The sequence below is a fragment of the Nocardioides cavernae genome, from assembly GCF_013410035.1.
GTDB lineage: Bacteria > Actinomycetota > Actinomycetes > Propionibacteriales > Nocardioidaceae > Nocardioides > Nocardioides cavernae_A.
This window is the reverse complement of record NZ_JACCBW010000006.1, coordinates 57672-113454: the sequence shown is the minus strand read 5'-3', so window position 1 is coordinate 113454 and position 55783 is coordinate 57672. Positions and strand designations below refer to the sequence as shown.

Annotated in this window: 54 protein-coding genes and 4 tRNA genes (2 of these 58 only partly in view); 37 read left to right on the top strand and 21 right to left on the bottom strand. The window is 71.8% G+C overall.

Annotated elements, in window-relative coordinates:
* The 9 genes from F4692_RS19690 to F4692_RS19650 all read left to right on the top strand — a co-directional run.
* Positions 1 to 665: the 3' portion of an MFS transporter gene (locus F4692_RS19690; protein ID WP_179621439.1), read on the top strand. It extends 589 nt beyond the left edge of the window; 665 of the gene's 1254 nt are visible here — the last part of the coding sequence; the start codon falls outside the window, past its left edge; it ends in the stop codon at positions 663 to 665.
* Between the two features lie 209 nt (positions 666 to 874).
* Positions 875 to 1924 carry a recombinase RecA gene (recA, locus tag F4692_RS19685; RefSeq protein ID WP_179621438.1) on the top strand — a complete coding sequence of 350 codons (1050 nt, stop codon included), beginning with the start codon at positions 875 to 877 and terminating at the stop codon, positions 1922 to 1924.
* Positions 1925 to 2052: 128 nt separating this feature from the next.
* Complete coding sequence (locus tag F4692_RS19680) at positions 2053 to 2826, top strand: regulatory protein RecX (protein ID WP_179621437.1); 774 nt, start codon at positions 2053 to 2055, stop codon at positions 2824 to 2826.
* 74 nt (positions 2827 to 2900) lie between these two features.
* Positions 2901 to 3455: a phosphoribosyltransferase gene (locus F4692_RS19675; protein ID WP_179621436.1), complete on the top strand. Its 555-nt coding sequence runs from the start codon at positions 2901 to 2903 to the stop codon at positions 3453 to 3455.
* Complete coding sequence (locus F4692_RS19670; protein WP_179621435.1) at positions 3410 to 4114, top strand: GNAT family N-acetyltransferase; 705 nt, start codon at positions 3410 to 3412, stop codon at positions 4112 to 4114. The genes F4692_RS19675 and F4692_RS19670 overlap by 46 nt, the downstream gene beginning before the upstream one ends.
* Positions 4115 to 4145: 31 nt before the next feature.
* The gene (locus F4692_RS19665; protein ID WP_179621434.1) at positions 4146 to 5009 is read left to right on the top strand and encodes a PPK2 family polyphosphate kinase; all 864 of its coding nucleotides are present in this window, start codon (positions 4146 to 4148) and stop codon (positions 5007 to 5009) included.
* Positions 5006 to 5788 (top strand): HipA family kinase, encoded by a 783-nt coding sequence (locus F4692_RS19660; protein ID WP_179621433.1) that lies wholly within the window; start codon positions 5006 to 5008, stop codon positions 5786 to 5788. Before F4692_RS19665 ends, F4692_RS19660 begins: the two co-directional genes overlap by 4 nt.
* The gene (locus tag F4692_RS19655; RefSeq protein ID WP_179621432.1) at positions 5785 to 6165 is read left to right on the top strand and encodes a DUF3037 domain-containing protein; all 381 of its coding nucleotides are present in this window, start codon (positions 5785 to 5787) and stop codon (positions 6163 to 6165) included. The genes F4692_RS19660 and F4692_RS19655 overlap by 4 nt, the downstream gene beginning before the upstream one ends.
* A gap of 17 nt (positions 6166 to 6182) precedes the next feature.
* A complete protein-coding gene (locus F4692_RS19650) occupies positions 6183 to 6878 on the top strand; it encodes a DNA alkylation repair protein (RefSeq protein ID WP_179621431.1) in 696 nt (231 codons plus the stop codon).
* Between the two features lie 15 nt (positions 6879 to 6893).
* Here the strand turns inward: F4692_RS19650 and F4692_RS19645 are convergent, their stop codons facing one another.
* The 4 genes from F4692_RS19645 to F4692_RS19630 form a co-directional block, all read right to left on the bottom strand.
* Positions 6894 to 7637, bottom strand: a complete 744-nt coding sequence (locus tag F4692_RS19645; RefSeq protein WP_179621430.1) for a sirohydrochlorin chelatase — start codon at positions 7635 to 7637, stop codon at positions 6894 to 6896.
* A 76-nt stretch (positions 7638 to 7713) separates the two neighbouring features.
* A complete protein-coding gene (locus F4692_RS19640) occupies positions 7714 to 8457 on the bottom strand; it encodes a phosphoadenylyl-sulfate reductase (protein ID WP_179621429.1) in 744 nt (247 codons plus the stop codon).
* The gene (locus tag F4692_RS19635; protein ID WP_179621428.1) at positions 8454 to 8615 is read right to left on the bottom strand and encodes an Insertion element protein; all 162 of its coding nucleotides are present in this window, start codon (positions 8613 to 8615) and stop codon (positions 8454 to 8456) included. The genes F4692_RS19640 and F4692_RS19635 overlap by 4 nt, the downstream gene beginning before the upstream one ends.
* A complete protein-coding gene (locus F4692_RS19630) occupies positions 8615 to 10324 on the bottom strand; it encodes a nitrite/sulfite reductase (RefSeq protein WP_179621427.1) in 1710 nt (569 codons plus the stop codon). The genes F4692_RS19635 and F4692_RS19630 overlap by 1 nt, the downstream gene beginning before the upstream one ends.
* 355 nt (positions 10325 to 10679) lie before the next feature.
* Here F4692_RS19630 and F4692_RS19625 point away from each other — a divergent pair, with 355 nt between their 5' ends.
* Positions 10680 to 12116, top strand: coding sequence for a glycine hydroxymethyltransferase (locus tag F4692_RS19625; protein WP_179621426.1), 1437 nt, complete (start codon positions 10680 to 10682; stop codon positions 12114 to 12116).
* A 24-nt stretch (positions 12117 to 12140) separates the two neighbouring features.
* Here F4692_RS19625 and F4692_RS21900 read toward each other — a convergent pair whose 3' ends face one another.
* Together F4692_RS21900 and F4692_RS19615 are read right to left on the bottom strand one after the other, a co-directional pair.
* Positions 12141 to 12830: a response regulator gene (locus tag F4692_RS21900; protein ID WP_179621425.1), complete on the bottom strand. Its 690-nt coding sequence runs from the start codon at positions 12828 to 12830 to the stop codon at positions 12141 to 12143.
* Entirely contained in the window at positions 12827 to 14434 is a 1608-nt protein-coding gene (locus tag F4692_RS19615) for a sensor histidine kinase (protein WP_179621424.1), read from the bottom strand. The genes F4692_RS21900 and F4692_RS19615 overlap by 4 nt, the downstream gene beginning before the upstream one ends.
* Positions 14435 to 14570: 136 nt before the next feature.
* Between F4692_RS19615 and F4692_RS19610 the strand changes: the two genes are divergently transcribed.
* Positions 14571 to 15932, top strand: coding sequence for a cation:dicarboxylate symporter family transporter (locus F4692_RS19610; protein WP_179621423.1), 1362 nt, complete (start codon positions 14571 to 14573; stop codon positions 15930 to 15932).
* A gap of 102 nt (positions 15933 to 16034) precedes the next feature.
* Here the strand turns inward: F4692_RS19610 and F4692_RS19605 are convergent, their stop codons facing one another.
* Both F4692_RS19605 and glgA read right to left on the bottom strand, forming a co-directional pair.
* Complete coding sequence (locus F4692_RS19605) at positions 16035 to 16934, bottom strand: hypothetical protein (RefSeq protein WP_179621422.1); 900 nt, start codon at positions 16932 to 16934, stop codon at positions 16035 to 16037.
* A 123-nt stretch (positions 16935 to 17057) separates the two neighbouring features.
* Positions 17058 to 18248 carry a glycogen synthase gene (gene glgA, locus F4692_RS19600; RefSeq protein ID WP_179621421.1) on the bottom strand — a complete coding sequence of 397 codons (1191 nt, stop codon included), beginning with the start codon at positions 18246 to 18248 and terminating at the stop codon, positions 17058 to 17060.
* 61 nt (positions 18249 to 18309) lie between these two features.
* On the opposite strand from glgA, the gene glgC reads away from it, so the two are divergent.
* Complete coding sequence (gene glgC / locus F4692_RS19595; RefSeq protein ID WP_179621420.1) at positions 18310 to 19575, top strand: glucose-1-phosphate adenylyltransferase; 1266 nt, start codon at positions 18310 to 18312, stop codon at positions 19573 to 19575.
* A 21-nt stretch (positions 19576 to 19596) separates the two neighbouring features.
* Here glgC and F4692_RS19590 read toward each other — a convergent pair whose 3' ends face one another.
* The 4 genes from F4692_RS19590 to F4692_RS19575 are packed head-to-tail and all read right to left on the bottom strand — an operon-like array spanning position 19597 to position 21959.
* Positions 19597 to 20865, bottom strand: a complete 1269-nt coding sequence (locus F4692_RS19590; protein ID WP_179621419.1) for an RNA polymerase sigma factor — start codon at positions 20863 to 20865, stop codon at positions 19597 to 19599.
* A 19-nt stretch (positions 20866 to 20884) separates the two neighbouring features.
* Entirely contained in the window at positions 20885 to 21238 is a 354-nt protein-coding gene (locus F4692_RS19585; protein ID WP_179621418.1) for a YciI family protein, read from the bottom strand.
* Entirely contained in the window at positions 21235 to 21591 is a 357-nt protein-coding gene (locus F4692_RS19580) for a YciI family protein (RefSeq protein ID WP_179621417.1), read from the bottom strand. Before F4692_RS19580 ends, F4692_RS19585 begins: the two co-directional genes overlap by 4 nt.
* 17 nt (positions 21592 to 21608) lie before the next feature.
* Entirely contained in the window at positions 21609 to 21959 is a 351-nt protein-coding gene (locus tag F4692_RS19575) for a YciI family protein (RefSeq protein ID WP_179621416.1), read from the bottom strand.
* Between the two features lie 135 nt (positions 21960 to 22094).
* Here F4692_RS19575 and pgm point away from each other — a divergent pair, with 135 nt between their 5' ends.
* Positions 22095 to 23738 carry a phosphoglucomutase (alpha-D-glucose-1,6-bisphosphate-dependent) gene (gene pgm, locus F4692_RS19570; protein ID WP_179621415.1) on the top strand — a complete coding sequence of 548 codons (1644 nt, stop codon included), beginning with the start codon at positions 22095 to 22097 and terminating at the stop codon, positions 23736 to 23738.
* 309 nt (positions 23739 to 24047) lie between these two features.
* Here pgm and F4692_RS19565 read toward each other — a convergent pair whose 3' ends face one another.
* The 3 genes from F4692_RS19565 to F4692_RS19555 all read right to left on the bottom strand — a co-directional run bounded on the left by F4692_RS19565 (position 24048) and on the right by F4692_RS19555 (position 27309).
* Positions 24048 to 24371 carry a hypothetical protein gene (locus F4692_RS19565; protein ID WP_179621414.1) on the bottom strand — a complete coding sequence of 108 codons (324 nt, stop codon included), beginning with the start codon at positions 24369 to 24371 and terminating at the stop codon, positions 24048 to 24050.
* A 154-nt stretch (positions 24372 to 24525) separates the two neighbouring features.
* Positions 24526 to 26187 (bottom strand): acyl-CoA dehydrogenase family protein, encoded by a 1662-nt coding sequence (locus F4692_RS19560; protein WP_179621413.1) that lies wholly within the window; start codon positions 26185 to 26187, stop codon positions 24526 to 24528.
* Between the two features lie 45 nt (positions 26188 to 26232).
* Complete coding sequence (locus F4692_RS19555) at positions 26233 to 27309, bottom strand: matrixin family metalloprotease (protein ID WP_179621412.1); 1077 nt, start codon at positions 27307 to 27309, stop codon at positions 26233 to 26235.
* An 84-nt stretch (positions 27310 to 27393) separates the two neighbouring features.
* Here F4692_RS19555 and F4692_RS19550 point away from each other — a divergent pair, with 84 nt between their 5' ends.
* The 3 genes from F4692_RS19550 (at position 27394) to F4692_RS19540 (ending at position 30085) form a co-directional block, all read left to right on the top strand.
* Positions 27394 to 28359 (top strand): YihY/virulence factor BrkB family protein, encoded by a 966-nt coding sequence (locus F4692_RS19550; protein WP_179621411.1) that lies wholly within the window; start codon positions 27394 to 27396, stop codon positions 28357 to 28359.
* Between the two features lie 95 nt (positions 28360 to 28454).
* Complete coding sequence (locus tag F4692_RS19545) at positions 28455 to 29450, top strand: potassium channel family protein (protein ID WP_179621459.1); 996 nt, start codon at positions 28455 to 28457, stop codon at positions 29448 to 29450.
* A gap of 11 nt (positions 29451 to 29461) precedes the next feature.
* On the top strand, positions 29462 to 30085 hold the full coding sequence (locus F4692_RS19540) for a sulfotransferase family protein (protein ID WP_179621410.1): 624 nt from the start codon (positions 29462 to 29464) through the stop codon (positions 30083 to 30085).
* On the opposite strand, the gene F4692_RS19535 is transcribed toward F4692_RS19540, so the two are convergent.
* Positions 30073 to 30870 (bottom strand): IclR family transcriptional regulator, encoded by a 798-nt coding sequence (locus tag F4692_RS19535; protein WP_179621409.1) that lies wholly within the window; start codon positions 30868 to 30870, stop codon positions 30073 to 30075. The two genes, F4692_RS19540 and F4692_RS19535, sit on opposite strands and share 13 nt — an antisense overlap.
* Before the next feature lie 143 nt (positions 30871 to 31013).
* Between F4692_RS19535 and F4692_RS19530 the strand changes: the two genes are divergently transcribed.
* Together F4692_RS19530 and F4692_RS19525 are read left to right on the top strand one after the other, a co-directional pair.
* The gene (locus F4692_RS19530) at positions 31014 to 32351 is read left to right on the top strand and encodes an MFS transporter (protein WP_179621408.1); all 1338 of its coding nucleotides are present in this window, start codon (positions 31014 to 31016) and stop codon (positions 32349 to 32351) included.
* Positions 32348 to 33964 carry an arylsulfatase gene (locus tag F4692_RS19525; protein WP_179621407.1) on the top strand — a complete coding sequence of 539 codons (1617 nt, stop codon included), beginning with the start codon at positions 32348 to 32350 and terminating at the stop codon, positions 33962 to 33964. Before F4692_RS19530 ends, F4692_RS19525 begins: the two co-directional genes overlap by 4 nt.
* A gap of 192 nt (positions 33965 to 34156) precedes the next feature.
* Here F4692_RS19525 and F4692_RS19520 read toward each other — a convergent pair.
* From F4692_RS19520 to F4692_RS19510, 3 genes are all read right to left on the bottom strand, one after another.
* A tRNA-Val gene (locus tag F4692_RS19520) sits at positions 34157 to 34231 on the bottom strand.
* Between the two features lie 20 nt (positions 34232 to 34251).
* Positions 34252 to 34322, bottom strand: a tRNA-Cys gene (locus tag F4692_RS19515).
* A 34-nt stretch (positions 34323 to 34356) separates the two neighbouring features.
* Positions 34357 to 34429 (bottom strand) — tRNA-Gly (locus F4692_RS19510).
* 117 nt (positions 34430 to 34546) lie between these two features.
* On the opposite strand from F4692_RS19510, the gene F4692_RS19505 reads away from it, so the two are divergent.
* From F4692_RS19505 to pyk, 12 genes are all read left to right on the top strand, one after another.
* Positions 34547 to 35365: an aminotransferase class IV gene (locus tag F4692_RS19505; RefSeq protein ID WP_179621406.1), complete on the top strand. Its 819-nt coding sequence runs from the start codon at positions 34547 to 34549 to the stop codon at positions 35363 to 35365.
* Entirely contained in the window at positions 35362 to 35724 is a 363-nt protein-coding gene (gene hisI, locus F4692_RS19500; RefSeq protein ID WP_179621405.1) for a phosphoribosyl-AMP cyclohydrolase, read from the top strand. Before F4692_RS19505 ends, hisI begins: the two co-directional genes overlap by 4 nt.
* The gene (locus F4692_RS19495; RefSeq protein ID WP_179621404.1) at positions 35717 to 36310 is read left to right on the top strand and encodes a Trp biosynthesis-associated membrane protein; all 594 of its coding nucleotides are present in this window, start codon (positions 35717 to 35719) and stop codon (positions 36308 to 36310) included. Before hisI ends, F4692_RS19495 begins: the two co-directional genes overlap by 8 nt.
* A 43-nt stretch (positions 36311 to 36353) precedes the next feature.
* Positions 36354 to 36554 carry an HGxxPAAW family protein gene (locus F4692_RS19490; protein ID WP_179621403.1) on the top strand — a complete coding sequence of 67 codons (201 nt, stop codon included), beginning with the start codon at positions 36354 to 36356 and terminating at the stop codon, positions 36552 to 36554.
* A 78-nt stretch (positions 36555 to 36632) separates the two neighbouring features.
* Positions 36633 to 37430 carry an indole-3-glycerol phosphate synthase TrpC gene (trpC, locus tag F4692_RS19485; protein ID WP_179621402.1) on the top strand — a complete coding sequence of 266 codons (798 nt, stop codon included), beginning with the start codon at positions 36633 to 36635 and terminating at the stop codon, positions 37428 to 37430.
* On the top strand, positions 37427 to 38680 hold the full coding sequence (gene trpB / locus F4692_RS19480) for a tryptophan synthase subunit beta (protein WP_308645388.1): 1254 nt from the start codon (positions 37427 to 37429) through the stop codon (positions 38678 to 38680). Before trpC ends, trpB begins: the two co-directional genes overlap by 4 nt.
* Complete coding sequence (gene trpA / locus F4692_RS19475; protein ID WP_179621401.1) at positions 38677 to 39483, top strand: tryptophan synthase subunit alpha; 807 nt, start codon at positions 38677 to 38679, stop codon at positions 39481 to 39483. Before trpB ends, trpA begins: the two co-directional genes overlap by 4 nt.
* The gene (locus F4692_RS19470; RefSeq protein ID WP_179621400.1) at positions 39470 to 40084 is read left to right on the top strand and encodes an SCO family protein; all 615 of its coding nucleotides are present in this window, start codon (positions 39470 to 39472) and stop codon (positions 40082 to 40084) included. Before trpA ends, F4692_RS19470 begins: the two co-directional genes overlap by 14 nt.
* 8 nt (positions 40085 to 40092) lie before the next feature.
* A complete protein-coding gene (gene lgt / locus F4692_RS19465) occupies positions 40093 to 41049 on the top strand; it encodes a prolipoprotein diacylglyceryl transferase (RefSeq protein WP_179621399.1) in 957 nt (318 codons plus the stop codon).
* A 141-nt stretch (positions 41050 to 41190) separates the two neighbouring features.
* Positions 41191 to 45741 (top strand): glutamate synthase large subunit, encoded by a 4551-nt coding sequence (gene gltB / locus F4692_RS19460; RefSeq protein ID WP_179621398.1) that lies wholly within the window; start codon positions 41191 to 41193, stop codon positions 45739 to 45741.
* A 59-nt stretch (positions 45742 to 45800) separates the two neighbouring features.
* Positions 45801 to 47270, top strand: coding sequence for a glutamate synthase subunit beta (locus F4692_RS19455; protein ID WP_179621397.1), 1470 nt, complete (start codon positions 45801 to 45803; stop codon positions 47268 to 47270).
* A gap of 113 nt (positions 47271 to 47383) precedes the next feature.
* Positions 47384 to 48835 carry a pyruvate kinase gene (pyk, locus tag F4692_RS19450; RefSeq protein WP_179621396.1) on the top strand — a complete coding sequence of 484 codons (1452 nt, stop codon included), beginning with the start codon at positions 47384 to 47386 and terminating at the stop codon, positions 48833 to 48835.
* On the opposite strand, the gene F4692_RS21455 is transcribed toward pyk, so the two are convergent.
* Together F4692_RS21455 and F4692_RS19440 are read right to left on the bottom strand one after the other, a co-directional pair.
* Positions 48836 to 49339: a hypothetical protein gene (locus F4692_RS21455; protein ID WP_257030088.1), complete on the bottom strand. Its 504-nt coding sequence runs from the start codon at positions 49337 to 49339 to the stop codon at positions 48836 to 48838.
* A gap of 316 nt (positions 49340 to 49655) precedes the next feature.
* A tRNA-Leu gene (locus tag F4692_RS19440) sits at positions 49656 to 49738 on the bottom strand.
* 37 nt (positions 49739 to 49775) lie between these two features.
* Here F4692_RS19440 and F4692_RS19435 point away from each other — a divergent pair.
* The 7 genes from F4692_RS19435 to F4692_RS19405 form a co-directional block, all read left to right on the top strand.
* Positions 49776 to 50408: an ANTAR domain-containing response regulator gene (locus F4692_RS19435; protein ID WP_308645387.1), complete on the top strand. Its 633-nt coding sequence runs from the start codon at positions 49776 to 49778 to the stop codon at positions 50406 to 50408.
* A 250-nt stretch (positions 50409 to 50658) separates the two neighbouring features.
* Complete coding sequence (locus F4692_RS19430) at positions 50659 to 51810, top strand: branched-chain amino acid ABC transporter substrate-binding protein (protein WP_179621394.1); 1152 nt, start codon at positions 50659 to 50661, stop codon at positions 51808 to 51810.
* Between the two features lie 96 nt (positions 51811 to 51906).
* Positions 51907 to 52872, top strand: a complete 966-nt coding sequence (locus F4692_RS19425; RefSeq protein WP_179621393.1) for a branched-chain amino acid ABC transporter permease — start codon at positions 51907 to 51909, stop codon at positions 52870 to 52872.
* Positions 52869 to 53999: a branched-chain amino acid ABC transporter permease gene (locus F4692_RS19420; protein WP_179621392.1), complete on the top strand. Its 1131-nt coding sequence runs from the start codon at positions 52869 to 52871 to the stop codon at positions 53997 to 53999. The genes F4692_RS19425 and F4692_RS19420 overlap by 4 nt, the downstream gene beginning before the upstream one ends.
* Positions 53992 to 54945, top strand: coding sequence for an ABC transporter ATP-binding protein (locus F4692_RS19415; protein WP_179621391.1), 954 nt, complete (start codon positions 53992 to 53994; stop codon positions 54943 to 54945). The genes F4692_RS19420 and F4692_RS19415 overlap by 8 nt, the downstream gene beginning before the upstream one ends.
* Position 54946: 1 nt before the next feature.
* Positions 54947 to 55645 carry an ABC transporter ATP-binding protein gene (locus tag F4692_RS19410; protein ID WP_257030087.1) on the top strand — a complete coding sequence of 233 codons (699 nt, stop codon included), beginning with the start codon at positions 54947 to 54949 and terminating at the stop codon, positions 55643 to 55645.
* Positions 55646 to 55735: 90 nt separating this feature from the next.
* Positions 55736 to 55783, top strand: partial view of a GNAT family N-acetyltransferase gene (locus tag F4692_RS19405; protein WP_179621389.1) — the start only. 522 nt of this gene lie beyond the right edge of the window; the window shows 48 of its 570 coding nt (coding positions 1-48); the start codon lies at positions 55736 to 55738; the stop codon falls past the right edge of the window.

Genomic DNA, 55783 nt, shown 5'->3' with positions numbered 1-55783 from the left:
TGCGACTGCGCCCGGACCCGCTGCTGCTCGCCCAGCGGGCTGCCGGCGTGGTGCCCGCGACGGGCCTCGAGCCCGGCGGACGGTCCTGGGAGGTCTTCGTCGGCGTGGCCCGCGCGGTGCCGGGCGTGGGTGCGGCCGTCGTCGGGATGGCCTCGGCGCACGCCGCGATGGTCACGGTCATGATCATGACGCCGCTCCACATGGAGCACGGCGGCGCCCACCTCGAGGTCATCGGACTCGTCATCTCGGTCCACGTCCTCGGGATGTTCGCGTTCTCGCCGGTCGTCGGGTGGGCCGCCGACCGGTTCGGCCGCAGCCCGGTCCTCGCCACCGGCGGCGTGCTGCTGCTCGTGTCGCTGACGCTCTGCGCGGTGTCGCCCCAGGGCACGTCGTGGGAGATCTTCACCGGCCTGTTCCTGCTCGGCCTGGGCTGGTCGTTCGCCACGGTGGCCGCGTCGACCGTCATCGCCGACCGCACGCCGATCGCTGCACGCACCGACGTCCAGGGCACCTCCGACATGGCCATGGCCCTCACCGCGGCCGGCGGGGGAGCGTTCGCCGGGGTCGTCGTCGGCACCTGGGGCTACGCCGCCCTGGCGGTGCTCGCCGAGCTGCTGGCGGCCTGCGTCGTCGTCGCCGGCGTGCTGGTCCGCACCCGCGACTGACGCCGCGCTGCTCGCCGCCGCGACGCAGAGCGCGACACGCCGCGCGGGAGCGCGCATCGAACACCTGTTCGGGCTACTGTGCATCCACAGGTACGACGAGGGGCGAGGTTGTCCACAGCGTCAGACCGTCCTGATCAGGGACTGTCGGTGGCTCGCCCTAGCGTCGCAGACGTACCTCACACCACACGACGACAAGACGGGACACAGCAATGGCTGGTGCAGACCGCGAGAAGGCCCTCGACGCCGCGCTCGCACAGGTGGAGAAGCAGTTCGGCAAGGGCTCGGTCATGCGACTGGGCGACGAGACGCGTGCCCCGCTCGAGGTGATCCCGACGGGATCGATCGCCCTCGACGTGGCCCTCGGCCTCGGTGGTCTCCCGCGCGGACGTGTGGTCGAGATCTACGGTCCGGAGTCCTCCGGAAAGACGACGGTCGCCCTCCACGCGGTGGCGAGCGCCCAGGCAGCCGGCGGCATCGTCGCCTTCATCGACGCCGAGCACGCGCTCGACCCGGAGTACGCGAAGGCCCTCGGCGTCGACACCGACGCCCTGCTGGTGTCCCAGCCCGACTCCGGTGAGCAGGCGCTCGAGATCGCCGACATGCTGATCCGCTCCGGTGCGCTGTCGCTGATCGTCATCGACTCCGTCGCCGCGCTCGTGCCCCGCGCCGAGATCGAGGGCGAGATGGGTGACAGCCACGTCGGCCTCCAGGCCCGACTGATGAGCCAGGCGCTCCGCAAGATGACCGGTGCCCTCAACAACGCCGGCACCACCGCGATCTTCATCAACCAGCTCCGCGAGAAGATCGGTGTCATGTTCGGCTCGCCCGAGACCACCACCGGTGGTCGCGCGCTGAAGTTCTACTCCTCCGTGCGCCTCGACGTGCGCCGCATCGAGACGCTCAAGGACGGCACCGACATGGTCGGCAACCGCACCCGCGTCAAGGTCGTCAAGAACAAGGTGGCCCCGCCGTTCAAGCAGGCCGAGTTCGACATCATGTACGGCAAGGGCATCAGCCGTGAGGGCGGCCTGATCGACGTCGGCGTCGAGGCGGGCATCATCCGCAAGGCCGGCGCCTGGTACACCTACGAGGGCGACCAGCTCGGCCAGGGCAAGGAGAACTCGCGCAACTTCCTGCGCGACAACCCCGACCTCGCCAACGAGATCGAGAAGCTCATCCTGGAGAAGCTCGGTGTCACGCCCGCCCTCGACGTGCCCGACGACCTCAGCGACGAGCCCATCGGCGTCAACGACTTCTGATCGAGCAGTCGACTCCGAGGCACGAGGAGTCGACGTGGGCTCGATCAGGTTGAGCAAGCGTCCGGCTGAGCCTGCGAAGCCGGATCCGCGCGTCGACACCACGACCTCCGGCTGGTGAGGAAGACCTGATGACCGACGAGCAACGTCCTGCCCCCGACTGGGTCGGCGACGTCGGTCTCGGCGTGCGGGCGTGGGTGGGGGAGACCCCCTCCAGGCCCGCCGCCGAGGCGCCGGCAGACAGGCCCGCCGGGGCACCCGCCGATCCCGGTCGCCGAGGTCGGAAGGCGCGCTCGACGGGCGGCCAGAAGCGCACGCGCACCCGGACGTGGGAGGAGCGCGAGGCCGCGCGCACCGCGCGCCAGGAGGCTGCCGCGGCCGAGGTCGAGGCGGACCCGGAGGCCGTCGCGCGCAAGATCCTGCTCGACACCCTCACGGGCCAGGCGCGCACCCGCAAGGAGCTCGCGGACAAGCTGGCGAAGCGAGGCGTCCCCGACGACCTCGCCGCACAGCTGCTCGACCGCTTCACCGAGGTCGGCCTCATCGACGACGCCGCGTTCGCCCGGCAGTGGGTCGAGAGCCGTCACCGCAGCCGCGGGCTCGCCCCGATGGCCCTCAAGCAGGAGCTGCGCCGCAAGGGGGTCGACGACGAGGCCACCTCTGCGGCGCTCGAGCAGATCGACGAGTCCGACCAACGGGTGGCTGCGCGGGCGCTCGTGGACAAGAAGATGCGCTCGATGCGCGGGCTCGACGCGCAGGTGGCGACCCGACGTCTGGCGGGGCTGCTGGCGCGCAAGGGCTACCCGGCCGGGCTCGCGTTCTCGGTCGTCCGGGAGGCGCTCGGGGAGCGCGACGACGTCGACGACGACCCCGGCGGGGCGGGCGACGACCTCCTCCACGGGTGACGGTCGCCACGAGTCGGAGCGCGGCGCGGACGCCGCGGTTCCCACCGGGTCCCGGCTCTGGTGGGATGGGCCTCGTGAGCAACGAGCGCGAAATCCTCACCTACGACCTGTTCGGCACCGCCACCCGCGACCTGGCCCAGCAGGTGGCCGACTCCGGGTTCCGCCCGGACATGATCCTCAGCATCGCGCGGGGCGGCCTCGGTCTCGGCATGGGACTGGGCTACGCGCTCGCGGTGAAGAACCTGTCCGTGCTCAACGTCGAGTTCTACACCGGGGTCGACGAGCGGCTCGAGGTCCCGATCATGCTGCCGCCGACGCCCGCGGCGATCGACCTGTCGGGGCTCAGGGTCCTCATCGCCGACGACGTCGCCGACACCGGGCGGACCCTCGAGCTCGTCCACCAGTTCTGCGAGGGCCACGTCGCCGAGGCGCGCACCGTCGTCATCTACGAGAAGCCGCAGTCGGTCATCAAGCCCGACTACGCCTGGCGTCGGACCGACCGGTGGATCGACTTCCCGTGGTCGGTGCTCCCTCCGGTGGTCGACCCCGACGGCCTCGCCCACGAGGCTGCCAGACTGCGCGGATGGTCCAGGTCCCGGTCGTCGTGCGTCACGGCGCACGCGAGCTGACCGGGGCCGTCCGAGCCGGGGAGTCGTGGGCCGACGCGGCCGGGCGCATCGCGACGACCGTGCCCGGGGACCCGGTCGCCGACGACCTGTCGGGTGACGTGCTGCGGTTCGCCGTCGACCCGGACCAGCGGATCGTGCTGCGCGCCATGACGCGGGGTGACCTGCCGATCCTCTCGCGGTGGCTCGCCGCGGAGCACGTGCGCAGGTGGTGGCACGACACCGAGCCCGCGCTCGACCGTGTGGTCGCTCGCTACGGCCCCCGCATCGACGGCACCACGCCCACCCGGATGTGGGTCGTGGACCTCAACGGACACTCGATCGGGTTCGTCCAGGACTACCGCATCCGCGACCACCCCGACTTCGCGCTGCTGACACCGGACCCCGACGCCGTTGGCCTCGACTACGCGATCGGCGAGCCGGCCTGGGTCGGCCGCGGGCTCGGCGCGCGCATCCTGTGGACCTGGATGCGGCGCGCCCGGCACCGCTTCCCGGACGCGACGGCGTACTTCGCCGCTCCCCACCACGCCAACGCCGCCTCCCTGCGGACCCTCGACAAGGCGGGCTTCGTGCAGGGCACGTGGTTCGACGAGCCCCAGCGAGGCGGCGGGGTCGAGACGGTGGTCGGCTGCACCCTCGACGTACGCCGCGTGCTGGGCTGAGCGGTCCGTCGTCGTGCGACATGATGGGCGCATGACGAGCCCCGCGACCTCTCCGATCGCCGACGCGCTGCGCCTGGACGGCGGGCCGGTCGACCTCACCGCGATCGAGACCGACGCCGCCCCCGGCTTCGACGGCAGGAAGGCCGACGGCGTCGCGGCGCTGGCGGCGATGGCGCCCGAGCTGGGCGACCTGCAGGAGCGCCTGTGGGCCGAGCGCACCGCGGGGTCGCAGCGACGGGTGCTCGTCGTGCTCCAGGGCATGGACACGAGCGGCAAGGGCGGCGTGCTGCGCCACACGATCGGGCTCGTCGACCCCCAGGGCGTGCGGGTCACCAGCTTCAAGGCGCCCACCGAGGAGGAGCGCGCCCACGACTTCCTGTGGCGCATCGAGCGGGGACTGCCCGCCCCCGGCTACATCGGCGTCTTCGACCGCTCGCACTACGAGGACGTCCTCATCGCCCGGGTGCGCGGCCTCGCGGAGCCCGAGGAGGTCGAGCGTCGCTACGGCGCCATCAACGAGCTCGAGGCGCGCCTGGTCGACGAGGGCTTCTCGATCATCAAGTGCATGCTGCACATCAGCGCCGACGAGCAGAAGGAACGGCTCGCCGAGCGGCTCGCCAACCCCGAGAAGCACTGGAAGTACAACCCGGGCGACCTCGACGAGCGCGCCCTCTGGCCGGCCTACCGCGAGGCCTACGAGATCGCGCTCGAGCGCACCCACACCGACCACGCGCCGTGGCACGTCGTGCCGTCGGACAAGAAGTGGTTCCGCAACCTCGCCGTGGGCCAGCTCCTGCTCGACACGCTGCGCGGACTCGACCTCCAGTGGCCGGCTGCCGACTTCGACGTGGCGGCCGAGACCCGGCGCCTGGCCGAGGAGGACCCGGTCCGGTGAGCGAGCCGCTTCCCCTCGTCCACGTCACGAGGTACGTCACGCCCCTGCGCGAGGGCGGCAGCCTGCCCGGCGTGGTCGAGGGCGACGACCTCGGCACCTACGTCTGCAAGTTCCGCGGCGCGGGCCAGGGTGCCAAGGTGCTGGTGGCCGAGGTCGTGGTGAGCGCGCTGGCGATCCGGCTCGGCCTGCGCACGCCGCGCCTCGTGGTGCTCGACCTCGACCCCGAGCTGGCCCGCTACGAGGCGGACGAGGAGGTGCAGGACCTGCTCAACGCGAGCGTCGGCCCCAACCTCGGCATCGACTTCCTGCCCGGCTCCTTCGGGGTCGACGGCCAGCTCGCCGTCGGCGACGAGGGGGCCCGCGTGCTGTGGCTCGACGCCTTCACTGCCAACGTCGACCGGTCGTGGCGCAACCCCAACCTGCTGGTCTGGCACGGCGACCTGTGGGTGATCGACCACGGGGCGTCGCTCTACTTCCACCACGGGTGGCGCTCCGGCGTCACCGACCCGGCCAGGTTCGCCGCGCAGCCGTGGGACGTCAGCGGCCACGTCTTCGAGACGTGCGCGCAGCGTGCCCGGGAGCTCGACGAGGAGATCTCGGCCGGGCTCGGCCGCGACGTGTTCGTCGACGTCCTCGCCACGGTGCCCGACGTGTGGCTCGAGCCGGTGCCGGGTGCGGAGACGCCCGACGAGCTGCGGGCGGCCTACGTCGAGTTCCTCCTCGCCCGCCTCGGCACGCGTCAGTGGCTGCCCGGTGGGGCGGGGGAGGCCGCGCGATGAGCCGGATGGCCTACCAGTACGTCGTCCTGCGCTGCGTGCCTCGCCCCGACCGGGAGGAGTTCCTCAACGTCGGGGTGGTGCTGCACTGCCAGGCCGCCGACTTCCTCGACGCGTCGTGGCACGTCGACGCCGATCGGCTCCGTGCGCTGCACGCCGGCATCGACGTCGACCAGGTCTGCGAGGCGCTGGCCTTCGTCGACCGCGTGTGCCGCGGCGACGAGCGTGCGGGCGAGGCGGCGCGCCAGCCCCTCGGCCAGCGCTTCGGCTTCCTCAAGGCGCCGCGCAGCACCGTCCTCCAGCCCGGACCGGTCCACGGCGGGATGAGCGCGGACCCGGCGCGGCAGCTCGAGCACCTGCGGGAGCGGCTGGTCGGGTGAGCCGCATACTGCTGCCCATGACCTACGTGGGCGCGGTGCGCGCGGTGCTGGCCGACGGGGGCGACGCGACCAGGGCCGCCCGGCAGCAGGCGTACATGAAGTCCGACCTGCCCTACGCGGGGTTCGGTGCCCCCGAGCTCAGGGCGGCGCTGCGCCCACTCCTGGTCGAGCACCGCTTCGCCGACCGGGCGCACTGGGAGGCGGCGGCACTCGAGCTGTTCGAGGACGCGACCCACCGCGAGGAGTGGTACGCCGCGGTCGCACTGCTGCGCCACCCGGCCTACGGGACGTGGCTCGACCCCGACCTGCTCCCGCTGCTCGAGCAGCTGACCCGCACCGGGGCGTGGTGGGACGTGGTCGACGAGATCTCCTCGCAGCTCGTCGGCCAGGTGCTGCTGGACCACCGCGAGGCGGTCACGCCGACCATGGACGCCTGGTCCGTCGACGCGGACTCGATGTGGGTCCGACGCACGGCCGTCCTGGCCCAGCTGCGCCACGGCGAGGACACCGACCCCGACCTGCTGGAGCGGGTGCTGGTGGCGAACCTCGACGACACGACGTACGGCACGGAGTTCTTCGTGCGCAAGGCCGTCGGCTGGGCGCTGCGCCAGCACGCGCGGACGGACCCGGCGTGGGTCCGCACCTTCGTGCGGACCCACGACGCCCGCCTGAGCGGGCTGTCACGACGTGAGGCGCTCAAGCACCTCACCTAGGTCTCGGCGCTCGCCTCAGACCGGGACGAGCTCGACGGCCCCGACGGCGTAGCGCGCCAGGATCGCGCGCGCCACTGCCGGGTGCGCGCCCAGCGGATCTGACACGGCGACCGCGCCGGCCTCGACGGCGAGCTCGGCAGCCCGGTCCGGCAGCCGGCCGGGGGCGAGGAAGAAGGACGCGACGGCGATGTGGCGCTTGCCCTCGGCGCGGAACGCGCGCACGGCCTCACCGGCGGCCGGGGGAGCAGCCGACGCGAATGCCGCGGTGACCGGCAGCCGGTGGCGGGCGCCCCAGGTGCGGGCGATGCGGGCGACCGCCTGGTTGGCGAGCGGGTCGGACGAGCCGGCCGCGGCCAGCACCAGGGCGTCGAGCTCGCGGATCCGGGCCTCCTTGAGCGCGTCGCGCAGGCGGACGTCGAGCACCTCGAGGAACGCCGCCTCCATGCCGAGGATCCGGCTGGCCTGGATGCGTACGCCCTCGTGGCGGGCCATGGCGGAGGCGATGGCCTCGGGCACGTCGACCTTCGCGTGGTAGGCCTCGGTGAGCAGGAGCGGCACGACGACGATCTCGTCGAAGCCGGCCTTCACGAGCCGGTCGACGACCGTGTCGAACGTCGGCTTGGAGAGGTCGAGGAAGGCCGTCTCGATGCGGAGGTCGGGGCGCATCGCCTTGACCTCGGCGACGAGCGCCTTGATCGTCGCGGCCGAACGCGGGTCCCGGCTTCCGTGGGCCAGGGCAACCAGAGCAGGAGCAGCCATCAGGGGTGCCTCCGATCGTGTGTGGTGCGGTGGTGCTGGGTGGGTGCGACGACGTTGTCGCGGGAACGTGGGTGCCTCATGCGTGGATGCCGCACTCGGTCTTCGTGGTGCCGGCCCAGCGCCCGCTGCGCGGGTCGTCGCCGGGCGCGACGCGTCGGGTGCACGGCCAGCAGCCGATGCTGGGGTAGCCGTCGTGGACGAGGGGGTTGACCAGCACGCCGTGGTCGAGGACGTACTGCTCGACCTGCTCGTCGCTCCACCGCGCGAGCGGGGAGACCTTGACCTTGCCCTTGCGCGCGTCCCAGCCGATGACCGGGGCGATGACGCGGTTGTGCGTCTCGGCGCGCCGCAGCCCGGTGGCCCAGGCGTCGTAGTCGGCGAGCGTGTCGTTGAGCGGTGTCACCTTGCGCAGCGCGCAGCACAGGTCGGGGTCGGTCCGGTAGAGGTCCTTGCCGTACTGCGCGTCCTGCTCCGCGACGGTCAGCGAGGTGCTGACGGTGCGCAGGTTGACCGGCAGCGTGGCCTCGACGGCGTCGCGGGTGCCGATGGTCTCGACGAAGTGGTAGCCGGTGTCGAGGAAGACGACGTCGATGCCGGGCGCGACCGTCGAGGCGAGGTGCGCCAGCACGGCGTCACCCATCGAGGACGTGATCGCGAACCGGTCGCCGAAGGTGGCGACCGCCCACTCGACGATGACCTCCGCCGGGGCCAGCTCCAGCTCCGCGCCGACGTGGGACACGAGCTCGCGCAGTTCCTCGGGCGTACGCCCGGCGGTGTGGGTGCCCTTGAAGTCGCGGGCGGCCTGCGTCGACGCGCTCATGCGGCACCCCCTGCGGTGGGCGGCCGGATCATCCCGGTCATCCGCACCGTGAAGGCGCGCAGGCACGAGCGGCACTCCCAGGCCCCCGCACCCTCCTGGGGGAACAGGTTCTCGTCCCCGCAGTAGGGGCAGTGGAAGGGCTGCGCGCGCTCCGACATCAGACCGCCACCGGCTCCCCGCGCAGCAGCTGCTCGTCGGCGCGGGCGACCCAGGCGGCGAACCGCTCGCCGTCGGTGCGGTCCGCGAGGTACGCCGAGACGACCGCGGTGACGTAGTCGTCGAGGCCGGCGCTGGTGACCTTGTGCGCGCGGAGCTTGCGGCCCATGGCCGGGTTGAGCCCCAGTCCGCCGCCGAGGTGCACCTGGAAGCCCTCGACCTGCCGCCCGTCGTCCATGACGAGCTGGCCCTTGAGGCCGATGTCGGCCACCTGGGTGCGGGCGCAGGCGTTGGGGCAGCCGTTGACGTTGACCGTGATGTCGGTGTCGAGGTCGGGGAAGCGCTTCTCCAGCTCGGTCACCAGGCGGCGGGCGCGCTCCTTGGTGTCGACGATGGCCAGCTTGCAGAACTCGATGCCGGTGCAGGCCATCGTGGAGCGCCGCCAGTTGCTGGGTCGCGCGGTCAGGCCGATCTTCTCGAGGTCGTCGGCGAAGGCCTCGGCGTCCTCGGCTGCGACGCCGAGCACGACCAGCTTCTGGTACGCGGTGAGGCGGGCTCCCGTCGCACCGTAGGTCTCGACGAGGTCGGCTAGGCCGCTCAGCGTCGTGCCGTCGATGCGACCCACGACCGGAGCCGCGCCGACGTAGAACCGTCCGTCCTTCTGCTCGTGGATGCCGATGTGGTCGCCGGGGACGACGGGCGACTCGGGGGACGGGTTGTCGACGAGCTGACGGTGGAGGTACTCGTTCTCCAGGACCTCGCGGAACTTCTCCTTGCCCCAGTCGGCGAGGAGGAACTTCAGGCGCGCCTTCGAGCGGAGGCGGCGGTAGCCGTAGTCGCGGAAGATGCCGGCGACGCCCTCCCAGGCGTCGACCACCTCCCCGACGGGGATCCACACGCCGAGCTTGTGCGCGAGCATCGGGTTGGTGGAGAGCCCGCCGCCGACCCAGAGGTCGAAGCCGGGGCCGTGCTCGGGGTGGACGGTGCCGACGAACGCGACGTCGTTGACCTCGGGGGCCACGTCGTGGCTCGGGTGGCCGGTCAGCGCGGTCTTGAACTTGCGCGGCAGGTTGGAGTAGTCGGGGTTGCCGAGGATGCGGCGCTTGATCTCCTCCAGCGCCTCCGAGCCGTCGATGATCTCGTCGCGCGCGATGCCGGCGACGGGGGAGCCGAGGAAGGGCCGGGGGCTGTCGCCGCAGGCCTCGAGCGTGGTGAGGCCCACGGACTCGAGGCGCTCCCAGATCGCGGGGACCGACTCGATCTCGATCCAGTGGTACTGGATGTTGTTGCGGTCGGTGATGTCGGCGGTGTTGCGGGCGTACGCCGTCGACACCTCGCCGAGCGCACGCAGGGCCGGTCCGTCGAGGATCGCGCCGTCGGTGCGCACCCGCATCATGAAGTACCGGTCGTCGAGCTCCTCCTCCTCGAGCTGCGCGGTCTTGCCGCCGTCGAACCCGGGCGCGCGCTGGGTGTAGAGGCCCATCCAGCGGAAGCGGCCACGCAGGTCGGCGGGGTCGATCGAGTCGAAGCCACGGCGCGAGTAGGTGTGGAGGATGCGGTCCCGCACGTTGAGCGGGTCGTCGTCCTTCTTGGACTGCTCGTTCTTGTTGAGCGGCTCGGTGTAGCCGAGCGCCCACTGACCCTCGGCGCGCTTGGGGCGCGGGATCTCGGTCGTCTGGGCGGCCTGGGGCTTGAACCGGAGGTCGGGCATGGCAGGAGAGTCCTGTTCGCTGATGGAGTGCCGCGCGCGACGTTGAGCGCGGAGGGGGTGGTGCGGAGGCGGCGTCAGCGATGCCAACAGGTCGCGCTGCCCACGCGCATGAGGTCGACGTGACGTCGGACCACAAGGTGTGCGTGGGTGGAGGCGGTGACCATGTCAAGAAGTCTCACGGAATGGACATCGGTTCCACAAGACGAAATCTCGTCATCTGGGACGTGGCTCCACATCGTGAGACGCGGGCGCAGCCCCCCGCCCGGATCGGCACCCGGATGCGGCCCAGGTCACACGTCGGACGCTCCACGGACCGTGCGGCCCGCGCGGGTGGGTGACCTCTAGGCTGTGCGGCATGAGCGACTCCCTGATCAGCAGCGCGTACTCCCAGGCCCTCGAGGTCATCGCCTCCGTCGAGCCGCGGATCGCCGAGGCCACGCGCCAGGAGCTCGCCGACCAGCGAGGCTCCCTCAAGCTGATCGCCTCGGAGAACTACGCGTCCCCGGCCGTGCTGATGACGATGGGCACCTGGTTCAGCGACAAGTACGCCGAGGGCACCGTCGGTCACCGGTTCTACGCCGGCTGCCAGAACGTCGACACCGTCGAGTCCCTCGCCGCGGAGCACGCCCGCGAGCTCTTCGGCGCGCCGTACGCCTACGTGCAGCCCCACTCCGGCATCGACGCCAACCTGGTCGCCTTCTGGTCGATCCTGGCCAACCGCGTGGAGTCGCCGTACCTGCAGAAGCTCCAGGCCAAGAACGTCAACGAGCTCACCGAGGCCGACTGGGAGTCGCTGCGCCACGAGCTCGGCAACCAGCGCCTCCTCGGCATGTCCCTCGACGCCGGCGGCCACCTGACCCACGGCTTCCGCCCCAACATCAGCGGCAAGATGTTCCACCAGCAGCAGTACGGCACCGACCCCGCGACCGGCCTGCTCGACTACGACGCGGTCGCCGCCAAGGCGCGCGAGTTCAAGCCGCTGATCCTGGTCGCCGGCTACTCCGCCTATCCCCGCCGGGTCGACTTCGCCAAGATGCGCGAGATCGCCGACGAGGTCGGCGCCGTGCTGATGGTCGACATGGCGCACTTCGCCGGCCTGGTCGCGGGCAAGGTCTTCACCGGCGACGAGAACCCGGTGCCCCACGCCCACGTCGTCACCACCACGACCCACAAGTCGCTGCGGGGGCCGCGCGGCGGCATGGTCCTGGCCCAGGAGGAGTTCGCAGCCGATGTGGACCGCGGCTGCCCGATGGTGCTCGGCGGTCCCCTCTCGCACGTGATGGCCGCCAAGGCGGTCGCCCTCGCCGAGGCCCGGACCACCGAGTTCCAGGCGTACGCGCAGAAGGTCGCCGACAACGCGAAGTCCCTCGCCGAGGGGTTCCTCAGCCGCGGCGCCCACCTCGTCACCGGCGGCACCGACAACCACCTCGTCCTGCTCGACGTCTCGTCCTTCGGCCTCACCGGCCGCCAGGCCGAGTCGGCGCTGCTCGACGCGGGCGTGGTCACCAACCGCAACTCGGTCCCGGCGGACCCCAACGGGGCCTGGTACACCTCGGGCGTACGCCTGGGCACCCCGGCGCTGACGACCCGCGGCTTCGGCCACGACGAGTTCGACACGGTGGCCGAGCTGATCGTCGACGTGCTGTCGAACACCGAGGCCGGCACGACCAAGGCCGGCGAGCCCAGCAAGGCGTCGTACGTCCTGGGCGACGGCGTCGCGGACCGCGTGACGAAGCGGTCGGCCGAGATGCTCGACAAGCATCCGCTCTACCCGGGTCTGGTCCTCGGCTGACCCCACGGCGCTGCGCGGCGGCCCTCAGTCGCTGCGCACCCAGACGTAGCCGACCTCGGGGCGCCCGGTCCCTCCGTAGCGAGGGGCGCGGGTGACCCGACCCTCGTCCGCGAGGTGCTCCAGGTAGCGCCGCGCGGTCACGCGGGAGACCCCGATCGCCTCGCCGAGCTCCGAGGCGGAGTAGCCCTCGGTGCGCTCGCGCAGCGCCTCCACCACGTGACGCAGGGAGTCGAGGCTCATCCCCTTGGGGAGGGCCTCGCCGGTGGGGCGGCTGCGCAGGGCGCCGAACAGCTGGTCCACGTCGTCCTGCACGACGTCGCCCGGCGCGGTCGCCAGCCGCGCACGGAACTCGGCGTACTGCTCGAGCTTCCCGCGGAAGGCCGCGAAGGTGAACGGCTTGAGGAGGTAGAGCACGACTCCCTGCGAGACGGCGCGTCGCACCACCTCGGTGTCGCGGGCCGAGGTCACGGCGATGACGTCCAGCGGACGGCCCTCGGCGCGCAGGCGCTGCAGCAGTCCGAGCCCGTGCCCGTCGGGCAGGTGCATGTCGAGCAGCACCAGGTCGACGTCGGGGTCACGCTGCAGCAGCCGCATCGCCTCGCCGGCCGAGTGCGCGACGCCGGCGAGCTCGAAGCCGGGGACCCGGCCGACGTAGGTCGCGTGCGCCTCGGCCGCGACCTCCTCGTCCTCGACGACGAGGACCCTCACGCTCACGACGCCGCCCCTGCGGGCCGGGGGGTCGCCTCGTCGAGCGCGACGGTGAACCGCGCACCGCCGAGCGGGGAGTCCGCCACGCGGAGCTCGCCGCCGTGGTGCGAGACGACCTGGGCCACGATGGCGAGGCCGAGGCCACGGCCCGCGTCGGCCTTGCTGGACCAGCCCCGGTCCAGCACGTGCTCACGGTCGGCCTCCGGGATGCCGGGACCCGAGTCGTCGACCTCGACGCGCAGGTGGCGGGCGTCCCCGGCCAGGCCCACCCGCACCCGTTGCGGGCGGTCGGACCGGGTGTCGGCCACGGCGTCGAACGCGTTGTCCACCAGGTTGCCCACCAGCGTGACGAGGTCACGGGGCGACACCGGCAGATCGGCGGGCAGCTCACCCTCGATGTCGAGCTGGATGCCCCGCTCGGCCGCCTGGGCGGTCTTGCCGAGGAGCAGCGCGGCCAGCACCGGCTCCTCGACCGCCGACACCAGCTCGTCGGCGAGGTCCTGCGCGACCTGCAATTCGGCGGTGGCGAACTCGACGGCCTGCTCGGGGCGCCCCATCTCCACGAGCGACACGATCGTGTGGAGGCGGTTGGCGGCCTCGTGGTTCTGCGCGCGCAGCGAGTCGGTGAGGCCCCGTACGAGGGCGAGCTCGCCGGTCACGGCCTGGAGCTCGGTGCGGTCGCGGACCGTCACCACCGCACCCACCTCGGCCTGGTCCCAGTAGGCGGGGGAGGTGCTCAGGACGAGGACCTGCGAGCCGAGGACGAAGGTCTGGTCGGCCACCGTGTCCCGGTCCTGGACCGCGGCGACCAGACCGGGCGGCAGCCCGAGCTCGGCCAGCGAGCGGCCCTCGACGTCGTCCGGCAGCGCGAGCAGGCGCGTGGCCTCCTCGTTGACCAGGGCGACGCGCTGGTCGGAGTCGACCAGCAGCAGTCCCTCGCGCACGGCTCCCAGGACGGCGCGGTAGTACTCGTACATCCGCGTGATCTCGCGCTCGCCCAGGCCGTGGGTCTGCCGACGGAGCCGCCGGGCGATCAGCCAGGCGCCGAGGAGCCCGGCGAGGAGCGTGGCGCCCGCGGCGAGACCGATGCCCGGCAGGTCCTCGACGAGCCTCTGGTCGAGCCGGTCGACCGTGATGCCGACCGCGACCAGCGCCACCACGGTCCCGTCGTCGACCACCGGCACGACCGCACGCACGGACGGCCCCAGCGTGCCGGCGTACACCTGCGTGAAGACCGCGCCCCCAGGGGCGTCACCGACCTCTCCGACGAAGGTGCGGCCGATTTGGGTCGGGTCCGGGTGGGTCCACCGGACCCGGTCGGTCGACATCACGACGACGAAGTCGGTGCCGGTGTCGCGCCGCACCTCCTCGGCGAACGGCTGGAGCTCGGCCGTCGGGTCCGAGGCGCGGACCTCCTGGCGCACGAAGGGCGAGTCCGCGACGGATCGAGCCACCGCCGTCGCCTGCTCGCGCGCGGCGTCGCGGAGGTCGCGGCGGGTGTCCCACGCGGCGAGCGCGACCGCGGTGACGACGAGGACCACGACGACCCCCACCTGCAGCAGCAGGATCTGGCGGGCGACCGGGCTCTCGCCGTCGGCGCGTCGCGTCATGCGCGCATTGTGCACCACCGCCGGACCGTGGCTGTGACGGCGAACACAACGCACAGAACAGTGACCACGCTCACAGGTCCGCGGAAGGTGGTGCCCGGGCCCGGCGACCGTCGGCCCCGGACCGCAGGAGGACCCCATGAGCACCACCGAACCGGTGACGACCCCGCAGGCCAGGCGGGACCGCACCCACTACCTCTACATCGCGGTGATCATCGCCGTGGTGCTCGGGGCCGTCGTCGGCCTCGTCGTCCCGGACTTCGCCGTCGGGCTGAAGTGGATCGGCACGACGTTCGTCGCGCTCATCAAGATGATGATCCAGCCGGTCATCTTCTGCACGCTCGTCCTCGGCGTCGGGTCCGTCCGCAGCGCCGCGAGCGTGGGCAAGGTCGGGGGCCTGGCCCTCGGCTACTTCCTCACGATGTCGACGGCCGCCCTCGCCATCGGCATGGTCGTGGGCAACCTCCTCGACCCGGGCAAGGGGCTCAACCTCTCCGACGAGGTCGCCGGCGTCGGCAAGGAGCAGGCGGCCGAGGCCCACGGCTCCACGACGGAGTTCATCACCGGGATCGTGCCCGACTCCCTGCTCTCGTCCCTCACCTCCGGCGAGGTGCTCCAGACCCTCCTCGTCGCGCTGCTCGTGGGCTTCGCCCTGCAGGCGATGGGGCGCTCGGGCGAGCCGATCCTGACCGGCATCGGCCACGTCCAGCGCCTGGTCTTCCGCGTGCTGGCGATGATCATGTGGGCCGCGCCGGTGGGCGCGTTCGCCGCGATCGCCGCCGTCGTCGGCGAGACGGGTGTCGACGCGCTCAAGAGCCTCGCGACGATCATGATCGCCTTCTACATCACCTGCTTCCTGTTCGTCTTCGGCGTGCTCGGCGCGATCCTCAAGCTCGCGACCGGCGTCAACATCTGGAGCCTGCTCAAGTACCTGGGCCGCGAGTTCCTGCTGATCGTGTCGACGTCGTCGTCGGAGTCGGCCCTCCCGCGCCTCATCGCGAAGATGAACCACGCCGGTGTCGAGAAGACGACCGTCGGCGTCGTCGTGCCGACCGGCTACTCGTTCAACCTCGACGGCACCGCGATCTACCTGACGATGGCGTCGATCTTCATCGCCGACGCCCTCGACAAGCCGCTGTCGATCGGTGAGCAGGTCTCCCTGCTGCTGTTCATGGTCATCGCGTCCAAGGGTGCCGCCGGCGTCACCGGTGCCGGCCTCGCCACGCTCGCCGGCGGCCTGTCCTCGCACCGCCCGGAGCTGCTCGACGGCGTCGGCCTGATCGTCGGCATCGACCGCTTCATGTCCGAGGCCCGCGCGGTGACGAACTTCGCCGGCAACTCCGTCGCCACCGTCCTCATCGGCCACTGGACCGGCACCCTCGACCGCGCGCAGCTCGACCGGGTGCTCGCCGGGGAGGACCGCTTCGACGAGGCCACCATGGTCGACGACGACCACGGCGCCCCCACCCCGCCGCCCGCACGCGAGCCCGCGTCGGTCTGACGCGCCACCGCCGCAGCGCCCCGGTGCCTCACGGCGCCGGGGCGCTCGGCGTACGTGATCGGGCCGCAGACGCGCGGACGTCGGTCCGTCGGTCCCCGTCCGTCACGCCGCGTCGCGCACCGCTGAGGGGACCAATGTCCGTTCCCGTACGACCACGGCACGGGCGAGCACGGCCCTCACCCAGTCGGCGCGGAACATCACGTCCTCCCAGGTGAAGCGCAGGACCAGCCACCCGGACGCGGTCAGCAGGCTGTAGCGGCGGACGTCCTTGCGGAAACCGGCGCGATCGCCGTGCCACTCGTAGGACTCGCACTCGACCGCGAGCTCGAGCCGGAGGTCGACCAGGTCCGGGCGGGCCCAGACGAACTCGTCGGAGATGACGAGCTGGGGCTCGACGTCGAGCCCGGGCACGTCGTGGCAGATGGCGCGCGTCACGGACTCGAAGGCGTTCGCCGACTCGGCGCGTGCGGCACGGGCCACGCGTGCCGCGCGCTGCTGCCCGCGACCGCGCACCAGTGCGGCCGCGCGGGCCAGGGTCGCGTGCTCGCCGTGCCGGAGTGCCGAGTCCGCGACGACGAGCGCCTCGTCGTAGGGGAGGAGCCTCAGGCACTGCTCGAGCGTGACGTCGCGGCTCGTGGCGCCCACGGCCACGTCGTCTGGCCCGAGGTCGCGCCGGTGCAGCACGACGGCGTCCCGGAACCGCGCGGGCACCTTGCGCTTGCGGGGCACGACCACGTGCGGCCGCTCGGGCACGGCCTTGACCTCCCAGCCGTGGTGCAGGGCCGCGCTGGTGAGGCAGAGCACGCCGTTCATCGCGTGCGCCGTCCGGGCGGCGTCATCGACCTCCGGCAGGACGTAGCGGCCCTGGCCCACCCGCACCACCTGGCCGTGGGTGAGCGCGCGGTCGACGTCCGCCCGCGAGGTCGCACGGATCAGCGCGGCCCGGGTCGACACCCCTCCGTGCCGCGCCATCACCTCGCCCACGTCCACGGGCACCAGCATCGCGGCACCCGGTCGGGGACGTCGGTGCCTCTCCACAGGCTCGGAGACCGACGGACGTTGGTCACCCCGGGCCGGCCGCTCCCGCGCGGGGGAGCCGTGAGGTCTTGACCAACGCCCGCGCGTCTACGACACGAGCGAGCGGTACAGGTCGAGCGTCCGGCCGGCGATCGAGCCCCAGCTGAAGGACTCCTCGGCGCGCCGGCGCCCCGCCTCGCCGTACGCCCGGGCGCGGGCGGGATCGCTGACCGCGTCGGTCAGCGCTGCGGCGAGGTCGGCGACGTAGGCCTCCGGGTCGAGCGGAGTGCCGGTGCCGTCCGTGGCCTGCTCGATGGGCACCAGCCAGCCTGTCTCACCGTGGACGACGACCTCGGGGATGCCTCCGGTCGCGGTCGCGACGACGGCGGTCTCGCAGGCCATCGCCTCGAGGTTGACGATGCCGAGCGGCTCGTAGATCGACGGGCACGCGAAGACCGTCGCCGCGGTGAGCAGGGCGACGACGTCGGGTCGGGGGAGCATCTCGGCGATCCACACGACGCCCGACCGGGTGGCGGCGAGGTCGTCGACGAGCCCGCGCACCTCCGCCTCGATCTCCGGGGTGTCGGGCGCGCCGGCGCACAGCACGAGCTGCACGTCGGGCGGCAGCGCGGCGGCCGCGCGGAGGAACAGCGGCAGGCCCTTCTGGCGGGTGATCCGGCCGACGAAGATCACGCTCGGCCGGTCCGGGTCGACGCCGAGCTCCCGGACCCGGTCGGGGTTCGCCGCCGGGGACCACTCGGTGGTGTCGATGCCGTTGTGCACCACGTGCACGCGGGCCGGATCCACCGACGGGTAGCTGCGCAGCACGTCGTCGCGCATCGCCGCGCTCACCGCGACGATGCCGGCCGCGCCCTCGTACGCCGTCCGCTCGGCCCAGCTGGACAGCGCGTAGCCGCCGCCGAGCTGCTCGGCCTTCCACGGCCGCATCGGCTCGAGCGAGTGGGCGCTCACCACGTGCGGGACGCCGTGCATCAGCCCGGCGAGGTGCCCGGCCATGTTGGCGTACCAGGTGTGCGAGTGGACGAGGTCGGCGCCGGCGCAGTCGTCGACCATCGCGAGGTCGACTCCGAGGGTGCGGATCGCGGCGTTGGCGCCGGCCAGCGACGTGGGTTCGGCGTACGCCGTCGTGCCCGGCTCGGACCGCGGGGCGCCGAAGCAGCGGACCCGCGCGTCGACGTCGGGCAGGACGCGCAGGGCGCGGACCAGCTCGGCGACGTGGACGCCCGCTCCTCCGTAGACCTCCGGTGGGTACTCCTTGCTGAGGACGTCGATGCGCATGACCTTGAACCTAGACCCAACGGAGGTCGACGCGCTCGTGCCCGACGGCTAGTTTCAAGGCATGTCAGTCACGCCGAGTCGCAAGAAGGTCCTCGCCGTCGTCCTGGCAGGCGGTGAGGGCAAACGCCTGATGCCGCTCACGGCCGACCGCGCCAAGCCCGCGGTGCCGTTCGGCGGCATCTACCGCCTCATCGACTTCGCGCTCTCCAACGTCGTGAACTCCGGCTACCTCAAGGTCGTCGTGCTCACGCAGTACAAGTCCCACAGCCTCGACCGCCACGTCACCACCACCTGGCGGATGTCCAACCTGCTGGGCAACTACGTCACCCCGGTGCCGGCCCAGCAGCGCGTCGGCAAGCGGTGGTACCTCGGCAGCGCCGACGCGATCTACCAGTCGCTCAACCTGCTCACCGACGAGCAGCCCGACATCGTCGTGGTCGTCGGTGCCGACCACGTCTACCGCATGGACTTCTCGCAGATGGTCGCCGACCACGTCGAGTCCGGGGCGGGCTGCACGGTGGCGGCGATCCGCCAGCCGATCGGCCTGGCCGACCAGTTCGGCGTGATCGACGTCGACCCGGCGAGCCCGCAGAAGATCCGCGCGTTCCTCGAGAAGCCCACCGACCCGGTCGGTCTGCCCGACGCGCCCGACGAGGTGCTGGCGAGCATGGGCAACTACGTGTTCACCGCCGACGCGCTGCGCGAGGCGGTCACGCGTGACGCCGACCTCGAGGGCTCGAAGCACGACATGGGCGGCGACATCGTGCCGTGGTTCGTCGACAAGTCGGAGTCCTCGGTCTACGACTACAAGGACAACGAGGTTCCCGGCTCCACCGACCGTGACCGCGGCTACTGGCGTGACGTGGGGACGATGCGGTCCTACTACGACGCGCACATGGACCTGGTGTCCCCGCTGCCCGTCTTCAACCTCTACAACACCGCGTGGCCGATCTACACCAGCTACGGGCCGCACCCGCCGGCCAAGCTGGTGGAGGGTGCGAGCGGCGCGGGTGTCTCGACCTTCAACTCGATCCTGTCGCCGGGCACGGTCGTCAGCGGCGGCACGGTCAACAAGTCGGTGCTCTCCCCGGGCGTGTGGGTCAAGGACGGCGCCGAGGTCTCGGACTCGGTGCTCATGGACGGCGTGCGCATCGGCGAGGGCGCGATCGTGCGCAACGCCATCATCGACAAGGGCGTCGTGGTGCCGCCCGGTGTGCAGATCGGCGTCGACCGCGAGGCCGACCTGGCCCGCGGCTTCGTCGTCGACGACGGCCTGACCGTCCTCGCCAAGCAGCAGCCCGTCCCTGCCGACCAGGTGGACGGCTAGCGGGACGAGCCAGCGGGACGGCTAGGTAGGGCGCCGGAGCGCGGCGCGCTGCCCCTCGAGGAACGCGCGCTCCACGTCGTTGCGGCAGGCCGCGATGGCCTGGTCGTACGCCGCGCGCGCCGCGTCGGTGTCGCCGGCGCGCGACAGCAGCTCGGCCCGCACCGCGGCGGGACGGTGGCTGTCGGGGATCTCGAGTCCCTCCAGCTCGGCCAGCCCGGCGACCGCCCCGCGGTCCTCGGCGACCGCGACGGCCCGGGCCAGGCGGGCGCTGGGGGAGGGGGAGACCTGCAGCAGCAGGTCGTAGAGCCCGACGATCCGGTCCCAGGGGGTGTCGTCACTGCTCGCGACGGTCGCGTGCTCGGCCGCGATCCGGGCCTGGAGGACGTACGACGCGGTGGTCGGGGTCACCGGGCCGGCGAGCGGTGCCGAGGAGAGCAGCCGGGTGGCCTCGGCGACCTCGTCGTGGTGCCATCGGCTGCGGTCCTGGCCGGCCAGCAGCACGAGCCTGCCGTCGCGCAGGCGCGCGTCGCGACGCGAGTGCTGGAGCAGCATCAGGGCCAGCAGGGCGACGAGCGCGGGCTCGTCGGGTCGCAGTCCGAGCACCACACGGACGAGCCGGACGGCCTCGCCCGACAGCTCCGCCCGCAGCAGGTCGGGGCCCGTGCCGGGGGCGTACCCCGCCGTGAACGCCAGGTAGGCGGTCTGCGCGACGACCTCGATCCGGTCGGGGAGGACGGAGGCGTCGGGCACCCCGAACGGGATGCCCGCACCGACGATGCGCTTCTTGGCACGGGTGATCCGGGCGGCCATCGTCGGCTCCGGCACGAGGAAGAGGCGGGCGATGTCGGCCGTGGGGACGCCGAGCACGAGGCGCAGGCTGAGCGCGCTGGCGGACTCGGGGGCCAGCGCCGGGTGCGCGCACATGAGCACCAGGCGCAGCACGTCGTCCTCGACGAGGCTGCCGGCGTCGGCCATCGTGCGGGCTCCCTCCTGGCGCTGCCGGGCGTCGACCACGAGCATCGGCTCCTTGCGCCGGGCCACGTCCTCGGTCCGCAGGCGGTCCACCACCCGCCGCCGGGCCGTGGTCAGCAGCCACGCCGGCGGGTTGGCCGGCGCCCCGTCGACGGGCCAGCGCCGGCTGGCCGCGGCCACGGCGTCGCCCAGCGCGTCCTCGACCAGGTCGAGCCGTCGGAACTGGGCGAGGAGGAGGGCCACGAGCCGGCCCCACTCCTCGCGCACGACCCGCTCGAGCCCCTCGAGCCCCGGCTGGCTCGGGACGTCGGGCGTCACCACGGTCGGGTCGCCCGGGTCAGTACGGGTCCACGGCCGGGGAGAGCTGCATGTCGTACGGCGGCAGGACCCGCAGCAGCTCCAGCAGCGCGTCGAGGTCGGGCGTCTCCACGAGGTAGAACCCACCCATCTGCTCGATCGCCTCCGTGTAGGGACCCTCGGTCAGGACGGTGCTCCCCCCGCGCGTGCGGACGGTCGTCGCGTGCGCAGGACCCGCGAGCGCCTCCCCGGCCAGGATCTCGACGCCGTCGCGCTCCTCGACGGCGGCGTGGAACGCCTCGAACTGCCGCATCACCGCGGCCTGCTCCTCGTCGTCGTGCTCCGACCACGGCTTGAGCTCCCCGTCGCCGATCAGCAGCACCAGGTACTTCATGCGGACTCCTCCTCGGAGAGCGTGCGACGCACCTCGACGGCGTCGCCCGTCGCGGACAGGATGGTGCAGACCTCCATGAGGTCGTCGAGGTCGTCGGTGCGGACCTCGTAGTAGCCGCCGAGCTGCTCGGCGGTCTCGGTCCACGGCCCGTCGGTCGCGGACGTCGCGTGGGGCGCCAGCGACCTCGCCTCGGACGCGCGCGGCAGCTCGGCGCCGCCGATGACGGTGTGCCCGCGCCTCTCCAGCTCCTCGGTGAAGCGACCGTGCGCATCGTAGGCCGCCTTCCTCTCCTCCTCCGGCGTGTCCCACCACGCCTCGGTGTCGCCGAACAGCAGCACGATGTAATCCGTCATCTGCGGTCTCCTGTCGCTCACTCGGCCAGCCGACGGAGCTCGATGTGCTCGCCCCGGCCCGCGAAGCGCTCGCACGTGGCCCGCAGGTCGTCCCCGTCCTCGGTGTCGACGAGGTAGAACCCCACCACCTGCTCGGCGGTCTCGCTGAACGGGCCGTCGGTCACGACGGCGGCACCGGTCCCGTCCGGTCGCATCGAGACAGCCTGGTCCGACGGCTCGAGGGGACCGACCGCCGCGAGGGTGTGGCCTCCCTCGCGGAGGTCCTCGTGGAACTGCGCGTGGGAGGCCCTGCCCTTCTCGTGCTCCTCCGGGGGCAGTGCCGCCCACTCGGCTTCCGGGGCGGGCAGCAGGATCAGGTAGCGGCTCATCGAGGGTCGAGCTCCTTCGGATCTGGCGGGTCGCACGGTTGCGACCTCACCCCCATGACGGGGCAACCCTGCCTGATTCGACACCGGTCCGACAGGTTCCTCGACGGAATCTGCGCGAGCCACCAAGATGGGGCCATGGCCACCCACGAGAGAGCCGGACAGCCCGCCCAGACCGAGGACCTGGTGGACGTCTCCCACCTCGTGACGGTCTACTTCGACCTCCAGCCCGACCCCGACGACGTCTCGCAGCAGGTCGCGTTCGGCACGAGCGGGCACCGCGGCACCTCGCTCAACGCCTCCTTCAACGAGGTCCACATCGCCGCGACGACGCAGGCGATCTGCGACTACCGCGCGGAGCAGGGCTACGACGGCCCGCTCTTCATCGGGCGTGACACCCACGCGCTCTCGGAGCCGGCCTGGGCCACGGCGCTCGAGGTGCTGGTCGCCAACGACGTCACCGTGCTGGTCGACGACCGCGACGGCTTCACCCCGACCCCCGCGGTCAGCCACGCGATCCTGCGCGCCAACCAGGGGCGTACGACCGGAGCCGGGCTCGCCGACGGCATCGTGGTCACGCCGTCGCACAACCCGCCCCAGGACGGCGGCTTCAAGTACAACCCGCCCCACGGCGGGCCGGCCGACTCCGACGCCACGTCCGTGATCGCGGCGCGGGCCAACGAGCTGATCCGCGGCAACATCGCGGGCGTGCGGCGGGTGGCGTTCGCGAAGGCGCGTGCGGCCGTCGGCTCCTACGACTTCCTCGGCACCTACGTCGACGACCTGCCGCAGGTGCTCGACCTCGACGTGGTGCGTGAGGCCGGCGTGCGCATCGGCGCGGACCCGCTGGGCGGGGCGAGCGTCGCCTACTGGGGCGAGATCGCCGACCGGCACCGCCTCGACCTGTCCGTGGTCAACCCCCTCGTCGACCCGACGTGGCGCTTCATGACCCTCGACTGGGACGGCAAGATCCGGATGGACTGCTCCTCGCCCCACGCGATGGCCTCGCTGGTCGGGCGCAAGGACGAGTACGCGATCGCGACCGGCAACGACGCCGACGCCGACCGTCACGGCATCGTCACGCCCGACGCCGGGCTGATGAACCCCAACCACTTCCTCGCCGTCGCGATCGGCTACCTCTTCGGCGGGGCGCGTCCCGGCTGGTCGGAGGCCGCCCGGATCGGCAAGACCCTCGTGTCGAGCTCGATGATCGACCGCGTGGCGGCCTCGATCGGCAAGCCCCTCGTCGAGGTCCCCGTGGGCTTCAAGTGGTTCGTGCCGGGGCTGATGGACGGGTCGTTCGGGTTCGGCGGCGAGGAGTCGGCGGGTGCGTCGTTCCTGCGCCGCGACGGCTCCACGTGGACCACCGACAAGGACGGCCTGCTCCTCGCCCTCCTCGCGAGCGAGATCCTGGGCGCGACGGGCCGGACGCCCAGCCAGCACTACGCCGAGCTGGTCGCGCAGCACGGCGACCCGGCGTACGCCCGCATCGACGCCCCGGCCGACCGCGAGCAGAAGGCCAAGCTGGCCGCGCTGTCGCCCGACGACGTCAGCGCGACGTCGCTCGCCGGCGAGACCATCACCGGCAAGCTCACCGAGGCGCCCGGCAACGGCGCGCGGATCGGCGGCCTCAAGGTGACGACGGAGTCGGCGTGGTTCGCGGCCCGGCCGAGCGGCACCGAGGACGTCTACAAGATCTACGCGGAGTCCTTCCGCGGTCCCGAGCACCTCGCCGAGGTGCAGGACGAGGCGCGGGAGGTCGTCAGCGCGGCCCTGCGCTGAGGAAGTGGTGCCCGCCGCGCGACTGCGGCGGCACCGTCACCGGTCCGGCCTCGATCGGTCCGCTCGCGGTCGGTCGTGCCGTAGGAGGCGGAGCCGTGCTGCCGCGGCGGGGCGTCGTCGACCTCGGCGCGCCGGAACGTCACCGCCGACACCGAGTCCAGCCTCACGAGGGACTGGCCGTCGCCGTCGTCGAGCACGGCGCCGAGGCCGTCGCACCCGATCACCCGGCCCCCGAGCCAGGTCCCCTGCACCAGCCCTGCGACGAACCTTGAGCCCGCCTGCGGAATCGGACCCCGCTGGTGTGGACCGCTACCGGGTGACGGGGCCCGCCTCGATCGGCTTGCGCGGCGCAGCCCAGTGGGCGCGGGCGCCGTCACCCTCGGCCTGGTCGTCCTCGGCGTCGCCGTGCCCGTCGATGTCCCGTCGTGAGAACCCGACCGCCGAGATCGCGTCCAGGCGCACGAGCACCTGCAGTCCCGCGCCGTCGTCGAGGACCACACCGAGGCCGTCGGCCCCGACGATGACGCCGTCGAGCCAGGTGCCGGACACCAGCAGCCGTACGGGTGACCCGGCGTCCTGCGCGTGCCGGAGCAGCGTGCCGACGGTGAACAACGTGCTGGACTTGCTCGACAAGGCGGGTTCCTCCCCCAGAGGTGGACCACGACCATAGGCACGTCGCCGCCGCCCGCGGGGGCGGTGAAGGGATCCCTGACTGATCGGCCGGTCCGCATGGCCCATCTGGGCCATGCAGGACAGGTCGGCCGGGGGACCGGGGCCCGGGGGTGGGTCACACGGTGGGGGTCGCGCGCTCCACGACCGCACGCAGCGAACCGCTCGTGAGCATCCCGAACGTGCCGCCGTACGCCGGCCCCAGGCGGCTGCCGCAGAAGGCGTCGGCGACCTCGGGCGGGGCGTACCTGACGAGCAGCGACCCCTGCAGGCACGCCGCCATCGCTCCCGCGAGCCGTCGCGCGCCCGCCTCGGGACCCGCCTCGCCGGCGCCCGCCTCGCCGAGGAGGGCGAGGGTGTCGTCGACCGCCCGGTCGAGCCGTGCGTCGCCGCCGCGGGCGGCCCCGACCTCGGTGATCCACGCCTGGAGCACCTCGGGCTCGCGGGACAGCGCCCGGAGCACGTCGAGGGCGTTGACGTTGCCCGAGCCCTCCCAGATCGAGTTCAGCGGGGACTCGCGGAACATCAGCGGCAGCCCGGAGTCCTCGACGTAGCCGTTGCCGCCGAGGCACTCCAGGGCCTCGGCGACCATCGCGGGGGTGCGCTTGCACACCCAGAACTTCGCGAGGGGCAGCGCGATGCGCCGCAGCGCGGCCTCGTGGGGGTCGTCGGCGCGGTCGACGGCCGCCGCCAGCCGCATCGCGAGCGCGGTCGCGGCCTCGGACTCGACGGCCAGGTCGGCGACGACGTTCTGCATGAGCGGCTTGTCGGCGAGGAGGCCGCCGAACGCCGAGCGGTGCGAGACGTGCCACGACGCCTCGGCGAGGGCGTGGCGCATCAGCGCCGCGGAGCCGAGGACGCAGTCGAGCCGGGTCGCCGCCACCATCTCGATGATCGTGCGGACCCCGCGTCCCTCGTCGCCCAGGCGCTGGGCGAGGGTGCCTGAGAGCTCCAGCTCGCCGGAGGCGTTCGACCGGTTGCCGAGCTTGTCCTTGAGCCGGACCACGTCGATCCGGTTGCGGGTGCCGTCCTCTAGCACGCGCGGGACCACGAAGCAGGTCAGCCCGCCCTCGGCCTGGCCGAGCACGAGGAAGACGTCGTTCATCGGCGCCGAGGTGAACCACTTGTGCCCGTGGAGGGCGTACCAGCCGTCGTCCCCGGTCGGGCGGGCCTCGGTCTGGTTGGCCCGCACGTCGGAGCCGCCCTGCTTCTCGGTCATGCCCATGCCGGCGAGCGCGCCGGTCTTCGACGACCGCGGGCGCACGCCCGGGTCGTAGGAGCGCGCCGCCAGCAGCGGCGTCCACGTCCGGGCGATCGCGTCGTCGGCCCGCAGCGCCGGCACGGCGGCGTACGTCATCGAGATCGGGCAGCCGTGACCGGGCTCGGTCTGCGACCAGGCGAGGAAGCCGGCGGCGCGGCGCAGGTGGGCGTACGGGTCACCGGCGGCTTGCTGCTCCCACGGGGCCGCCTGCAGCCCGTGCCCCACGGCCCGCTCCATCAGCCAGTGCCACGACGGGTGGAACTCGACCTCGTCCACCCGGTTGCCGAACCGGTCGTAGGGCGTGAGCCCGGGGTGGTGGCGGTTGGCCAGCATCCCGTGCTCGCGCGCCTCGGCGCTCCCGGCCTCCGCCCCGAGCGACGTCAGGTCGTCGACCACCTCGGCCGCGCCGTGCCGGACGACGGCCTCGGTGAGGGCACGGTCCGCGGTGACGACGTTGTGCCCGACCAGCGGCGGGGCCTGGTTGGTCGCGGTACGGGGATCGGGGGAGGCCACGGTCATGGGCAGACCCTAGGACGGCCCAGCGTCGGGTCGCCGCCCGGACGGTCAGTCCTGCGTGATGCCGTCCGGGACGGTGGTCCGGTCGAGGACGACCTTGCGAGAGCCCCGGAGCGGCTTGATGCAGCCCGCCTGCAGGCCGACCTTCGCGAGCCCGGCGAGGTCGCCGGCCTGGTAGGACAACGGAAGGTTGTAGAGCTCGGGGCCGGCGGTCATGTACTGGTCGGTGGCCGGCACGTGGCCCAGGCCCATCGCGTGCCCCACCTCGTGCAGCGTGAGCTGCTGGAACTGCGCCGCCGTCATCTGTGCGGTGTCGGTGAGGTCGTAGAGGACGCCGCCGTCACGGATCCGGAGGATGCGCTTGCCCCTGGCGTCGCGCGACCAGACGGTGCGGTCCGAGCCGCCGCGTGCGGCGTACGTCGGACCGAGGTCGAGGGGCGTCTCGGCATCGGTCGTGAACGCGAAGGTCAGCATCGGGTCGGACCTGCGGAACTTCTTGTCGAACGGAGCGGCCGAGGTCTCGCCCGTGAACGTGAAGCGCACACCGGTCGCCTGCGAGACGAGCGCGATCGTGTTGTGGATGCCCGCGGCCACGGTCGCCGGGTCGGGCGTGGCGCGCGAGGAGTTGATGCCGTAGGTCACCGTCCTGCACGGGTTCCAGCGGTCGCCCTCCTTGCGCAGCCTGACCCACGAGGTGGGCGAGCCGAGCGGGACGTACGCCGGGGCGACCGTCAGCCGGTGGGCGCGGGAGGTCGCGCCGCGGTACTTCCGCTTCTTCACCACGCGGGCACGCATCTTGGAGGAGTAGAACCAGTCGGTCGGCACCGTGATCGCGTAGGCGCCGGAGCGGTCGGACCTCGTCCGGGCGACCTTGCGCCAGCCCGAGGCGATCTTCTGCTCGAGGACGACGGTGCGCTTCCTCGCGCCCTTGCCCTTCGCCTTCACGTAGCCGGAGATGGTGACGGGGGTGCCGCCCGGGTTGGTCGCCGGAGCGCTGAGCGTCCCGGACACGCGGGTGCGCCCGGGGGCGGCCTGCGCCGGAGCGGCCAGGAGCGAGACGGTGAGCGCGCCGGCGCTGAGCACGGCGACGGCTGCGAGGACGGGGGCTCGGAGGGCTCGGCGCATGCGGTGACGCTACCCGCCCGACCGGCACGCCAGACCCGCGGCCGGGATCCGTCGATCGGGGTCCCGGCTCGATAGCGTGGACCCATGGTCGAGGCGCGCGAGGAGAACCCTGCCCCGCGCCCGTTCGAGGCCACGGTGCGGCGCTGGCGCGAGCACCTGTGGCGGATCATCGTCACGACCGTCGGGTCGTGCCTGCGCCACCGCGTCACGGGGCTGGCGGCGGAGGCGGCCTTCTTCGCCGTGCTGTCGGTGCCCCCGCTCGTGTTCGCCCTCGCCGGTGCGATCGGCTTCGTGAGCGAGCGCTTCACCGACACGCAGATCGAGGACATCAGCAACGCGGTCCTCGAGATCTCGCGGCAGGCCCTCACCGACCGCGCCGTGGACCGCATCATCGAGCCGACCATCAACGAGGTCCTCGACGGCGGGCGCTACGACGTGATCTCGATCGGCTTCATCCTGGCCCTCTGGTCGGGCTCACGCGCGCTCAACGTCTTCGTCGACACCATCACGATCATGCACGGCCTCGGCGGCCATCGCGGGATCGTCGCGACCCGGGCGCTCTCGTTCGTGCTGTACGCCCTCGCGATGGTCACGGGTGCGGTGAGCATCCCGCTCGTGGTGGCCGGGCCCTCGCTGGTCGACCGGGTGCTCCCCGAACGTCTCGACTTCGTCAACGCCCTCTACTGGCCGACGGTCCTGGCGGTCTGCATCTGCTTCCTCGCCACGCTCTACCACGTGTCGGTGCCGGTGCGGACCAACTGGAGCTTCAACCTGCCGGGTGCCTGCTTCGCGCTGTTCTGCTGGATCGCGGGGTCCTACGTCCTGCGCTGGGTGCTGACGGTCACCGCGGCGGAGTCGCGCTCGATCTACGGACCCCTGGCCGCGCCCATCGCGGTGCTGCTGTGGCTCTACCTCCTCGCCCTGGCCGTGCTCATCGGAGCAGCGGTCAACGCCGCGTTCGACACCGTCTTCCCGCAGAAGAACACGACGCGTGCGCGCCTCGAGCTCGTGCAGCGGCTGCGGGAGCGGATCAGCGTGCGAGACTCCTGACCGTGCATGCCGCGAGCGACCACCCCAGCGTGGGGCGGGTGTCCCTGCCGGACCGGGAGCGCTCTCCCTGGTGGGAGCTCGGCCGCCGGGTGCTGATGGCCCTCGGCATCCTGGTCGGCACCGTCCTGCTCGTGTACTTCGACCGCGCCGGCTACCGCGACAACGCCCACCCGGGGCGCGACCTGTCGCTGCTCGACGCGTTCTACTACACGACCGTCACCCTCAGCACGACCGGATACGGCGACATCGCGCCGGAGTCCGCGCAGGCCCGCCTGGTCAACGCGTTGGTGATCACGCCGGCCCGCATCGCCTTCCTGGTCCTGCTGATCGGCACCACCCTGGAGGTCCTCGCCTCCCAGGGACGCGAGATGTTCCGGGTCTCCCGGTGGAGGAAGAAGATGGACGAGCACGTCGTCGTCGTCGGCTACGGCACGAAGGGCCGCAGCGCGATCGAGACGCTCCTGAGCAACGGCTACGACCGCTCGGCGATCGTGGTGGTCGACCCCGGGGTCGTGGCGATGGAGGAGGCGAACCGTGACCAGCTCGCCGGCATCGTCGGCGACGCGACCCGTCGCGGGGTGCTGCGGCAGGCCGGCGTCGAGAAGGCCACCCACGTCATCATCACCACCGACCGCGACGACTCCAACGTGCTCGTGACGCTGACGGTGCGTCAGATCAACCCCGACGCCTGGATCGTCGCGTCGGTGCGCGAGCAGGAGAACGTCCCCCTGATGCGCCAGTCGGGCGCCAACTCCGTCATCACCTCCTCCGACGCGGTGGGACGCCTGCTCGGCCTGTCGTCGATGTCGCCGATGCTGGGCTCGGTCATGGAGGACCTGATGACCTACGGCGAGGGCCTCGAGGTCGCCGAGCGCGACCTGCTCGTCAACGAGGTCGGCAAGCAGCCCCAGCGGCTGCCCGACCAGGTGATCGCCGTCGTGCGCGACGAGAAGGTCTACCGCTACTTCGACCCGGTGGTGTCGCTGCTCGCGCGCGGCGACCGGCTGATCGTCGTACGCCCGGCGAAGGAGCTGCCCTGGGCGCCCCGCCCCGGCACGCACGGCGAAGAGCTCGCCGACGAGGACGACTGAGGGCGGCTGCGTTGATCGCCTCCCACGCCCACCGCTTCGTCTTCATCAAGACCCGCAAGACCGCCGGCACCAGCCTCGAGATCGCGCTGTCGCGCCACTGCGGCCCCGACGACCTGGTCACCCGGATCAGCCCGGAGGACGAGGAGCTGCGGGCGGCCGCCGGGGGAGTGGGCCCGCAGAACGACGACACCGAGCCCAGCTCGTACGCCCACATGGGCGCGCGCCGGGTCATCGAGGTCATCGGTCGGCAGACGTGGGACGACTACTTCACCTTCGCGGTCGAGCGGAACCCCTTCGACGTCGTCGCCTCCTCCTACCGCTACAGCGCGCGCAAGCCGACCTTCACCAAGACGTTCGCCGAGTTCGTCCGCACGCCTCGCCGGATGGAGCGGCTGGCGCTCAACGAGCGGCTCTACCGCCTCGGCGGACGGGTGGTCGTGGACCGGGTCTACCGCTACGAGGAGCTCCCGGCCGCCGTCGCCGACATCTCCGAGCGGCTCGGGATCGAGCTCGACCTGCCGCACGCCAAGCAGGGGAGCGGCCCGCACTACCGCGACCTGTACGGCCCCGGTGACGTCGAGATCGTCGCGGAGAGGTTCCGCCGGACGATCGAGGAGTTCGGCTACGAGTTCTGAGGGGGGCGGTGGCCCAGCCGCACCGAGATCCGCGCCGCGGCCTCCTCGAGCTGCGGCAGCACCTCGTCCATCCGCTCCGCCGGGAGGCGCTCGGCCGGCGCCGTGACCGACAGGACGGCGGCCAGCACGCCCATCGCGCCGCGCACCGGGACCGACAGGGTGTGCACGCCCTCGATCGTCTCCTCGAAGGCGCGTGCGTGCCCGGTGCGGCGCACCTCGGCCACCTGTCGCCGCAGCTGCTCCGGGGCCGGCGGGTTCACCGGGTCGAGGTCGGTGAGCTCGCGCTGGTCCGCGACCCGGAGGATCTCCGCGTCCGTGCGCTCGGCGAGGAGGACCCGGCTGGGCGCGCCGAACCACAGCGGGAGCGGCCGCCCGACGTGGAACCGCGCGGTGAGCCGACGCTGCGGCTCCACCTGCTCGACGTGGATCATCCGGTCGGCGTCTCCCACCGAGAGGCCCACGGTCTCCTTCACCGCCGCCGCCAGGTCGGTCATCGCACCCATCGCCGCCGCGCGCAGGCTCAGCCCGTGCTGGTAGGCCGAGCCGAGGGCGAGCGTGCGCGGACCGAGCCGGTAGCGCCGGGTCTCCGGGTCGCGGGCCGCGAGGTCGACGGCCTCGAGCTCGACGAGGATCCGCTGGACGGCCGACTTGGAGAGCCCGGTGCGCTCGGCGATCGCGCGCACGCTCGGCGGGGACGGCTCGGCGGCGAGGGTGTCGAGCACGGCCACGGCGCGGCGCAGCAGGCCACGCTCCTCCGTACGGGCGGGGGCAGGTGACAGGGTCACGCGCGCACTCCTCGGGTCGGTGATCGGTGAAGTCGCTCACTCCTTGACAGGTCGTCGCCGTCGAACGAACACTGACGGCTGGTGTCCCGATCTGGGGAATGCCGTCCCATCTTACGGGACACCACGACGCAACAGGAGTGGACATGTCACAACCGGGCACGACAGCGGTGGCGCACCAGCACGACGCGCACGACGAGGCCGCGATCCGCCGCGTGGCCGGGGCGAGCCTGCTGGGCTCGGTCGTGGAGTGGTACGACTTCTTCCTCTACGGGACCATGGCCGCCCTGGTGTTCAACAGCCAGTTCTTCCCGACCTTCGACCCGCTGGTCGGCACGATGATCTCGTTCGCGACCTTCGCCGCCGGCTTCGTCACCCGTCCGCTGGGCGGGTTCATCTTCGGCCACTTCGGGGACCGCATCGGTCGCAAGAAGATGCTCGTCCTGACCATGCTCATCATGGGCCTGTCCACCTTCGCGATGGGGCTGCTCCCCAACTACGCGGCCATCGGTGTGGCCGCACCGATGCTCCTGCTCGTGCTCCGCATGCTCCAGGGCATCGGTCTCGGCGGCGAGTGGGGCGGCGCGGTGCTGCTGTGCGTCGAGCACGCTCCCGACGGGCGCCGCGGCTGGTTCTCCTCGTGGCCGCAGCTCGGCGTCCCCATCGGCCTGCTGACGTCCACGCTGGCGGTCACGCTGGTGACCCAGCTGCCCGAGGACGACTTCCAGTCGTGGGGCTGGCGGGTGCCGTTCCTCGTCTCCATCCTCCTCGTGGTCGTCGGACTCGTGATCCGGCTGCGCATCGACGAGCCGCCGGCGTTCAAGGAGATCGAGGCGGCCGACGAGAAGGCCGCGCTCCCGCTGGTCGAGGTCTTCCGCGACCACCCCAGGGTCACGCTGCTGGCGATGGGCGCACGGGTGAGCGAGAGCGTCACCTTCAACATCTACAACGCCTTCCTCGTGACCTACACCGTCACCGTGCTGGGCCTCGACGCCTCGGTCGTCCTCGACGCGCTGCTCGTCGCGTCCGTCGTCGGGTTCGCGGCCATCCTGGTCGCGGGCCGCCTCTCCGACACGTACGGCCGACGTCCCGTGTTCGCCACCGGTGCCGGTCTCGCCCTGGTGAGCGCGGTGCCGATCTTCGCCCTCGTCAACACCGAGAACGCCGTGCTCATCACGCTCGGAGTCGTCGTCGGCTGGGGCCTCGCGGCCTGCATCATGTTCGGTCCGGAGGGCGCGATGTTCGCCGAGGTCTTCCCGACCCGGGTGCGCTACTCGGGGATGAGCGCGGTGTACCAGATCGGCGTGATCCCGACCGGCGCCGTCGCCCCGCTCATCGGCACGAGCCTGGTGAGCGCGTGGAGCGGGTCGGTGTGGCCGGTCGCCGTCTACGTCATGGCGATGGCGGCGATCTCGCTGGTGTCGGTGTGGTTCCTGCCCGAGACGCACCGCCGCAGCCTGCGCGACGCGGGGACCACCCGATGAGCCGCGACGGCCGGCCGGACGTCCTGCTCGTCCTGGCCGACGACATGGGCTTCTCCGACATCGCCTCCTACGGCGGCGAGGTCCGGACCCCGAACCTCGACCGGCTCGCGGCCGGGGGCGTGCGGATGACGCAGTTCTACAACACCGCGCGCTGCAGCCCCTCGCGTGCGTCGTTGATGACCGGGCTGCACCCGCACCAGGTCGGCATCGGGATCCTGAACTTCGACGACGCGCCCGACGGCTACCCCGGCAACCTCAGCGAGGACTGCGCGACGGTGGCGGAGGTGTGCCGCGACGCGGGGTACGCGACGTACCTCTCCGGCAAGTGGCACCTCGCCGTCGACATGGAGAACCCCAATCCGGCGTGGCCCACGCGGCGGGGCTTCGACCGCTTCTTCGGCACCCTCGAGGGCGCCGGGTCGTTCTACCGCCCGCGCACGCTCGTGCGTCAGGAGACCAACATCGAGCACGAGGCCGAGGAGGCCGGCTGGTTCTACACCGACGCCATCTCCGACACGGCCGTCGAGTTCCTCGCCGACCACGAGGACCAGCGCCCGGACGACCCGTTCTTCCTGTTCCTCTCCTACACGGCGCCGCACTGGCCGCTGCACGCCCACGACGAGGACATCGCGACCTACGCCGGCCGCTTCGACGCCGGCTGGGACCGGCTGCGCGAGGAGCGGCTCGAGCGACTGGTCGCCGAGGGCATCATCGACCCGTCCTGGCAGCTCACGCCGCGCGACGAGCGGGTGCCGGCGTGGGAGGACGTCGTGGACCGGGAGTGGGAGGCGTCGCGGATGGCGACGTACGCCGCGCAGGTCGACCGCATGGACCAGGGGATCGGCAGGGTCCTCGACCAGCTCGAGGTGACCGGGCGGCTCGACAACACCCTCGTGGTGTTCCTCTCCGACAACGGCGGGTGCGCCGAGGAGATGCCGCCCGGCGAGGGTGCGCGGGAGTTCGTCACCGCCTTCGTGCCCCTGCAGGACACGACCCGTGAGGGGGAGCCGGTGGTGCCGGGCAACGACCCCGCGCTGCGTCCCGGCCCGGAGTCGACCTACATGTCCTACGGGCGCTCGTGGGCGAACCTGTCCAACACGCCCTTCCGCGAGTACAAGCACTGGGTGCACGAGGGCGGCATCTCGACGCCCTTCATCGCCCACTGGCCTGCCGGCCTGCCGACCGACGGGTCGCTGTGCCGGGTGCCGAGCCAACTGGTCGACGTCCTGCCGACCATCGCCGAGGCGGCCGGCGCACGCTACCCGGCGCAGCGCAACGGCCAGGACGTGCCGGCGGTGGAGGGCGTCAGCCTCCTGCCTGCGCTTCGCGGGGAGGACGAGCCCGGCGACCGCGACCTCTACTGGGAGCACGAGGGCAACTGCGCCGTACGCCGCGGCCGCTGGAAGCTCGTGAAGAAGCACCGCGGCGCCTGGGAGCTCTACGACATCGAGGCCGACCGCACCGAGCTGCGCGACCTCGCCGGCTCCCACCCGGACCTCGTCGCCACCCTCGCCGAGGCGTACCAGCAGTGGGCCGACCGCTGCGGCGTCATCCCGCGCGAGAAGGTCCTCGAGCTGTACGCCGCCCGCGGGCACGGGCTGCCCGAGGAGTAGGGCCCCTCGAGGTGGGTCCGGCCTGCTGCGGAAGGGGGCGTCGCGCGGGCCGGACCCTGCGCGGCCGTAGCCGATGCTGACTCGGACCGGCTCGCGCACTCGTGGTGTAGCGGGGTACGCCCATCGTGGCACGGAGGGCAAAGGAAGACAGCCCCCGACCTGCGTCTCCGCAGGTCGGGGGCTGTTCTCGGCTGGTGGGCGATACTGGGTTTGAACCAGTGACCTCTTCCGTGTCAAGGAAGCGCGCTACCGCTGCGCCAATCGCCCGTGTTGAGTTGTGTCGTGCGAGGTGGGTACGGGATTTGAACCCGTGTAGACGGATTTGCAGTCCGTTGCCTCGCCTCTCGGCCAACCCACCGTGGAGGCCCACGTTTGCTTGGGAGACCCCTCAGAGCGGACAACGAGACTCGAACTCGCGACCTCAACCTTGGCAAGGTTGCGCTCTACCAACTGAGCTATGTCCGCCTGCTCTCCCGACCGGTTCTCACCGGCCCTGAGTGCGAGTGGAACAGTAGTACATGGCTCGCGCGGGTCCAAAATCGCCCCCCGTCGCGCGTGTTGGAGGCCCCCTAGAGTGAGCGCATGCGCGCCTGGCTCAACGGTTCCCTGCTGGACGACCCGACCGCGGCGGCGGTCGCGGTGACCGACCACGGGTTCACCGTCGGCGACGGGGTCTTCGAGGCCGTGAAGACGCTGGCGGGCCGGCCGTTCGCGCTGACCCGGCACCTGGCGCGGCTCGAGCGCAGTGCCGAGGGCCTGGGGCTGCCGGTCCCGGACCTCGACGACGTACGCCGCGGCGTGGCGGCCGTGGTCGGGGACGACCCGGTCGGCCGGCTGCGGATCACGTGGACCGCCGGGCCGGCGCCGATGGGCTCGGGGCGCGGCGGGGGACCGCCGACCCTCGTGGTGGCGTACAGCCCGATCGCGCGCGCCGCGAGCGCCACGACCGTCGTCACCGTCCCGTGGACGCGCAACGAGCACGGCGCCACCGCGGGGCTGAAGACGACGTCCTACGCGGAGAACGTCATCGCCCTCGCCCACGCCCAGCGCCACGGCGGCACCGAGGCGGTCATGGCCAACACCGCGGGCCACCTCTGCGAGGGGACGGGATCCAACGTCTTCTACGTGCGCGACGGCGAGCTGCGCACGCCCAGCCTCCGCTCGGGCTGCCTCGCCGGCATCACCCGTGAGCTGGTCGTCGACTGGTGCGGGGCCCGTGAGGTCGACGAGCCCCTCGCCGACGTCCTGGCCGGCGCCAGCGAGGCATTCCTGGTCTCGACCACCCGCGACGTCCAGGCGATCTCCCGGTGGGACGACCGCGAGCTCCCGGCCCCCGGGCCGGTCACCCGGAGGTGTGCGGAGACCTGGGCCGCCCGCGAGGCTGAGAGCATGGACCCATGAACGCTGCGTCCTCCTCCCTCGACTCCGCCGTCGCCGAGCGGCTCCGGCACACGGCGGAGGGCCTCGTGCCCGTCGTCGTGCAGCAGCACGGCACCGGCGAGGTGCTGATGCTCGCGTGGGTCGACGACGAGGCGCTGGGCCGCACGATCGACACGGGCCGGGCGACGTACTGGTCGCGCTCGCGGCGGGAGTACTGGGCCAAGGGGGACACCTCGGGCCACGTCCAGTGGGTCAAGGAGATCCGGCTCGACTGCGACGGCGACACGCTCCTGTTCGTGGTGGACCAGGTGGGCGCGGCGTGCCACACCGGCGACCGCACCTGCTTCGACGCCGACCTCGTGCACGCGGTCGATGGCTGACCCGGCCCACCCACGCCGCCGGACCTTCGGCCCGGTCGTCCTCCTCGGCGTGGCCGCAGGGGCGCTGGCCGCCTACGCCGGGTCGCGTACGTGGGTCCGCGGCACCGGGACCACGGACCTGCCCGACGTGGCCGGCGGCGCGTCGGCGGCAGGGTCGTCGCCGCTGACGACGGCGCTGGCGTTCGTCGTGCTGGCGTGCTGGGGCGTGGTGCTCGTGACGCGTGGCCGGTTCCGGCGGGCGGTGGCCCTCCTCGCGGTGCTCGGCGCGCTGGGTGTGGCGGTGTCGGTGGCGTGGGCGCCGTTCAGCCTGCCGGACCACGTCCGCAGCCGCGCCCTCCGGGACACCGGGGTGGCCCTCGAGGGCACGAGCCTCACTGCGTGGTGGGTGGTCGCGGCCGGTGCAGCGGTGCTCGCGCTGGTCACGACGGGGGCGTGCGCCCGCTGGGTGCGCCACTGGCCCGAGATGGGCGCGAAGTACGACAACCCGACGGCCGGTCCAGCGCAGGACGGCACCGACGAGCCGGTGCCGAGCGAGAACATCGACATCTGGAAGGCCCTCGACGAGGGTCGCGACCCGACCGCCTAGACTTCCCCCAGCACTCGCTGAACCCCACGAAGGAGCACCCACGATGGCTGCAGGCCACGGCAACACCCCCGCTGCTTGGACCGCCGTGTCGGTCGCGATGGTCGGCTTCGTCATCGGCAGCGTCGCGCTCCTGCAGGTGCCCACCCAGATGACCCTGCTCTGGCTCGGCATCATCGTCGCCCTGGTCGCCTTCCCGCTGTTCCTCGTGCTGGCCAAGCTCGGCCTCAACGCGTCCGACCACTGAGTCCCACCGGCCGGACGGTGCGTCCGGCCCCTGGGCACCGACGCCGGTGCCGCTGGCGCCGGGTGAGAGGCTGAACGCATGCCTGCGACCGGTTCCGTGCTCGACGACATCGTCGCCGGGGCACGCGAGGACCTCGCGCGCCGCGAGGCCGCGCTCCCGATGAACGACCTGCGTGCGCGCCTCGCCGACGCGCCGGCGCCGCGCGACCCGATGCCGCACTTCCGCGCCGCCGGCTCGAGCGTGATCGCCGAGGTCAAGCGCCGCAGCCCCAGCAAGGGCGCGCTGGCCGACATCGCCGACCCCGCCGCCCTCGCCCAGGCGTACGCCCGGGGCGGCGCAGCCGCGATCTCGGTGCTCACCGAGGAGCGCCGGTTCGGCGGCAGCCTCGACGACCTGCGCACGGTGCGCGCCGCCGTCGACGTCCCCCTGCTGCGCAAGGACTTCATCGTCGAGACCTACCAGCTGGTCGAGGCCCGCGCGGCCGGCGCCGACCTCGCGCTCCTGATCGTGGCGGCGCTCGGCGACGACACCCTGCGCCGCCTGCACGGCGAGGCGCGCGAGCTCGGTCTCACGGTGCTGGTCGAGGTCCACGACGAGGCCGAGACCGAGCGCGCCCTCGCCATCGGCGCCGAGCTGGTCGGCGTCAACAGCCGCAACCTCAAGACCCTCGACGTCGACCCCGACGTGTTCGGCCGCCTCGCGCCACAGATCCACGACGACGTGGTCAAGGTCGCGGAGAGCGGCATCACCGGCGTCCCCGACGTGCAGCGCTTCGTCTCCGAAGGAGCAGGCGTGGTGCTGGTCGGGGAGGCGCTGGTCAAGGACGGCGACCCCGAGGCCGCCGTCCGCGCGATGACAGGAGTGACAGCACAGTGAGCCAGCAGGTCCAGCAGGGCAGGTACGACGCGGACGACCGCGGATACTTCGGCGGCACGTGGGGCGGGCGGTTCATGCCCGAGGCCCTCGTCGCCGCCCTCGACGAGCTGACCGACGCCTGGCACGAGGCGATGGCCGACGAGGCGTTCGTGTCCGAGTTCGAGCGGGTGCTGCGCGACTACGCCGGCACCCCGAGCCGGCTCTACCACGCCGAGCGCCTCTCGCGGCAGGTCGGCGCCCGGGTGCTGCTCAAGCGCGAGGACCTCAACCACACCGGCGCCCACAAGATCCGCAACGTGATGGGCCAGGCCCTGCTGACCCGGCGGATGGGCAAGACGCGCGTCATCGCCGAGACCGGCGCCGGCCAGCACGGCGTCGCCAGCGCCACCGCCGCGGCCTACTTCGACCTCGACTGCACGGTCTACATGGGCGCGGTCGACACCCGCCGCCAGGCGCTCAACGTCGCCCGCATGCAGCTGCTCGGCGCCAAGGTCATCCCGGTCGAGTCCGGCAGCGCGACGCTGAAGGACGCGATCAACGAGGCGCTGCGCGACTGGGTCGCGAGCGTCGACCACACCGCCTACCTCTTCGGCACCGCGGCCGGTCCCCACCCGTTCCCGAGCATGGTCCGCGACTTCTGCCGCGGCATCGGCGACGAGGCCCGCGCCCAGTGCCTCGAGCAGTACGGCGTGCTGCCCGACGCGGTGGCGGCGTGCGTCGGCGGCGGGTCCAACGCCATCGGCATCTTCACGGCCTTCCTCGAGGACGAGGGCGTGGAGATCCACGGCTTCGAGCCCGGCGGCGACGGCGTGGACACCGGGCGCCACGCGGCGACCATCCACGCCGGCGAGGCCGGCGTGCTGCACGGTGCGCGGACCTACGTCCTGCAGGACGAGGACGGCCAGACCGTCGAGTCCCACTCGATCTCGGCCGGTCTCGACTACCCGGGCGTGGGCCCGCAGCACTCCCTGCTCGCCGCGACCGGACGCGCGACGTACACCCCTGTGACCGACGCCCAGGCGATGGACGCGATGGCGCTGCTGAGCCGCACCGAGGGGATCATCCCCGCCATCGAGTCGGCCCACGCGATCGCCGGCGCGCTCGACGTGGCGAAGCGGCTCGGCCAGGAGAAGGGCCCCGACGCGACGGTCATCGTGAACTTGAGCGGCCGCGGGGACAAGGACATGGGCACGGCCATCGAGTGGTTCGGTCTCGGCGACACCGGCCCCTCGGCGGAGGAGCGGAAGTGACGTCGACGACGACCGCCTTCGAGAAGGCGCGCGCGGAGGACCGGGCCGCACTCATCGGCTACCTGCCCGCGGGCTACCCGACGGTCGAGGGGTCGATCCGGGCGATGACCACGATGGTCGAGGCCGGGTGCGACGCGATCGAGATCGGCCTGCCCTACAGCGACCCGGTGATGGACGGGCCGACCATCCAGGCGGCGGCCCAGGCAGCGCTCGACGGCGGGGTGCGTACGTCCGACGTGCTGCGCGTGGTCGAGGCGGTGGCCGCGACCGGCGTCCCCACGCTCGTGATGACCTACTGGAACCCGATCGAGCGCTACGGCGTCGAGCGGTGGGCCGGCGACCTCGCCGGCGCCGGGGGAGCGGGCATGATCACGCCGGACATCACGCCCGACCACGGCGCGGAGTGGATCGCCGCGGCCGACGCGCACGACCTCGACAAGGTCTTCCTCGTCGCCCCGTCCTCCACCGACGAGCGCATCGCCATGACGGCGACCGAGAGCCGCGGCTTCGTCTACGCGGCCGCGGTCATGGGCGTCACGGGTGCGCGCGACGCGTCCTCCGACCTGGCCGGTCCGCTGGTCGGGCGGGTGCGCGCCAGCGGCGACGTGCCCGTCGCCGTCGGCATCGGCGTGAGCAACGGCGACCAGGCCGCGGACGTCGCGACCTACGCCGACGGCGTGATCGTCGGCTCCGCGTTCGTGCGCTGCCTGCTCGACCACCAGGGCGACGAGGCGGCCGGCCTCGACGCGCTGCGCGCGCTCACCACCGACCTCGCGGAGGGCGTACGGCGTGCGTCGAGGTAGGTCCGGCAAGGCCCTGCTCGCTGTCCCGGTGCTGCTCCTCGCGACCGCGTGCGGTGGCGGCGCGGGCGCCGACGCGGGCGAAATGACCGGCACGGTCCTCGACCCGCCGTTCGAGGTCTCGGCGACCCCGCTCGTCGACACGGCAGGCGACGCCTACAGCTTGGCGGACGACACGGAGAAGGACCTCACGCTCGTCTTCTTCGGCTACACCAACTGCCCCGACATCTGCGGGCAGGTGATGGCCACGCTCGCCGGCACGCTGACGCGGCTCAGCGACGAGGAGAAGGACCGCGTCGACGTCGTCTTCGTGACCACCGACGCGCCACGCGACACCGAGCAGGTCGTCGAGGCGTACGTCGACGCCTTCGACCCGGAGATCATCGGCCTGACCGGTGACATGGACGACATCATCGAGGTCGGCCAGAGCCTCGCCGTCGGCATCGAGACGGGGGAGAAGCTGCCCGGTGGCGGCTACGACGTCACGCACGGGACCCGGATCTACGCCGTGGACCCCGACGACCAGTCCCCGATGATGTGGGACCACGACGTCTCCCAGGCGCAGCTCACCCGCGACGTGCTGACCCTGCTCGACGAGGGATGATGCTCCCCATGCCCTCCCTGCAGGCCCCGCTGCTGACGCTGATGTCCATCCCGAGCCCGTCCAACGGCGTCTGGCACCTCGGGCCCGTCCCGATCCGGGGCTACGCGCTGTGCATCATCGTCGGCATCGTCCTCGCCATCTGGATCGGCGAGCGCCGGTGGGTGGCGCGCGGCGGCACCGCCGGGGAGGTCAGCGACCTGGCGATCTGGGCGGTGCCGTTCGGCCTCGTCGGCGGCCGGCTCTACCACGTGGCCACCGACTGGGAGCTCTACTTCGGCGAGGGCCGCAACCCCGTCACCGCGCTCTACGTCTGGCGCGGCGGGCTCGGCATCTGGGGCGCCATCGCGCTCGGCGCCGTGGGGGCGTGGCTCTACACCCGCTCGCGCGGCATCAAGGTGCTGCCCATGCTCGACGCGCTCGCACCGGGCGTCCTCGTCGCTCAGGCGATGGGCCGCTGGGGCAACTGGTTCAACCAGGAGCTCTACGGCCGCCCGACCGACCTGCCGTGGGGCCTGGAGATCGACGTGGCGCACCGGCCCACGCAGTACCTCGACGTGGCGACGTACCACCCCACGTTCCTCTACGAGTGCCTGTGGAACCTGGCCGCCTTCGCGCTCCTCATCTGGCTCGACCGTCGCTTCCGGCTCGGGCACGGCCGCGTGGTCGCGCTCTACGTCATGCTCTACACCGCCGGTCGCGGCTGGATCGAGAACATGCGCATCGACGACGTCCAGCTCAACGACGTGCTCGGCCTGCGCTTCAACGTGTGGACCTCGATCGTGCTGTTCCTTCTGGCCGCCGCCTGGTTCGCGTGGTCGCTCAGGCGCCACCCCGGACGCGAGGAGACGGTCCGCACCCGCGAGCCGGAGGGCGGCAGGGGCGACGAGGAAGCCGAGGACGCCGGGTCCGGTGCAGCCGCGCCCGAGGAGTCCGCGGGCCGGGCACCGGCCGATCCCACCGCCTGACACGAGGCGCGCCGGCCGCGAGGGCCGGTGATAGATTCCACCTCGCTCGGGCCAACGTCGTCCCCAGCGGTCACGACCACCCCCCAGCACCGCACGGACCACGGTCCGGTCGGGCCGGGACGACGACGGGAGAATGCCTCCATGCACGCATTCCCGCCGAGCCAGGGTCTCTACGACCCTCGCCACGAGAAGGACGCCTGCGGCGTCGCCATGGTGGCGACCCTGACAGGTGAGGCCAGCCACGACATCGTCGCCAAGGCGCTCACCGCCCTGCGCAACCTCGACCACCGCGGCGCCGCCGGCGCCGAGGTCAACTCCGGCGACGGTGCCGGGATCCTGCTCCAGGTGCCCGACGCCTTCCTCCGCGAGGTCGTCGACTTCGACCTGCCCGCGGCGCGGGCGTACGCCGTCGGCACCGCGTTCCTGCCCGGTGACGCCGAGCAGGTCGCCACGACCCGCCAGCGCATCGAGGAGATCGCCGACGAGGAGGGGCTCGCCGTCCTCGGCTGGCGCGAGGTCCCCGTCGACGACTCGACGCTCGGCGCCACCGCGCGCAGCGTGATGCCGGCGTTCGCCCAGCTCTTCGTGGCCGGCAAGGGCTCGCGGATCAGCGGGATGGGCCTCGAGCGCCTGGCGTTCTGCCTGCGCAAGCGCGCCGAGTCCGAGACCGACGTCTACTTCCCGTCGCTCTCCTCGCGCACGCTCGCCTACAAGGGCATGCTGACCACCGACCAGCTCGACCAGGTCTTCCCGGACCTGACCGACGAGCGCGTCGCCTCGGCGATGGCGGTGGTGCACTCCCGCTTCTCCACCAACACGTTCCCGAGCTGGCCGCTGGCCCACCCGTTCCGGTTCATCGCGCACAACGGCGAGATCAACACGGTGATGGGCAACCGCAACTGGATGCGGGCGCGTGAGGCGCTCCTCGAGAGCGACCTGATCCCCGGGGACCTCGAGCGGCTCTTCCCGATCTGCACCCCGGGCGCCTCCGACTCGGCGTCCTTCGACGAGGTGCTCGAGCTGCTGCACCTCGGAGGCCGCTCGCTGCCGCACGCCGTGCTGATGATGATCCCGGAGGCGTGGGAGAACCACCGCGAGATGGACGCCAGGCGGCGTGCCTTCTACGAGTTCCACTCCATGCTCATGGAGCCGTGGGACGGCCCGGCCTGCGTGGTGTTCACCGACGGCACCCAGATCGGCGCCGTCCTGGACCGCAACGGCCTGCGGCCCTCGCGCTACTGGGTCACCGACGACGGCCTCGTCGTGCTGGCCTCCGAGGTGGGCGTGCTCGACCTCGACCCGGCGACGATCGTCCGCAAGGGCCGCCTGCAGCCCGGGAAGATGTTCCTCGTCGACACCGAGGAGCACCGGATCATCGAGGACGAGGAGATCAAGAGCCAGCTCGCCTCCGAGCAGCCCTACGACGAGTGGCTGCACGCCGGGCTGATCCACCTCGACGACATCGACGACCTCGAGCACATCGTCCACACCCACGCGTCGGTGACGCGACGCCAGCAGATCTTCGGCTACACCGAGGAGGAGCTGCGCGTCCTGCTGAGCCCGATGGCCAACACCGGTGGTGAGGCGCTCGGCTCGATGGGCACCGACACGCCCATCGCGGCGCTGAGCGAGAAGCCCCGACTGCTGTTCGACTACTTCGCCCAGCTCTTCGCGCAGGTCACCAACCCGCCGCTCGACGCGATCCGCGAGGAGCTCGTCACCTCGCTGAGCGGGTCGATCGGCCCCGAGGCCAACCTGCTGGAGCCGACCCCGGCCTCCTGCCGCCAGGTCGTGCTGCCGTTCCCGGTCTTCTCCAACGACGACCTGGCCAAGATCCGCCACATCAACCGCAACGGCGACATGCCGGGCTTCCAGGTGCACATCGTCCGCGGGCTCTACGACGTCGAGGGCGGGGGAGCGGCGCTGGAGGCACGGCTCGACGAGCTGTGCGCCGAGGTGTCGGCGGCGATCGCGGAGGGCGCGCGGATCATCGTGCTCTCCGACCGCCACTCGACGGCCGAGCTCGCCCCGATCCCGTCGCTGCTGCTGACCGGCGCGATCCACCACCACCTCGTCCGCGAGAAGACCCGCACCCGGGTCGGCCTGCTGGTCGAGGCGGGGGACGTCCGCGAGGTCCACCACGTGGCGCTGCTCGTCGGCTACGGCGCGGCCGCGGTCAACCCCTACCTCGCGATGGAGTCCGTCGAGGACCTCGCCCGCGAGGCCTACTACGTCAAGGTCGACCCCGAGAAGGCCGTCGCCAACCTCATCAAGGCGCTCGGCAAGGGCGTGCTCAAGGTGATGTCCAAGATGGGCGTCTCGACGGTGGCGTCCTACACCGGCGCGAAGATCTTCGAGTCCGTCGGCTTGTCACAGGCCGTCATCGACCGCTACTTCACCGGCACCACCTCCAAGCTCGGCGGCATCGAGCTGGAGACCATCGCGGAGGAGGTCGCGCGGCGCCACGCCACGGCGTACCCCCGCGGTGGCATCTCGCCGGCGCACCGCGAGCTCGCGGTCGGCGGTGAGTACCAGTGGCGTCGCGAGGGCGAGCCGCACCTCTTCGACCCGGAGACGGTCTTCCGGCTGCAGCACTCGACCCGCACCGGCAGCTACGACATCTTCAAGCAGTACACCGACCGCGTGAACCAGCAGTCCGAGCGGTTGATGACCCTGCGCGGGCTGTTCACCTTCAAGGACGCCGCCGGGACGGGGCGCGAGCCGATCGACGTCGAGGAGGTCGAGCCGGTCTCGGAGATCGTCAAGCGCTTCTCCACCGGTGCGATGTCCTACGGCTCCATCAGCCAGGAGGCGCACGAGACCCTCGCCGTCGCGATGAACCGGCTGGGCGGCAAGTCCAACACCGGCGAGGGTGGCGAGGACCCGGACCGTCTCTACGACCCCGAGCGGCGCTCGTCGATCAAGCAGGTCGCGTCAGGGCGCTTCGGCGTGACGTCGGAGTACCTCACCAACGCCGACGACATCCAGATCAAGATGGCGCAGGGCGCCAAGCCCGGCGAGGGCGGCCAGCTGCCCGGCCACAAGGTCTACCCGTGGGTGGCCAAGACCCGGCACTCCACGCCGGGCGTCGGCCTCATCAGCCCGCCGCCGCACCACGACATCTACTCCATCGAGGACCTGGCGCAGCTGATCCACGACCTCAAGAACGCCAACCCGTCCGCGCGCGTGCACGTCAAGCTCGTCTCCGAGGTCGGCATCGGCACGGTCGCGGCCGGCGTGTCCAAGGCGCACGCCGACGTCGTGCTGGTCTCCGGCCACGACGGCGGCACCGGCGCGTCCCCGCTGACCTCGCTCAAGCACGCGGGCGGTCCGTGGGAGCTCGGCCTCGCCGAGACCCAGCAGACCCTGCTGCTCAACGGGCTGCGGGACCGGATCGTGGTGCAGGCCGACGGTCAGCTCAAGACCGGTCGCGACGTCGTCATCGCCGCCCTGCTGGGCGCCGAGGAGTACGGCTTCGCCACCGCGCCGCTCGTCGTCAGCGGCTGCATCATGATGCGCGTGTGCCACCTCGACACCTGCCCGGTGGGCGTGGCGACGCAGAACCCGGTCCTGCGCGAGCGCTACAGCGGCCAGGCCGAGTACGTCGTGAACTTCTTCGAGTTCATCGCCCAGGAGGTCCGCGAGCTGCTCGCCCAGCTGGGGTTCCGCAGCCTCGACGAGGCGATCGGCCAGGTCGGCGCGCTCGACGTGGCCGGCGCGGTCGACCACTGGAAGGCCGCGGGCCTCGACCTCACGCCGATCCTGCACCAGGCCTCGCGCCACGGTGAGTTCGGCCAGTTCGAGGACCAGGACCTGCGCAACACCAAGGGCCAGGACCACGGCCTCGACAAGGCGCTCGACAACGAGCTCATCGCCATCGCCGCCCCGGCGCTGGAGACGGGTGAGCCCGTGCGCGCGCAGGTCGCGATCCGCAACGTGAACCGGACGGTCGGCACGATGCTGGGCCACGAGGTCACCAAGCGCTACCGCGGCGACGGCCTGCCCGACGGCACTATCGACATCACCCTCACCGGCTCGGCGGGCCAGTCGTTCGGCGCGTTCGTGCCGCGCGGCGTGACCCTGCGGCTGGAGGGCGACGCCAACGACTACGTCGGCAAGGGACTCTCCGGCGGCCGCCTCGTCGTACGCCCGGACCGGGCCGCGACGTTCGACGCCGGTGAGCAGATCATCGGCGGCAACACGATCGGCTACGGCGCGACGTCGGGCCAGATCTTCCTGAGCGGCCGGGTGGGCGAGCGCTTCTGCGTACGCAACTCCGGCGCCACGGCGGTCGTCGAGGGCGTGGGCGACCACGGCTGCGAGTACATGACCGGCGGCGCCGTCGTCGTGCTCGGCCCGACCGGGCGCAACTTCGCGGCCGGCATGTCCGGCGGGTACGCCTTCGTGCTCGACCTCGACGAGCAGCGGGTCAACCCCGAGCTCGTCGAGCTCGCGCCGGTCACCGGCGCGGCCGCCGACGAGCTCAGGGCCCTGGTCGAGCAGCACGCGGAGGAGACCGGCTCCGCCGTCGCCACCGCGCTGCTCGCCGACTGGGACGGCGCGCTGGGCCGCTTCACCGAGGTGATGCCCAGCGACTTCAAGCGCGTCCTCGAGGCCCGCGCCGCGGCCCTCGAGGAGGGCCTCGACGAGGACCAGGCGAACGCCCGGATCATGGAGGTCCTCCATGGGTGAGCGAAGCAGGACGACCACGAACGACGACAGGCGCTCATCCACGGAGCAGGAGGTGCGGAATGGCTGACCCCAAAGGATTTTTGAAGAACGGCCGCGAGGTCGCCTCGCGCCGCGAGGTCGCCGAGCGCGTCCAGGACTGGAACGAGGTCTACCCCGACGGCGTCGGGCGCGCCCTGCTGCCGATCATCAACACCCAGGCGGGCCGCTGCATGGACTGCGGCATCCCGTTCTGCCACCAGGGCTGCCCGCTGGGCAACATCATCCCGGAGTGGAACGACCTGGTCTGGCGCGACGACTGGGACGGCGCGATGGACCGGCTCCACGCGACGAACAACTTCCCGGAGTTCACCGGCCGGCTCTGCCCGGCGCCCTGCGAGACCGCCTGCGTGCTGGGCATCAACCAGGACCCGGTGACCATCAAGAACGTCGAGGTCTCGATCATCGACCGCGCCTGGGGCTCCGGCTACGTCCGGCCCCAGCCGCCCGAGTGGCTCTCGGGCCGGACGGTGGCCGTCATCGGCTCCGGCCCGGCCGGGCTGGCCGCGGCCCAGCAGCTCACCCGCGCCGGCCACACCGTCGCGGTCTACGAGCGGGCCGACAGGATCGGTGGCCTGCTGCGCTACGGCATCCCCGAGTTCAAGATGGAGAAGAAGCACCTCGACCGTCGCCTCGACCAGATGCGGCGGGAGGGCACGGTGTTCCGCGCCGGCGTCGACGTCGGTGGCGACCTCACCGGCGACAAGCTGATGGACCGCTACGACGCCGTCGTGCTGGCCATGGGCGCGACCGACGCCCGGGACCTGCCGGTGCCGGGCCGCGAGCTCGGCGGCATCCACCAGGCGATGGAGTTCCTGCCGCAGGCCAACCGGGTTGCCCTCGGCGAGGCCGCGACGGCCGACGGCTCGGAGCAGATCGTGGCCACCGACAAGGACGTCGTCATCATCGGCGGCGGTGACACCGGCGCCGACTGCCTCGGCACGTCGATCCGCCAGGGGGCCCGCTCGATCACCCAGCTCGAGATCATGCCGCGGCCCGGCGAGGACCGGCCGGCAGGGCAGCCGTGGCCGACGTACCCCATGACGTTCAAGGTCTCCTCGGCCCACGAGGAGGGTGGCGACCGCGTGTACGCCGTCTCGACGCAGGAGTTCGTCGGCGACGACGACGGCCACGTCGCGGCGCTGCGCCTGGTGGAGGTGGACGCGACGTTCCAGCCGGTCGAGGGCACCGAGCGCGAGATCCCGGCCCAGCTGGTGCTCCTCGCGATGGGCTTCACCGGCCCGGAGAAGCCGGGGCTCATCGAGCAGCTCGGCGTCGACCTCGACGAGCGGGGCAACGTGCGGCGCGACGGCTCGTACGCCTCCTCCGTCCCCGGCGTGTACGTCGCCGGCGACGTGGGTCGCGGCCAGTCGCTCATCGTGTGGGCCATCGCCGAGGGTCGCAGCGCGGCCGCGTCGGTGGACGCCTACCTCACCGGGTCGACCACGCTCCCGTCGCCGATCAAGCCGCACGAGCGCCCGCTGGTCGTCTGATCCGCCCCGGGCGGTGCGTGGGACAGGTTCTGCGGCACGAAAACCTGCACCACGCACCGCTCGGGTGTGGGACGCGTCCTTGGATCGTTCCAATGTCCGCTAGGGTTGGACCCGTGCGTAGAGCAAAGATCGTCTGCACCCTGGGCCCCGCGGTGAACACACCCGAGGGGATCCGCTCACTCGTCGAGGCCGGCATGGACGTCGCGCGGCTCAACATGAGCCACGGGGCGTACGCCGACCACGAGGCCGTCTACCGCCTGGTCCGCCAGGCCTCCGACGAGACCGGGCACGCGATCGGCATCTTCGCCGACCTGCAGGGCCCGAAGATCCGCCTCGAGCGGTTCGCCGACGGCCCGCACAAGCTCAAGCGCGGCGCGACCTTCACGATCACCACCCGCGACGTCGAGGGCACCGCCGACATCTGCGGCACGACCTACAAGGGCCTCCCGGGCGACGTGAAGGCCGGCGACCCGCTGCTGATCGACGACGGCAAGGTCCGGCTCAAGGTCGTGTCGGTCGACGACACCGACGTGGTCACCGAGGTCGTCGTGCCCGGCAAGGTGTCCAACAACAAGGGCATCAACCTGCCCGGTGTCGCGGTGTCGGTCCCGGCGCTGTCGGACAAGGACACCGAGGACCTGCGGTGGGCGCTCCACCTCGGCGTGGACTTCATCGCGCTCAGCTTCGTGCGCAACGCCAAGGACGCCGCCGACGTGCGCGACGTGATGCGCGAGGAGGGCATCTTCGTCCCGGTCATCGCGAAGATCGAGAAGCCCCAGGCCATCGACAACATCGACGAGATCGTCGACGCCTTCGACGGCATCATGGTCGCCCGCGGCGACCTCGGCGTGGAGTGCCCGCTCGAGGACGTCCCGATCCACCAGAAGCTCATCATCGACAAGGCCCGCCGCAACGCGAAGCCCGTCATCGTCGCCACCCAGATGCTCGAGTCGATGATCGGCTCGCCCGCGCCGACGCGCGCCGAGGCCAGCGACGTCGCCAACGCGGTGCTCGACGGCGCGGACGCCGTGATGCTCTCGGGCGAGACGAGCGTGGGGGAGTACCCCATCGTCGCCGTCGAGACGATGGCACGCATCGTGCAGTCGACCGAGGAGCACGGCCTGAGCCACATGGCGGAGGTCGAGTGGCAGCCGCACACGCGTGGGGGCATCATCGCCAAGGCCGCGGCCGAGGTCGCCGAGCGCGTGGAGGCCAAGTACGTCGTCGCCTTCACAGTGAGCGGCGACTCCGCCAAGCGCCTCTCGCGCTACCGCGGGCCGATCCCGGTGCTCGCCTTCACCCCCAACCCCCGCACCCGCTCTCAGCTCGCGCTGACGTGGGGCGTGGAGACGTTCCTCGGCGCCGACGTCGAGCACACCGACGAGATGGTGCGCCAGGTCGACGAGGCCCTGCTCCACATCGGGCGGGTCAAGGAGGGCGACCTCGTCGTCATCATCGCCGGCAGCCCGCCCGGCATCCCCGGCTCGACCAACGCGCTGCGCATCCACCGGATGGGCGACGCGATCAACGGGGCTGCTCCGGCCTACCGCCGCGCCGCCCGCTGATCAGTCCTTCGGGCCGACGAGGTCGTCGAGTCGCGACACCGCGTCTCGACGCGACACGGAGACCACGCGTGGCCCGGAGCGTCGCCACGGCACGTCTACAAGGTCGAGCGCCCATGTGCACAGGCCGAGGATGTCCTCCGACGCGTTGACGAACTGCCACCTCGGATAGTCGTACCGGCGACGCTCCCCTCGTACGTCGCGCGTGGCCCAGTTGTGCACGCGAGCCCCGTCGGAGTGGAAGAGACCGCGGAGGAAGTCGCCGGGGAACACCTCCACCACCTCCTGCTGCCAGGGTTCGAGGAGGATGGGCCGTTCGTGCTTGCGACCCGGCCCGTGCTGCGGGAACAGGCACGGCCAGTGCTTCCACGAGACCGTCGTGATGACTGCGCCGGGCACGAGCCGGGTGTGTGGTCGGCCGCCGGGCTTCACCAACGCCATGAGCTCGCTGACGTGGGCGTTGAGACCGGTGTATCTCTGGTCGTTGTAGACGTGGAGGTTGAACACCCCGCGCCGCCCGCGTGAGATGTAGCCGTCGCCGAGGTACCACCCCAGGCGCTCCGCATACTCGGCTCGTCGGAGGGGCGCACCGTCACACCGAGGACAAGGCGGAGCGAGATGCGTCTGCCCGCGGGGCAGTCCGCGACGCTGGTACAGACGGCGCCACCGCCGGATCGTCTTGACGGCGACGCCGTGCAAGGCGGCATTGTCCTTGTCGGCCATCCCGTCGTCTGAGCACGCCAGTGCCGAGTCGACGACGGACTGCGGTCTGACGTGGGCCATGCGCGAAGTCTGGTGGGAACCACCGACAGGCCCCACGCCGTGCCGAGTGTGGGATTCGAACCCACAAGCCCTTGCGGGCAGTGGTGTTTGAGACCACCGCGTATACCGTTCCGCCAACCCGGCTGGGTGGGGAAACGGTAGCGGAACTAGCCTTGCCGTCGTGACGCAGCCCGCCGAGACCGTGCCCGCCGCCGACGACGCCCGTCGTGTCGTGATCGCCGAGGACGAGGCCCTCATCCGCATGGACCTCGCCGAGATGCTCGGCGAGGAGGGCTACGAGGTCGTCGGCCAGGCCGGCGACGGGCAGAAGGCCATCGAGCTGGCCCGGGAGCTGCGCCCCGACCTCGTCATCCTCGACGTGAAGATGCCCGTCCTCGACGGCATCGCCGCGGCGGAGACGATCGCGGGCGAGCGGATCGCGCCGGTGGTCATCCTGACGGCCTTCTCGCAACGCGACCTCGTCGCCCGCGCGCGCGACGCAGGCGCGATGGCGTACCTCGTCAAGCCGTTCCAGCGCGGTGACCTCGTGCCGGCCATCGAGATGGCCGTGAGCAGGTACGCCGAGATCACCGTCCTCGAGCGCGAGGTGTCCGACCTCCAGGAGTCCCTCGAGACCCGCAAGTCGGTCGACCGGGCCAAGGGCGTGCTGCAGGAGCAGCTGGGGCTCAGCGAGCCCGACGCCTTCCGCTGGATCCAGAAGACCGCGATGGACCTGCGCCTGTCGATGAAGCAGGTCTCCGACGGCGTCGTCGAGCACGGCGTCGCCGGCCTCCGCGGCGGTACGCAGGGCTGAGCAGGGCGGGTCCACCCCGGGCATCCCCGATGATGTCCGGATGGGCCCGGTCGCGCCCGAGTGCGCGGCGTGTCGCCGTGGGTCGCGCCACGTTTCAGTTGTGTTTCCGGTACAGACCGGTTGGTCACGAAACGACAACGGCATGGGAATGCGGGGGCCCAATCGTGTCCCGCGCCACATCTTCGGTGTTAGGTTCCCGCCACGAGGCTGCCGAGGTGGACAGCCCAGAGAACAACGGAGGGATCCACACATGATCCGCTCATCCAAGACGTGGCAGGCTGTCGCGTTCACGGCGGTTGCCGGCCTGGCGCTCAGCGCCTGCGGCACGACCGACACCGATGGTGGTGGCGGCAGCGCCGGCGGCGATGACTGCAACTTCAAGATCGGCGTGATGGGCGCGCTGTCCGGCGCCAACGCCAGCATCGTCCTCCCGTCGGTCGACGGCGCGGACCTCGCGCTGCGCCAGTGGGACAACGACGAGTGCGAGGTCGAGCTGGTCAAGTTCGACACCGAGGGTGACCCGGCCAAGGCGACCCCGGTCGCGACGCAGATCGCGGGCGACGAGTCCTTCATCGGCGTCATCGGCGGTGCCTTCTCCGGTGAGACCCGCGCGACCAAGAGCATCTACAACGACGCCGGCGTGACCATGGTGAGCCAGTCGGCCACCGCGACCGACCTCACGCAGGAGGACCAGGTCGAGGTCTTCCACCGCCTCGTCCCCTACGACGACTACCAGGGCGCCGCGATCGCCAAGTACCTCACCGACGAGGTCGGCGCGACCAAGGTCTTCGTCGTCGACAACTCCGAGGCCTACGGCGAGCCCCTGGCCGACCGCGTCGAGGAGACCCTCGGCGACAAGATGGTCCAGCGCGACAAGACCGAGGTCGGCCAGACCGACTTCGCGCCCACCATCTCCAAGATGGAGTCGGCCCAGCCCGACGCCATCATGTACGGCGGCTACATCGCCGAGGCCGCGCCGCTGCTCAAGCAGATCCGCGACGCCGGCATCGACGCCCCGTTCGTCGGCGGTGACGGCCTCTACGGTGCCGACTTCGGCAACGCGGTCGGCGAGGCCGGCGAGGGTGCCGTCGTGATGTGCCCCTGCGCCCCGATCGAGGACGACAGCACCTTCGCTGCCGACTTCGAGGAGGAGTTCGGCTCCGCTCCCGGCGCCTACGCCGCCGAGGGCTACGACGCCATGAGCGTCTTCCTGGCCGCGCTGGACGACGGTGCCCGCGACCGCGCGTCGGTCGAGGAGTTCGTCGACGGCTACACCGGCGAGGGCCTCAGCAAGGAGGTCGCGTTCGACGAGAACGGCGACGTGCCGCAGGAGAACGTGTCCTACTGGGCCTACAAGAACGAGGGTGGCACCCTCGTTCCCGAGGTCGAGGTCGCACCCTGATCCTCACGGATTGACCATGCAGCACGGGGGCGGTCGGGTTGTGCCCGACCGCCCCCTTCCATGGCCCGACCGGGCCACGATCTTGGAGGGCCCTGAGTGGACTTCGATGCCCTGATCAGCGGGTTGGACCGTCACACACTGGACGGCATCACCCGTGGATCCATCTACGCGCTCGTCGCGCTCGGCTACACCATGGTGTACGGCGTGATGAAGCTGATCAACTTTGCCCACTCCGAGGTGTTCATGGTGGGCACCTGGGCGGTGCTCGGGACGTACACCGCCATCGGAGCCACTGCCGGGATGGGCGTGGGGATGGTCATCGCGGCCACCCTGCTGGCACTGCTCGCCGCGATGCTGGCCTCGGCCGGCACCGCCCTCGCCGTGGAGCGGATCGCCTACCGCCCGCTGCGCAAGAAGGGCGCTCCGCCCCTCATCTTCCTCATCACCGGCATCGGTTGCTCGATCGTGCTGGTGGAGACCTTCGGCCAGGTGCTGCGGGTGATCTTCGGCCCGCCCTTCGGCCGCGTCACGGTCAACATCCCGTCGGTCCTCGAGACCACGACGCTGTTCGAGATCGGCGGGCTCAACATCACCAACACGCGCCTGCTCATCATCGTCGGCGCGATCGCGATGATGTTCGCGCTCGACACCTTCGTCAACAAGAGCCGCCTGGGCCGCGGCGTCCGCGCCGTCGCGCAGGACCCCGACACCGCCTCGCTGATGGGCGTCAACCAGGAGCGCGTGATCATGCTGGTCTTCGTGCTCGGTGGCGCCATGGCCGGTGTGGCCGCGCTGCTCTACTCGATCCAGTACGACATCACGAAGTTCGACATCGGGTTCTTCATCGGGCTCAAGGCCTTCACCGCCGCCGTCCTCGGCGGCATCGGCAACCTGCGCGGCGCCCTGGTGGGCGGCCTGTTCCTCGGCATCGCCGAGGTCTACGCCTCCATCATCTGGAGCTCGGAGTGGACCAACGTGACCGCCTTCGTCGTGCTCGTCATCATCTTGATGTTCCGCCCGACCGGCTTGCTGGGCGAGTCCCTCGGAAAGGCACGCGCATGAGCCAGATCACCTCCGCACTCCGCATCGGCGACCGCTGGGACCACGCACCCAAGGCCGTCCGCTGGGTGGCGCTGCTGCTCCTGGTGGCGTTCGCCTACTACCTGCCCTACCTCAACATCCTGCCGTTCGCCTACGTCCGCACCGACCTCACGTCGAGCGGGTCCGACTGGGCCAGCGTGCTGTTCCTCGTCGTCGTTTACATGATCGTGGCCGTCGGCCTCAACGTCGTGATCGGCCTCGCCGGCCTGCTCGACCTGGGCTACGTCGGCTTCTACGCCCTCGGGGCGTACTCGATCGCGCTGTTCGGCTCCCCGTCCTCGCCCGTGACCCAGCTGATCGCGGACCGCTTCGGGCTGTCGGAGGGCTGGGCGGTGCCGTTCGCGTTCTGCATCCCGATCGCCATCCTCATGGCACTCGTCGCCGGCGTCATCCTCGGAGCGCCGACGCTGCGGCTGCGCGGCGACTACCTCGCCATCGTGACCCTCGGGTTCGGCGAGATCATCCGCATCACCGCCCGCAACGTCGACGGCGTCACCGGTGGCGCCGCGGGCATCACCAACGTCCCGACGCCGCCCGGTCCCGAGATCGACGGCCGTGCGTTCTTCAACACGATCGACGCCGAGCGCTGGTACTGGCTCGCGCTGACCATCCTCATCCTCATCATCTTCCTGGCCCGCCGCCTCGAGAACAGCCGCGTCGGCCGTGCCTGGCTGGCGATCCGCGAGGACGAGGACGCCGCCGCGGTCATGGGCGTCGCCGGGTTCAAGTTCAAGCTGTGGGCCTTCGCCATCGGCGCCTCGCTCGGTGGCCTCGCCGGCCTGCTGTTCGGCTCGAAGCAGCAGTACGTCGAGCCCAACGCGTTCATGGTGCAGCTGTCCTTCCTGTTCGTGGCCATGGTCGTCATCGGCGGGTCCGGCAACATCGTCGGCGCCCTCCTCGGTGCCTTCCTGCTCACCTACCTGCCCGAGCGGTTCCGCGAGTTCGTCGACTGGCGTCCCTTCGCGTTCGGCGTGGCGATGGTGGCCGTGATGGTCCTGCGTCCGCAGGGCCTGGTGCCGAGCAGACGCAGGGCACGGGAGTTCGAGGACCGCAAGCAAGAGGCCGAGGAGGCAGCGGCAGATGTCTGAGCCGACCAGTTCCACCAGCACCGTGGCGGAGGAGCAGGTCGTCCTCCCGGACACCTCCGACCACGACAAGATCGCGATCGAGCAGTCGGGCAAGCAAGGTGACGTCCTCCTCGAGGTCGACCACGTGACGCTGAGGTTCGGCGGCGTCGTGGCGCTCAACGACGTCGACTTCCAGATCCGGCGCGGTGAGATCCTCGGCCTGATCGGGCCCAACGGCGCGGGCAAGACGACGTGCTTCAACGCGATGACGGGCGTCTACACCCCGACCGACGGCAAGATCCGCTTCAAGGGCCACGAGATCGCGGGCATCAAGCCGCACAAGATCAACCACCTCGGCATCGCCCGGACGTTCCAGAACATCCGGCTCTTCCCGGAGATGTCGGCGATGGAGAACGTCATGGTGGGCTGCGACGCCCGCCACAAGTCGAGCGTGCCGGGCGTGCTGTTCCGGCTCGTGCGCGTACGTCCCTCCGAGGAGGAGCTGCCCGCGAGCGGCATCCGTCGCAGCCTCGCCAAGGTGTTCGGCATCAGCCGGCACACCCTGGAGGAGCGGGCGGGGCGCAAGCGCTCCATGGAGCTCCTGCGGTTCGTCGGCATCGCCGACCGGGCGGGCGAGCTGGCGCGGAATCTGCCGTACGGCTACCAGCGCCGCCTCGAGATCGCGCGAGCCCTGGCCACCGAGCCGGAGCTGATCTGCCTCGACGAGCCGGCCGCCGGCTTCAACCCGGCGGAGAAGGAGGACCTCATGGGCCTCATCCGCCGGATCCGCGACCTGGGACACACGGTCCTGGTCATCGAGCACGACATGAAGCTGGTCCTCGGCGTCACCGACCGGATCGTCGTGCTCGAGTTCGGCCAGAAGATCGCGGAGGGGACCCCCGACGAGGTCGCCCGCAACCCGAAGGTCATCGCCGCCTACCTGGGAGAGCCCGACGATGCTGCTTGAGATGAAGGACGCCGTCCTCAACTACGGCAAGATCCAGGCCCTCCACGGCATCACCGTGGAGGTCAACGAGGGTGAGGTCGTCTCGCTGATCGGCGCCAACGGTGCCGGCAAGACGTCGACCATGCGTGCCCTGTCGGGCGTGCGCGGCCTCGCGGCCGGGTCGGTCGTGTTCAACGGCGAGGACGTCACCAAGCTGCGTGCCGACCAGCGCCTGCGCAAGGGCCTCGTGCTGTGCCCCGAGGGCCGGGGGATCTTCCCCGGCATGACGGTCACCGAGAACCTCAACATGGGCGCCTACACCCGCAAGGACAAGGCCGCCATCGACGAGGACTACGACCGCGTCTTCGGCCTCTTCCCGCGGCTCCTGGAGCGCAAGAAGCAGGTCGCGGGCACGATGTCCGGTGGTGAGCAGCAGATGCTCGCCATCGGTCGTGCGCTGATGTCGCGGCCCAAGCTGCTCATGCTCGACGAGCCCTCGATGGGTCTCGCGCCGATGCTGATCCAGCAGATTTTCGACATCATCACGGAGATCTCGCAGCAGGGCACGACGATCCTCGTCGTCGAGCAGAACGCCAAGCAGGCGCTCTCGCGCAGCGACCGCGCCTACGTCCTCGAGACCGGCAACATCGTCAAGACCGGCACGGGTGCCGAGCTCCTCGACGATCCCTCGGTGCGCGAGGCCTACCTCGGCGTAGCCTGACCGGCAGGGCGGGCGATAGGGTCGCCCGACGTGGTGCCGCGAAGGGTCGGCAGGGGGCCACTGTGGGTGCTCGAGGAAAGTGGTGGGTCGATGAGTCGGACGCCGGTGACCGTACGCGCAGCAGGTGCCTCCGACGCC

Bases quoted from the DNA above. Each gene is read 5' to 3' on its own strand.
- F4692_RS19525 (WP_179621407.1), top strand. From the start codon at position 32,348: ATGAGCCGCGACGGCCGGCCGGACGTCCTGCTCGTCCTGGCCGACGAC.
- F4692_RS19420 (WP_179621392.1), top strand. From the start codon at position 52,869: ATGAGCCAGATCACCTCCGCACTCCGCATCGGCGACCGCTGGGACCAC.
- F4692_RS19560 (WP_179621413.1), bottom strand. From the start codon at position 26,187: ATGACCGTGGCCTCCCCCGATCCCCGTACCGCGACCAACCAGGCCCCG.
- F4692_RS19670 (WP_179621435.1), top strand. From the start codon at position 3,410: ATGGTCCAGGTCCCGGTCGTCGTGCGTCACGGCGCACGCGAGCTGACC.
- F4692_RS19640 (WP_179621429.1), bottom strand. From the start codon at position 8,457: ATGAGCGCGTCGACGCAGGCCGCCCGCGACTTCAAGGGCACCCACACC.
- glgC (WP_179621420.1), top strand. From the start codon at position 18,310: ATGTCAGTCACGCCGAGTCGCAAGAAGGTCCTCGCCGTCGTCCTGGCA.
- F4692_RS19625 (WP_179621426.1), top strand. From the start codon at position 10,680: ATGAGCGACTCCCTGATCAGCAGCGCGTACTCCCAGGCCCTCGAGGTC.
- F4692_RS19430 (WP_179621394.1), top strand. From the start codon at position 50,659: ATGATCCGCTCATCCAAGACGTGGCAGGCTGTCGCGTTCACGGCGGTT.
- F4692_RS19550 (WP_179621411.1), top strand. From the start codon at position 27,394: ATGGTCGAGGCGCGCGAGGAGAACCCTGCCCCGCGCCCGTTCGAGGCC.
- pgm (WP_179621415.1), top strand. From the start codon at position 22,095: ATGGCCACCCACGAGAGAGCCGGACAGCCCGCCCAGACCGAGGACCTG.
- recA (WP_179621438.1), top strand. From the start codon at position 875: ATGGCTGGTGCAGACCGCGAGAAGGCCCTCGACGCCGCGCTCGCACAG.
- F4692_RS19610 (WP_179621423.1), top strand. From the start codon at position 14,571: ATGAGCACCACCGAACCGGTGACGACCCCGCAGGCCAGGCGGGACCGC.
- F4692_RS19545 (WP_179621459.1), top strand. From the start codon at position 28,455: ATGGCCCTCGGCATCCTGGTCGGCACCGTCCTGCTCGTGTACTTCGAC.
- F4692_RS19495 (WP_179621404.1), top strand. From the start codon at position 35,717: ATGGCTGACCCGGCCCACCCACGCCGCCGGACCTTCGGCCCGGTCGTC.
- F4692_RS19680 (WP_179621437.1), top strand. From the start codon at position 2,053: ATGACCGACGAGCAACGTCCTGCCCCCGACTGGGTCGGCGACGTCGGT.
- F4692_RS19530 (WP_179621408.1), top strand. From the start codon at position 31,014: ATGTCACAACCGGGCACGACAGCGGTGGCGCACCAGCACGACGCGCAC.
- F4692_RS19645 (WP_179621430.1), bottom strand. From the start codon at position 7,637: ATGGCTGCTCCTGCTCTGGTTGCCCTGGCCCACGGAAGCCGGGACCCG.
- glgA (WP_179621421.1), bottom strand. From the start codon at position 18,248: ATGCGCATCGACGTCCTCAGCAAGGAGTACCCACCGGAGGTCTACGGA.
- F4692_RS19605 (WP_179621422.1), bottom strand. From the start codon at position 16,934: ATGCTGGTGCCCGTGGACGTGGGCGAGGTGATGGCGCGGCACGGAGGG.
- F4692_RS19555 (WP_179621412.1), bottom strand. From the start codon at position 27,309: ATGCGCCGAGCCCTCCGAGCCCCCGTCCTCGCAGCCGTCGCCGTGCTC.
- F4692_RS19665 (WP_179621434.1), top strand. From the start codon at position 4,146: ATGACGAGCCCCGCGACCTCTCCGATCGCCGACGCGCTGCGCCTGGAC.
- F4692_RS19410 (WP_257030087.1), top strand. From the start codon at position 54,947: ATGAAGGACGCCGTCCTCAACTACGGCAAGATCCAGGCCCTCCACGGC.
- F4692_RS19615 (WP_179621424.1), bottom strand. From the start codon at position 14,434: ATGACGCGACGCGCCGACGGCGAGAGCCCGGTCGCCCGCCAGATCCTG.
- F4692_RS19575 (WP_179621416.1), bottom strand. From the start codon at position 21,959: ATGAGCCGCTACCTGATCCTGCTGCCCGCCCCGGAAGCCGAGTGGGCG.
- F4692_RS19585 (WP_179621418.1), bottom strand. From the start codon at position 21,238: ATGAAGTACCTGGTGCTGCTGATCGGCGACGGGGAGCTCAAGCCGTGG.
- gltB (WP_179621398.1), top strand. From the start codon at position 41,191: ATGCACGCATTCCCGCCGAGCCAGGGTCTCTACGACCCTCGCCACGAG.
- F4692_RS19635 (WP_179621428.1), bottom strand. From the start codon at position 8,615: ATGTCGGAGCGCGCGCAGCCCTTCCACTGCCCCTACTGCGGGGACGAG.
- lgt (WP_179621399.1), top strand. From the start codon at position 40,093: ATGCCCTCCCTGCAGGCCCCGCTGCTGACGCTGATGTCCATCCCGAGC.
- F4692_RS19630 (WP_179621427.1), bottom strand. From the start codon at position 10,324: ATGCCCGACCTCCGGTTCAAGCCCCAGGCCGCCCAGACGACCGAGATC.
- F4692_RS19580 (WP_179621417.1), bottom strand. From the start codon at position 21,591: ATGACGGATTACATCGTGCTGCTGTTCGGCGACACCGAGGCGTGGTGG.
- F4692_RS19455 (WP_179621397.1), top strand. From the start codon at position 45,801: ATGGCTGACCCCAAAGGATTTTTGAAGAACGGCCGCGAGGTCGCCTCG.
- F4692_RS19655 (WP_179621432.1), top strand. From the start codon at position 5,785: ATGAGCCGGATGGCCTACCAGTACGTCGTCCTGCGCTGCGTGCCTCGC.
- F4692_RS19490 (WP_179621403.1), top strand. From the start codon at position 36,354: ATGGCTGCAGGCCACGGCAACACCCCCGCTGCTTGGACCGCCGTGTCG.
- F4692_RS19505 (WP_179621406.1), top strand. From the start codon at position 34,547: ATGCGCGCCTGGCTCAACGGTTCCCTGCTGGACGACCCGACCGCGGCG.
- trpC (WP_179621402.1), top strand. From the start codon at position 36,633: ATGCCTGCGACCGGTTCCGTGCTCGACGACATCGTCGCCGGGGCACGC.
- F4692_RS19650 (WP_179621431.1), top strand. From the start codon at position 6,183: ATGACCTACGTGGGCGCGGTGCGCGCGGTGCTGGCCGACGGGGGCGAC.
- F4692_RS19415 (WP_179621391.1), top strand. From the start codon at position 53,992: ATGTCTGAGCCGACCAGTTCCACCAGCACCGTGGCGGAGGAGCAGGTC.
- hisI (WP_179621405.1), top strand. From the start codon at position 35,362: ATGAACGCTGCGTCCTCCTCCCTCGACTCCGCCGTCGCCGAGCGGCTC.